This is a genomic window from Nocardia sp. NPDC003693 (assembly GCF_053981095.1).
On sequence record NZ_JBSFNO010000021.1, the window covers coordinates 1 to 56,623 of the forward strand.

53 protein-coding genes (1 of these 53 cut by a window edge) are annotated in these 56,623 nt (G+C 69.6%); 30 read left to right on the forward strand and 23 right to left on the reverse strand.

The window, feature by feature from the left end; all coding sequences use genetic code 11:
- The 7 genes from ACWDOP_RS22530 to ACWDOP_RS22560 form a co-directional block, all read left to right on the forward strand.
- Positions 1-201: glycosyltransferase (locus tag ACWDOP_RS22530; RefSeq protein ID WP_456346648.1), on the forward strand; the 201-nt coding region annotated here is incomplete at its 5' end.
- 2 nt (positions 202-203) lie between these two features.
- Positions 204-1,673 carry a UDP-glucose dehydrogenase family protein gene (locus ACWDOP_RS22535; RefSeq protein ID WP_456346739.1) on the forward strand — a complete coding sequence of 490 codons (1,470 nt, stop codon included), beginning with the start codon at positions 204-206 and terminating at the stop codon, positions 1,671-1,673.
- A gap of 219 nt (positions 1,674-1,892) precedes the next feature.
- Complete coding sequence (locus ACWDOP_RS22540) at positions 1,893-2,828, forward strand: DUF4129 domain-containing protein (protein WP_456346649.1); 936 nt, start codon at positions 1,893-1,895, stop codon at positions 2,826-2,828.
- Between the two features lie 46 nt (positions 2,829-2,874).
- Positions 2,875-3,378 (forward strand): hypothetical protein, encoded by a 504-nt coding sequence (locus ACWDOP_RS22545; protein WP_456346650.1) that lies wholly within the window; start codon positions 2,875-2,877, stop codon positions 3,376-3,378.
- Positions 3,379-3,405: 27 nt separating this feature from the next.
- Positions 3,406-4,371 (forward strand): AAA family ATPase, encoded by a 966-nt coding sequence (locus ACWDOP_RS22550; RefSeq protein ID WP_454204805.1) that lies wholly within the window; start codon positions 3,406-3,408, stop codon positions 4,369-4,371.
- A 13-nt stretch (positions 4,372-4,384) separates the two neighbouring features.
- Entirely contained in the window at positions 4,385-5,659 is a 1,275-nt protein-coding gene (locus tag ACWDOP_RS22555) for a DUF58 domain-containing protein (protein WP_456346651.1), read from the forward strand.
- On the forward strand, positions 5,656-6,105 hold the full coding sequence (locus ACWDOP_RS22560; RefSeq protein WP_456346652.1) for a hypothetical protein: 450 nt from the start codon (positions 5,656-5,658) through the stop codon (positions 6,103-6,105). The genes ACWDOP_RS22555 and ACWDOP_RS22560 overlap by 4 nt, the downstream gene beginning before the upstream one ends.
- Before the next feature lie 12 nt (positions 6,106-6,117).
- Here ACWDOP_RS22560 and ACWDOP_RS22565 read toward each other — a convergent pair whose 3' ends face one another.
- The 4 genes from ACWDOP_RS22565 to ACWDOP_RS22580 all read right to left on the reverse strand — a co-directional run bounded on the left by ACWDOP_RS22565 (position 6,118) and on the right by ACWDOP_RS22580 (position 9,601).
- Positions 6,118-6,465 carry a hypothetical protein gene (locus ACWDOP_RS22565; RefSeq protein WP_454204808.1) on the reverse strand — a complete coding sequence of 116 codons (348 nt, stop codon included), beginning with the start codon at positions 6,463-6,465 and terminating at the stop codon, positions 6,118-6,120.
- Between the two features lie 350 nt (positions 6,466-6,815).
- Positions 6,816-7,868: a 4-hydroxy-2-oxovalerate aldolase gene (gene dmpG, locus ACWDOP_RS22570; RefSeq protein ID WP_454204809.1), complete on the reverse strand. Its 1,053-nt coding sequence runs from the start codon at positions 7,866-7,868 to the stop codon at positions 6,816-6,818.
- 15 nt (positions 7,869-7,883) lie between these two features.
- Entirely contained in the window at positions 7,884-8,792 is a 909-nt protein-coding gene (locus ACWDOP_RS22575) for an acetaldehyde dehydrogenase (acetylating) (RefSeq protein ID WP_456346653.1), read from the reverse strand.
- Positions 8,793-8,815: 23 nt separating this feature from the next.
- Positions 8,816-9,601, reverse strand: coding sequence for a 2-keto-4-pentenoate hydratase (locus tag ACWDOP_RS22580; RefSeq protein ID WP_456346654.1), 786 nt, complete (start codon positions 9,599-9,601; stop codon positions 8,816-8,818).
- 152 nt (positions 9,602-9,753) lie between these two features.
- Here ACWDOP_RS22580 and kstD point away from each other — a divergent pair, with 152 nt between their 5' ends.
- From kstD to ACWDOP_RS22615, 7 genes are all read left to right on the forward strand, one after another.
- Positions 9,754-11,460, forward strand: coding sequence for a 3-oxosteroid 1-dehydrogenase (gene kstD, locus ACWDOP_RS22585; protein WP_456346655.1), 1,707 nt, complete (start codon positions 9,754-9,756; stop codon positions 11,458-11,460).
- 218 nt (positions 11,461-11,678) lie between these two features.
- Positions 11,679-12,539, forward strand: a complete 861-nt coding sequence (locus ACWDOP_RS22590; protein WP_456346656.1) for a MaoC/PaaZ C-terminal domain-containing protein — start codon at positions 11,679-11,681, stop codon at positions 12,537-12,539.
- Between the two features lie 132 nt (positions 12,540-12,671).
- Positions 12,672-13,013 (forward strand): DUF5713 family protein, encoded by a 342-nt coding sequence (locus ACWDOP_RS22595; protein ID WP_456346657.1) that lies wholly within the window; start codon positions 12,672-12,674, stop codon positions 13,011-13,013.
- 144 nt (positions 13,014-13,157) lie between these two features.
- A complete protein-coding gene (locus tag ACWDOP_RS22600) occupies positions 13,158-14,090 on the forward strand; it encodes an NADP-dependent oxidoreductase (protein ID WP_456346658.1) in 933 nt (310 codons plus the stop codon).
- Positions 14,091-14,137: 47 nt separating this feature from the next.
- Positions 14,138-15,070 carry an AraC family transcriptional regulator gene (locus tag ACWDOP_RS22605; RefSeq protein ID WP_456346659.1) on the forward strand — a complete coding sequence of 311 codons (933 nt, stop codon included), beginning with the start codon at positions 14,138-14,140 and terminating at the stop codon, positions 15,068-15,070.
- 109 nt (positions 15,071-15,179) lie between these two features.
- Positions 15,180-15,395: a type II toxin-antitoxin system VapB family antitoxin gene (locus ACWDOP_RS22610; protein ID WP_456346660.1), complete on the forward strand. Its 216-nt coding sequence runs from the start codon at positions 15,180-15,182 to the stop codon at positions 15,393-15,395.
- A complete protein-coding gene (locus tag ACWDOP_RS22615) occupies positions 15,392-15,805 on the forward strand; it encodes a PIN domain-containing protein (protein ID WP_456346661.1) in 414 nt (137 codons plus the stop codon). Before ACWDOP_RS22610 ends, ACWDOP_RS22615 begins: the two co-directional genes overlap by 4 nt.
- Before the next feature lie 60 nt (positions 15,806-15,865).
- On the opposite strand, the gene ACWDOP_RS22620 is transcribed toward ACWDOP_RS22615, so the two are convergent.
- From ACWDOP_RS22620 to hsaA, 5 genes are all read right to left on the reverse strand, one after another.
- Entirely contained in the window at positions 15,866-16,453 is a 588-nt protein-coding gene (locus ACWDOP_RS22620) for a hypothetical protein (protein ID WP_456346662.1), read from the reverse strand.
- Positions 16,454-16,645: 192 nt separating this feature from the next.
- Positions 16,646-17,224: a 3-hydroxy-9,10-secoandrosta-1,3,5(10)-triene-9,17-dione monooxygenase reductase subunit gene (gene hsaB / locus ACWDOP_RS22625; protein WP_454208127.1), complete on the reverse strand. Its 579-nt coding sequence runs from the start codon at positions 17,222-17,224 to the stop codon at positions 16,646-16,648.
- Between the two features lie 20 nt (positions 17,225-17,244).
- Complete coding sequence (hsaC, locus tag ACWDOP_RS22630; protein WP_454208128.1) at positions 17,245-18,144, reverse strand: iron-dependent extradiol dioxygenase HsaC; 900 nt, start codon at positions 18,142-18,144, stop codon at positions 17,245-17,247.
- Between the two features lie 2 nt (positions 18,145-18,146).
- On the reverse strand, positions 18,147-19,025 hold the full coding sequence (gene hsaD / locus ACWDOP_RS22635) for a 4,5:9,10-diseco-3-hydroxy-5,9,17-trioxoandrosta-1(10),2-diene-4-oate hydrolase (protein WP_454208129.1): 879 nt from the start codon (positions 19,023-19,025) through the stop codon (positions 18,147-18,149).
- A gap of 3 nt (positions 19,026-19,028) precedes the next feature.
- Positions 19,029-20,198, reverse strand: coding sequence for a 3-hydroxy-9,10-secoandrosta-1,3,5(10)-triene-9,17-dione monooxygenase oxygenase subunit (gene hsaA, locus ACWDOP_RS22640; RefSeq protein WP_456346663.1), 1,170 nt, complete (start codon positions 20,196-20,198; stop codon positions 19,029-19,031).
- 214 nt (positions 20,199-20,412) lie between these two features.
- On the opposite strand from hsaA, the gene ACWDOP_RS22645 reads away from it, so the two are divergent.
- Positions 20,413-21,648: a Rieske 2Fe-2S domain-containing protein gene (locus ACWDOP_RS22645; RefSeq protein WP_454208131.1), complete on the forward strand. Its 1,236-nt coding sequence runs from the start codon at positions 20,413-20,415 to the stop codon at positions 21,646-21,648.
- Entirely contained in the window at positions 21,648-21,977 is a 330-nt protein-coding gene (locus ACWDOP_RS22650) for a hypothetical protein (protein WP_454208132.1), read from the forward strand. Before ACWDOP_RS22645 ends, ACWDOP_RS22650 begins: the two co-directional genes overlap by 1 nt.
- On the opposite strand, the gene ACWDOP_RS22655 is transcribed toward ACWDOP_RS22650, so the two are convergent.
- The gene (locus ACWDOP_RS22655; RefSeq protein ID WP_456346664.1) at positions 21,974-22,384 is read right to left on the reverse strand and encodes a cupin domain-containing protein; all 411 of its coding nucleotides are present in this window, start codon (positions 22,382-22,384) and stop codon (positions 21,974-21,976) included. The two genes, ACWDOP_RS22650 and ACWDOP_RS22655, sit on opposite strands and share 4 nt — an antisense overlap.
- Before the next feature lie 48 nt (positions 22,385-22,432).
- The gene (locus tag ACWDOP_RS22660) at positions 22,433-23,533 is read right to left on the reverse strand and encodes a saccharopine dehydrogenase NADP-binding domain-containing protein (RefSeq protein WP_456346665.1); all 1,101 of its coding nucleotides are present in this window, start codon (positions 23,531-23,533) and stop codon (positions 22,433-22,435) included.
- Between the two features lie 118 nt (positions 23,534-23,651).
- Between ACWDOP_RS22660 and ACWDOP_RS22665 the strand changes: the two genes are divergently transcribed.
- From ACWDOP_RS22665 to ACWDOP_RS22690, 6 genes are all read left to right on the forward strand, one after another.
- On the forward strand, positions 23,652-24,569 hold the full coding sequence (locus ACWDOP_RS22665) for an AraC family transcriptional regulator (RefSeq protein ID WP_456346666.1): 918 nt from the start codon (positions 23,652-23,654) through the stop codon (positions 24,567-24,569).
- 54 nt (positions 24,570-24,623) lie between these two features.
- On the forward strand, positions 24,624-25,361 hold the full coding sequence (locus ACWDOP_RS22670; RefSeq protein ID WP_454208136.1) for an SIR2 family NAD-dependent protein deacylase: 738 nt from the start codon (positions 24,624-24,626) through the stop codon (positions 25,359-25,361).
- A gap of 149 nt (positions 25,362-25,510) precedes the next feature.
- Positions 25,511-27,007, forward strand: coding sequence for an ABC transporter substrate-binding protein (locus ACWDOP_RS22675; protein WP_456346667.1), 1,497 nt, complete (start codon positions 25,511-25,513; stop codon positions 27,005-27,007).
- A 1,205-nt stretch (positions 27,008-28,212) separates the two neighbouring features.
- The gene (locus ACWDOP_RS22680) at positions 28,213-29,121 is read left to right on the forward strand and encodes an ABC transporter permease (RefSeq protein WP_456346668.1); all 909 of its coding nucleotides are present in this window, start codon (positions 28,213-28,215) and stop codon (positions 29,119-29,121) included.
- 107 nt (positions 29,122-29,228) lie between these two features.
- Positions 29,229-30,170, forward strand: coding sequence for an ABC transporter permease (locus tag ACWDOP_RS22685; RefSeq protein WP_456346669.1), 942 nt, complete (start codon positions 29,229-29,231; stop codon positions 30,168-30,170).
- Positions 30,167-31,792 carry an ABC transporter ATP-binding protein gene (locus ACWDOP_RS22690; protein WP_456346670.1) on the forward strand — a complete coding sequence of 542 codons (1,626 nt, stop codon included), beginning with the start codon at positions 30,167-30,169 and terminating at the stop codon, positions 31,790-31,792. The genes ACWDOP_RS22685 and ACWDOP_RS22690 overlap by 4 nt, the downstream gene beginning before the upstream one ends.
- A gap of 166 nt (positions 31,793-31,958) precedes the next feature.
- Here ACWDOP_RS22690 and ACWDOP_RS22695 read toward each other — a convergent pair whose 3' ends face one another.
- Positions 31,959-32,705 (reverse strand): DUF427 domain-containing protein, encoded by a 747-nt coding sequence (locus ACWDOP_RS22695; RefSeq protein ID WP_456346671.1) that lies wholly within the window; start codon positions 32,703-32,705, stop codon positions 31,959-31,961.
- Positions 32,706-32,894: 189 nt separating this feature from the next.
- On the opposite strand from ACWDOP_RS22695, the gene ACWDOP_RS22700 reads away from it, so the two are divergent.
- Positions 32,895-34,301, forward strand: coding sequence for an amino acid permease (locus tag ACWDOP_RS22700; RefSeq protein ID WP_456346672.1), 1,407 nt, complete (start codon positions 32,895-32,897; stop codon positions 34,299-34,301).
- A 68-nt stretch (positions 34,302-34,369) separates the two neighbouring features.
- Here the strand turns inward: ACWDOP_RS22700 and ACWDOP_RS22705 are convergent, their stop codons facing one another.
- The 5 genes from ACWDOP_RS22705 to ACWDOP_RS22725 form a co-directional block, all read right to left on the reverse strand.
- Positions 34,370-35,413 (reverse strand): acyl-CoA dehydrogenase family protein, encoded by a 1,044-nt coding sequence (locus ACWDOP_RS22705; protein WP_456346673.1) that lies wholly within the window; start codon positions 35,411-35,413, stop codon positions 34,370-34,372.
- Between the two features lie 121 nt (positions 35,414-35,534).
- Entirely contained in the window at positions 35,535-36,560 is a 1,026-nt protein-coding gene (locus ACWDOP_RS22710) for an acyl-CoA dehydrogenase family protein (protein ID WP_456346674.1), read from the reverse strand.
- An 18-nt stretch (positions 36,561-36,578) separates the two neighbouring features.
- Positions 36,579-37,709, reverse strand: a complete 1,131-nt coding sequence (locus tag ACWDOP_RS22715; protein WP_456346675.1) for an acyl-CoA dehydrogenase family protein — start codon at positions 37,707-37,709, stop codon at positions 36,579-36,581.
- A complete protein-coding gene (locus ACWDOP_RS22720) occupies positions 37,710-38,618 on the reverse strand; it encodes an enoyl-CoA hydratase (protein ID WP_454208148.1) in 909 nt (302 codons plus the stop codon).
- Positions 38,615-40,183 (reverse strand): FadD3 family acyl-CoA ligase, encoded by a 1,569-nt coding sequence (locus ACWDOP_RS22725; RefSeq protein WP_454208149.1) that lies wholly within the window; start codon positions 40,181-40,183, stop codon positions 38,615-38,617. The genes ACWDOP_RS22720 and ACWDOP_RS22725 overlap by 4 nt, the downstream gene beginning before the upstream one ends.
- Positions 40,184-40,253: 70 nt before the next feature.
- Here ACWDOP_RS22725 and ACWDOP_RS22730 point away from each other — a divergent pair, with 70 nt between their 5' ends.
- The 6 genes from ACWDOP_RS22730 to ACWDOP_RS22755 all read left to right on the forward strand — a co-directional run bounded on the left by ACWDOP_RS22730 (position 40,254) and on the right by ACWDOP_RS22755 (position 47,153).
- Positions 40,254-41,498, forward strand: a complete 1,245-nt coding sequence (locus tag ACWDOP_RS22730; RefSeq protein ID WP_454208195.1) for an acyl-CoA dehydrogenase family protein — start codon at positions 40,254-40,256, stop codon at positions 41,496-41,498.
- On the forward strand, positions 41,495-42,289 hold the full coding sequence (locus ACWDOP_RS22735) for an SDR family oxidoreductase (RefSeq protein WP_456346676.1): 795 nt from the start codon (positions 41,495-41,497) through the stop codon (positions 42,287-42,289). Before ACWDOP_RS22730 ends, ACWDOP_RS22735 begins: the two co-directional genes overlap by 4 nt.
- Before the next feature lie 168 nt (positions 42,290-42,457).
- Entirely contained in the window at positions 42,458-43,210 is a 753-nt protein-coding gene (locus ACWDOP_RS22740; RefSeq protein WP_456346677.1) for a hypothetical protein, read from the forward strand.
- Positions 43,211-43,251: 41 nt separating this feature from the next.
- A complete protein-coding gene (locus ACWDOP_RS22745) occupies positions 43,252-43,860 on the forward strand; it encodes a TetR/AcrR family transcriptional regulator (RefSeq protein WP_454208153.1) in 609 nt (202 codons plus the stop codon).
- A gap of 118 nt (positions 43,861-43,978) precedes the next feature.
- Positions 43,979-45,130 (forward strand): acetyl-CoA C-acetyltransferase, encoded by a 1,152-nt coding sequence (locus tag ACWDOP_RS22750; RefSeq protein ID WP_454208196.1) that lies wholly within the window; start codon positions 43,979-43,981, stop codon positions 45,128-45,130.
- Positions 45,131-45,323: 193 nt separating this feature from the next.
- Entirely contained in the window at positions 45,324-47,153 is a 1,830-nt protein-coding gene (locus ACWDOP_RS22755; protein WP_456346678.1) for a multicopper oxidase family protein, read from the forward strand.
- A gap of 505 nt (positions 47,154-47,658) precedes the next feature.
- On the opposite strand, the gene ACWDOP_RS22760 is transcribed toward ACWDOP_RS22755, so the two are convergent.
- Positions 47,659-48,885: a hypothetical protein gene (locus ACWDOP_RS22760; RefSeq protein WP_456346679.1), complete on the reverse strand. Its 1,227-nt coding sequence runs from the start codon at positions 48,883-48,885 to the stop codon at positions 47,659-47,661.
- Positions 48,886-50,282: 1,397 nt separating this feature from the next.
- Between ACWDOP_RS22760 and ACWDOP_RS22765 the strand changes: the two genes are divergently transcribed.
- Positions 50,283-51,701, forward strand: coding sequence for a uracil-xanthine permease family protein (locus tag ACWDOP_RS22765; RefSeq protein ID WP_456346680.1), 1,419 nt, complete (start codon positions 50,283-50,285; stop codon positions 51,699-51,701).
- Here the strand turns inward: ACWDOP_RS22765 and ACWDOP_RS22770 are convergent.
- The 5 genes from ACWDOP_RS22770 to ACWDOP_RS22790 all read right to left on the reverse strand — a co-directional run.
- On the reverse strand, positions 51,698-52,663 hold the full coding sequence (locus tag ACWDOP_RS22770; RefSeq protein WP_456346681.1) for a cation diffusion facilitator family transporter: 966 nt from the start codon (positions 52,661-52,663) through the stop codon (positions 51,698-51,700). The genes ACWDOP_RS22765 and ACWDOP_RS22770 overlap by 4 nt on opposite strands.
- Before the next feature lie 143 nt (positions 52,664-52,806).
- On the reverse strand, positions 52,807-53,664 hold the full coding sequence (locus ACWDOP_RS22775; protein ID WP_456346682.1) for a metallophosphoesterase family protein: 858 nt from the start codon (positions 53,662-53,664) through the stop codon (positions 52,807-52,809).
- 297 nt (positions 53,665-53,961) lie between these two features.
- Positions 53,962-55,044, reverse strand: a complete 1,083-nt coding sequence (locus ACWDOP_RS22780) for an NAD(P)H-dependent flavin oxidoreductase (protein ID WP_454208159.1) — start codon at positions 55,042-55,044, stop codon at positions 53,962-53,964.
- Complete coding sequence (locus ACWDOP_RS22785) at positions 55,041-55,799, reverse strand: CoA-transferase subunit beta (RefSeq protein WP_456346683.1); 759 nt, start codon at positions 55,797-55,799, stop codon at positions 55,041-55,043. The genes ACWDOP_RS22780 and ACWDOP_RS22785 overlap by 4 nt, the downstream gene beginning before the upstream one ends.
- A protein-coding gene (locus tag ACWDOP_RS22790) for a CoA transferase subunit A (RefSeq protein ID WP_456346684.1) crosses the window boundary here: on the reverse strand, positions 55,799-56,623 show its 3' portion. 51 nt of this gene lie beyond the right edge of the window; 825 of the gene's 876 nt are visible here — the last part of the coding sequence; the start codon falls outside the window, past its right edge — the gene reads right to left on this strand; it ends in the stop codon at positions 55,799-55,801. Before ACWDOP_RS22790 ends, ACWDOP_RS22785 begins: the two co-directional genes overlap by 1 nt.

A 56,623-nucleotide genomic window follows, 5' to 3' on the forward strand; every position in this document is an offset into this window, starting at 1 on the left:
GTGGACCACGTGCGCCGCCTGGTGGACGATCCGCGCCTGCGGGAGCGGACCGCCGCCGCGGCACAGCGCAGTGTGCGCGACCGATCCTGGTCCGCCGTCAATGATCTGCTGATCCGGCACTACCGCGAGGTGATCGGACAGCGCCACTCTCTGCCAGGTAGCGGTGACCTTCGTGCCCCGCTCACCAAGGAGGCGTCCTGATGCTGCGCATATCCGTCATCGGCACCGGCTATCTGGGTGCCACCCATGCCGCCGGCATGGCCGAGCTCGGTTTCGACGTGCTCGGCGTGGACAACAATCCCGCCAAGGCCACGGCCCTGGCGGCCGGGCTGGTGCCCTTCCACGAGCCGGGTCTGCCGGAGTTGCTGTCCGGGCACGTGTCCGCGGGCAAGCTCCGCTTCGGCACCTCGCTGCCCGAGGCCGCGCGCTTCGCCGACATCCATTTCCTCTGTGTGGGAACCCCGCCCGGCCCGCACGGCGCCGCCGATCTGTCCCAGCTGTATTCGGCGCTGGACGGTCTGGTCCCGCACCTGACCCGCAACTGCCTGATCGTCGGCAAGTCCACGGTGCCGGTGGGCACCGCGCAGGCGCTGGCCGCGCGCATCGCGGACCTGGCCCCGGAGGGCATTTCGGTAGACCTGGCCTGGAACCCGGAGTTCCTGCGCGAGGGGCACGCGGTGTTCGACACCCTGCACCCCAACCGCCTGGTCTTCGGGGTCACCACGCCCGACGCGGAATGGGCGCTGCGCCAGGTGTACGCCACCCCGATCGCGGACGGCGCACCGGTCGTGATCACCAACCTGCCGACCTCGGAGTTGATCAAGGTCGCCGCCAATGCCTTTCTGGCGACGAAGATCTCGTTCATCAACGCCATGGCCGAGCTGTGCGAGCTGACCGGCGCCGACGTGACCCAGCTGGCCGACGCGCTCGGGCACGACGATCGCATCGGCCGCAAATTCCTCGGCGCCGGACTGGGGTACGGCGGCGGCTGTCTGCCCAAGGACGTGCGCGCGCTCATCGCCCGCGCCGGTGAGCTCGGCGCGAGCGAGTCGGTGGATTTCCTGCGCGACATCGACGCGATCAACGTGCGCCGCCGCGAACGCGTGGTGGACATGACGCTGGATCTGTTGCGCGGCACCGGCCGTCGCCCGCGCGGCCGGGTCGGCATTCTCGGCATCGCCTTCAAGCCGCTCTCGGACGACGTGCGCGATTCCCCGGCCCTGGATGTGGCGGTGCGCCTGCAGGCCGCGGGCATCGAGGTGACGGCCTTCGATCCGGCCGCGACCGCGCCCGCTCGCGCGGTGGCCCCGCAGCTGGTCTACGCCGCGACCGCGGCCGCCGCCCTGCACGAGGCCGACGTGGTCCTGCACCTCACCGAATGGAACGAGTTCCGGGAACTGGACCCGGTTTTCCTGCGCTCGGTGGTGCGCGGCGGCATCCTGATCGACGCCCGCAACACCCTGGACCCCGCGCCCTGGCTGGCCGCGGGCTGGGACTTCCGCGCCCTGGGCCGCCTCGTCGAGTCCGAGTCGGCGACCACCCCCGCCTCGATCCCGGTCCGGGACTACACCGCCGCCCGCGCCCGCATGCGCCGCGCCCGTCCCGAAACTCCTGCCACCCCGCCCGATTCCCCCCTGACCCGCCTCCGCGCCCGCGTCCGCCGCACGGCCTGAACCACCCGAGCGAATCGGGCGCCGGCCCGCTCGCCGGAAGCCCCTCGCGCGTGGCTAATTGTGCGCGTTCACAGGAGAACCCGTGCCAGTTAGTGCTGCTTCGGCCCCGGGATATATGCGTAATCCATATATGTAACCGGTGTTACCCATTTCCCCACTGACGGACCTACCGGCATGTAACTATGTGCCTGATTTGCAGGACTCTGGTTAGGGGTAGATGTGACTGGGGTGGGGACGCTGGCATCTCGCGCGATCGGGCTGATCGCGCTGCTGGTGCTGGCCGTGGTCGCCCTGCGCGGCCACATTCCCGGCGCCGGCGGGCCTTCCGCGCCGCACACCCCGTCGGCCGTCGCGGTGGCGCTCATGCCGGTGCTGCTGCTGGTCTCGGTCGTGATCCTGGCGGCGGGCGTCATCAACTCCCAGCACCGCCTGCCACTGTCCATGCCGGAGCCGGACCTCACCCCGGCGCGCGGCCCCCGCAAACTGGGCAGGCTCGGGCTCCTGGTGCTCATCGGCGTGACCGCGGTGGCGCTGCTGTGCACCGCGGTGCTGTCGGTGTACCTGGTCGGTCCGGGCCGCGAGGCCGCCACGGACACCCCGGGCACGTCGACCACCGAGACCACCGCGCCGGTGGAACCGCTGCCCCCGCCGTCGGATTCGATCGACAACCCGCCGCTGAGCGGTACCGCCCTCGTCCTGGTCGGCATCGGCGCGGCCCTGCTCGTGCTGGTCGCCATGACCGGCCTGGTGGTGGTCGCGGTGAGTTCCACCCGCCGCCCGCCCGCGAAAACCGGTGTGCCGGAGGCGCCCACGCCCGAAGAGGCGGTCTCGCTGGCCAAGGTGGCGGAGATGGGCCTGGCGGCCATGATCGCGCCCGGCCAGGATCCGCGCACCGCCATCATCGCCTGCTACGTGGCCATGGAACGCGGTCTGGCGCAGGCCCGCGAGGTCGCGCCGCTGGCCTCGGACACCCCGTCCGAGGTGCTGGCGCGCGCCTTCGATCGCGGCTTCCTGCGCGACGCCTCGGCGCGCGAGCTGGTCTCGCTGTTCGAGGAGGCCCGCTTCAGCCCGCACTCCATGCTGGAGTGGCAACGGATGCGGGCCGAGCAATTGCTCCGTATCGTATTGGCGGACCTGCAGGGGCAGGCGGCATGAAAAACGTTGTCGCACTGTGCATCGAGCAGGAATCGGGGTGTGGGGGATGAACCGGATCGGCATAGTCGTCGGTGCGCTGATAGTGGTCGCGGCCCTGGAGTTCGTGGCGTACAGCGGCGAGCGGGACACGTTGCTGCCCTTGGCCGGGATACCGGTCGCGGCGGCGCTGGGCCTGCTGCTGTGGACGTTGTTCGAGCGATCCCGCCGGGCGGGCCCCGGCGACATCGAGGACAACGAGATCGACAACGGCCCGGCGGACATGCTGCGGCGCTGGGAAGCGCGCGCCACCATGCTCGCCGAACGCTCCGAGGGGACGCGCGCGGACTGGGACCGTCACCTGCGGCCCCTGCTGGCCAAGGAGTTCGAACTCACGAGCGGCCACCGCATGGCGAAGAACCGGCGCGCCACCGAGGCCGCCGGACTGCTGCAGTTCGGTCCCGAACTGTGGCGCTGGGTGGATCCGGCCAATTCGGCGCTGCGCGACCAGACCAGCCCCGCGCCGGGCCGACCGGCGCTGGACGAGATCCTGCGCCGCCTCCAGAACATGTGAAACAGGGTTTGAGATGCGAGTACTGATATGAGTTCACCGATGGACGTGACCATCAAGCGCACCGACGCCGTGCTGCGGGAAATGTCCCGGGTGGTGGTCGGCAAACGGGATGAGCTGCAGCTCATCATGATCGCCGTGCTCTCGGGCGGCCACATCCTCATCGAGGATCTGCCCGGCCTGGGTAAGACGCTGATCGCGCGCTCGTTCGCCACGGCTCTCGGGCTGAACTTCACCCGCGTGCAGTTCACGCCGGACCTGCTGCCCGCGGACCTCATCGGTTCCACGATCTACGACATGCATTCGGGCCGGTTCACTTTCCGGCGCGGCCCGGTCTTCACCAACATGCTGCTCGCGGACGAGATCAACCGCACCCCGCCCAAGACGCAGGCCGCGTTGCTCGAGGCCATGGGGGAGGGGCAGGTCTCCATCGACGGCGAGACCTTCCAGCTGCCCAAGCCTTTCGTGGTCATGGCCACCGACAACCCCATCGAGTACGAGGGCACCTACCCGCTGCCGGAGGCGCAGCTGGACCGGTTCGCCATGCAGCTGCGCCTGGGCTACCTGTCGGAGAACGACGAGATGCAGATGATCCGGCGCCGGCTCGAACGCGGCGCCCAGCCCGGGCAGGTCGGCCAGGTGGTCGACGCCGAGGGGCTGATGGAGATGCGGCAGTCGGTGGAGTACGTGACCGTGCACCCGGACGTGGTCGGCTACGTGGTCGCCCTCGCGCATGCCACCCGCGGGCATCCGCAGGTGGAGGTGGGCGCGAGCCCGCGCGCCGAACTCGATCTGGTGCAGATGGCCCGTGCCCGCGCACTGCTCAACGGCCGCGACTTCGTGGTGCCCGAAGATGTGAAGGCGCTGGCGATTCCGGCCATGGCGCATCGCATCACGCTGCGCCCGGAGATGTGGGTGCGCCGCATTCGTGGTGAGGACGTGATCGCCGAACTGCTGCGCCGGCTCCCGGTGCCGCGCGCCAGCACCCCGGCGTGAGGCGCGCTCGCCCGTGAGACATCGTGATCTGTCCACCGCCATCGAGGCCGAACTCCAGTGGCGGCCCGCGCCATTGGTGTTCATGCTGGCCGCGGTGTCGGCGCCCGCGCTGATCCTGGCGGTGATCTTCGGCCAGTGGCAGCTGGTGGTGTTCGCCGCGCCCATGCTCGGCGTGCTGGCCACCGCGCCGCTGCAGCAGACCCGCACCCGGATCCAGGTGGACGGCGGCGGGGTGGTGCGCTGCTTCGAGACCGAGGAGGTGGTGCTGACCGCGTCCGCCTTCGTGGAGTCCGGGCACGCGCTGCTGCGCGTGCACTCGGAAACGGTGCCCGCCATGGAGATGCGCGTGGAGGAGGCCTTCGATTCCGGGGCCGCTCCCGCCGGTCTGCGGCTGGCGCTCTCGGCCGTGCGGTGGGGCCGCTACCCGGTGCCGGTGCGGGTGACGGCGCTGAGCCCCGCCGGGCTCGCGGTCGCCTCGGTGCGCCTGCCCGCCGGCGAGGTATACGTGTACCCGATCACCGATCCGCAGCCGATGCGGTTGCCGCGCACCGAACTTCCCGAGCGGATCGGCACCCACCTGACGCGGCGGCACGGTCCCGGCGTGGAGTTCGGCGATGTGCGCGTGTACGCGCCCGGTGACCAGATGCGCACGGTCAACTGGGCGGTGAGCGCGCGGCGCGGCAGGCTCTTCGTCACCGAGCGGTTCACCAACCGGGCCGCGGATGTGGTTGTGCTGGTGGACACCTCGATGCAGGCCCCGGGACCGGCTTCCGACTCGCTGGAGCTGTCGGTGCGCGGCGCGGCACAGGTCGCGCAGTCGGCGCTGCAGGCCGGCGACCGCACCGCGGTGGTGTGCCTGGGCCGTTCGCCGCGCTGGCTGCGCCCCGACATCGGCCGCCGCCAGTTCTATCGCATCGTGGACACCGTGCTGGACGTCGGCGACGAGCACATACCGACCTCGGGCACGCTGGCGCCGCACGGCGCGGTGCCCATCGGCGCGGTGGTGGTGGCGTTCTCGACGCTGCTGGACACCCAATTCGCCCTGGCGCTCATCGATCTGCGCAAGCGCGGGCACGTCGTGGTGGTGGCGGACGTGCTGCGCGGCCCGCCGTTCCACGCCGACGCGGACTCCACGCTCGCGCGCATGTGGCAGCTCGAACGCACCTCCATGTACCGCGATATGGGGACCGTGGGCGTGGATATCGTGCCCTGGCCCGGTGATACGCGGCTCGATCAGGTCATGCGCCTGATTCCCGAACACCGCCGCACCGTGCGGGTGCGCCGATGACCAGATTCCTCGCCGTGCTCTCGGGGCTGCTGCTGACCCTGGCCGTGGCTTTGGTCGAACCGTGGGCGGTGGTGCCCGCCCTGATCCTGGTCGTGGCCGGTTGGCGGTGGCGGGCGAGCGCCGTCGGCGCGGTCCTGGTCGCGCTGGCCGTGCTCACCTTCACCGATACCGGCGCCCTGATCGCGGGCGCTATCGGTTTGGTGGCCACCACGTATCTGCTGAACACCGCGACGGTTTCCGCTCCGGTGGGAGTGGTTCCGACCACCATTCCCTCGGTGGCCGGAGCCCTCGTGTTCACCGTGGCGGCGGGTGCCGCGACGTTGCTGCCCACCGGGCTGGCGTGGATTCCGATCGCCGCGCCGGTCGCGGTGATTCTGCTGTACGCCTTGATCGTTCGCGGCCTGGCCCAGGATCGGCGGCCGGTCGAGCCGGTGGGTACGCGGTAGCCGGACCCGGTGCTACTGCAGCGCCGGGGGCATACGGGTCGGCTTGATCCGGCCCGCGTCGATCAGGATGCGGAAGGCGGCTGCCTTGCGCGGGCACTCCGCGACGGTGCAGCGGCGGTGCTGCTGCATGGTCCGGTGCGCCTCGTACAGCCCGAGCGGATTGTCGGGGGCGCCGTGGGACCAGTCGGAGCGTCTCAGGAGCAGATCGGTGGATGCGGTGTCCTCGTTGCTGATTCGCTGACGAATCCGTTCCACCGAGAGTCTGTCCGGGTCGCGATGTGGATGATGCAGGCTCACGTACGTGACGGCCATGATCGTGAGCATTGCCAGGGTGGCTGTGAACACCTGCCAGCCGGCCATTGGTTCACCTTCTCGTCTATCGGCTGTAGATCGGGTAAGCGGTTCTTCGGGCCTATCGGAAAAGGCGTCCCACCCGGTACAGCGGTCTACCGAGTAGTTCGCTAGATATTCACCATACGACCGAGGGGGTGCGTTGTGCCAGTACCCAATCGGTCAGAAATAGCCGAATTTCGGCCTATAACAGCAAATTACCGGCAGGTTCCGCGGCGAAGTACGCCGAGAGTTTGCGAAGATTTTCCGTATGGCCGATCACGGTGGCGACGGCCCGCCCGGCCGTGCCCATCCGGCCCCGGACAACGCACTGGGCCGCAACCGGAATCGGTTGCGGCCCAGTGCTTTACACCAGCGGATCAGGCGGTGACCGCCGCCCGCTCACGCTGGAGTTCCAGGGCGATGTCGATGAGCTGATCCTCCTGGCCGCCGACCAGCTTGCGCTTGCCCGCGCGCACCAGCATCTCCGCGGCGGAGACGCCGTAACGTTCGGCCTGGCGCTCGGCGTGTCGCAGGAAGGACGAGTACACGCCCGCGTAGCCCATCATCAGGGCCTGACGGTCCAGCAGGCACTCGGACGGCATGGCCGGGCGGACGACGTCCTCGGCGGCATCGGTGACCGCGAAGAAGTCCACGCCGGTCTTGACGCCGAGCTTGTCGCACACGCCGATGAACGCCTCGACCGGCAGGTTGCCCGCGCCGGCGCCGAAACGCCGTGCGGAGCCGTCGATCTGGGTCGCGCCGGCGCGCACCGCGTACACCGAGTTCGCCACGGCCAGGCCGAGGTTCTCGTGGCCGTGGAAGCCGACCTGCGCGTCATCGCCGAGCTCGGCGACCAGCGCCGAGACGCGGTCCGAAACCTGTTCCAGCACAAGGGCACCCGCCGAGTCGACGACGTACACGCACTGGCAGCCCGCGTCGGCCATGATGCGCGCCTGCTTGGCCAGCAGCTCCGGGGTGGTGCTGTGCGCCATCATCAGGAAGCCCACGGTCTCCAGGCCCAGATCCCGCGCGTAACCGAAGTGCTGAATGGACACATCGGCTTCGGTGCAGTGGGTGGCGATGCGGCAGATGGACGCGCCGTTGTCCTGCGAGATCTTGATGTCCTCCTTGATGCCAACGCCGGGCAGCATCAGGAAGGCGATCTTGGCCTGCTTGGCGGTCTCCGCGGCGGCCTTGATCAGTTCCTGCTCCGGGGTCTTGGAGAACCCGTAGTTGAACGAGGATCCGGCCAGGCCGTCGCCGTGGGTGACCTCGATGACCGGCACGCCGGACGCGTCGAGCGCGCCCACGATGTCGCGGACCTCGGTCACGGTGAACTGGTGACGCTTGTGATGCGAGCCGTCACGCAGCGAGGTGTCGGTGACGCGGACGTCGATTTCGCCCGAGTAGGGCTTCAGCACATTGCTCATGGTCGCTTTTCTCCCTTACACCCGAGCCGAGAGGATCTGATCGGCCAGCACGTCGCCGACCTTGGTGGCCGCGGCCGTCATGATGTCGAGGTTGCCCGCGTACGGCGGCAGGAAGTCGCCCGCGCCCTCGACCTCGACGAAGATCGAAACCTTCGCCAGGCCACCGGAAACCAGCGACGGCTCGTCGAACTGCGGATCGTTCAGCAGGCGGTAGCCGGGCACGTACTCCTGGATGGACTTCTCCATGCGGAAGATCGACTCGGAGATCGCGTCGCGGTCGGCGTCCTCGGGGATGGCGCAGAAGATGGTGTCGCGCATGATCATCGGCGGCTCGGCCGGATTCAGGATGATGATGGCCTTGCCGCGCTGGGCGCCGCCGATGGTCTCCACGCCCGCGGAGGTGGTCTTGGTGAACTCGTCGATGTTCGCGCGCGTGCCGGGGCCGGCCGAGACCGAGGACACCGACGCCACGATCTCGGCGTACGAGACCGGGACCACGCGCGAGACGGCCGCGACCATGGGGATGGTCGCCTGGCCACCGCAGGTGATCATGTTGACGTTCATGGCATCCCGGAGCGTGTCCAGGTTCACCGGCGGGATGACGGCGGGGCCGACCGCGGCGGGGGTGAGGTCGACGGCGCGGATGCCCGCGGCCTCGTACTTCGGCGCGTACGCGCGGTGCACGTAGGCCGAGGTGGCCTCGAACAGCAGATCCGGCTTCTCGTCCAGGGCCAGCAGCCAGTCCGCGCCCTCGGGCGAGGTCTCCAGGCCCAGGCCGCGAGCGCGCTTGAGGCCCTCGGACTCGGGATCGATGCCGACCATCCAGCGCGGCTCGATCTTGTCCGAGCGCAGCAGCTTGTAGAGCAGATCGGTACTGATATTGCCGGACCCGACGATCGCGGCGGTGACTTTGCTTGCGGTCACGGCTTTCTCCTACTTCGGTGAGCTCAGCTGAAGGACAGGTGGACGGAGCCGAGCCCGGTGAACTCGGCGATGAACTCGTCACCCGGGCGGGCGTCGATGGCACGGGTGCAGGACCCGGGCAGGATGATGTCGCCGGCCTTGAGCCGCACGCCGAACGACGCGACCTTGCGGGCCAGCCAGGCCACGGCGATGGTGGGATCACCCAGTACGGCGTCCGAGCGGCCCTCCGCGATGACCTCGCCGTTGCGGGTCAGCACGGCGTCGATCGCCTTGATGTCCAGCTGATCCGGGGCCACGCGCTGCTTGCCCAGGACGAATCCGGCGGAGGAGGCGTTATCGGCGATGGTGTCGCACAGGCCGATCTTCCAGTCCTTGATGCGGGTGTCGATCAGCTCGATGGACGGCGCGTACGCGACGGTCGCCTTCAGCACGTCCTCTTCGGTGCAGTCCTCGCCGGGCAGGTCCGCGCCCAGGATGAAACCGACCTCGACCTCCACGCGGGGGTACAGGAACTTGGACGTGTCGACCGGGACGTCTTCGAAGACCTCCATCTCCTCGAGGAGATGTCCGTAGTCCGGCTCGTCGACGCCCATCATCTGCTGCATGGCCTTGGAGGACAGGCCCACCTTGTGGCCCACGACCTTGGCTCCGCCCGCGAACCGGCGGCGCATGTTGATCAGCTGGATCTCGTAGGCGTCGACGACGTCGATCTCGGGATGCCGCGCGACCAGGGGGTCGAGCGCGATGCGATCCCGTTCCGCGACGGCGAGTTCGTCCGCCAGTTGAATCCGAAGCGCGTCGGTCAGCACGCTGTGTTCCTTCCATCAGGTGGCCAAGCTGCGGGCCATGCAGTCGAGAGCCTAGAAACTGAAACGAGTTTTTGTGAACAACATCGCCTATTCAGTCCCATCTGCCAGACCAACATAGACCAAACCAGGATTGATTCTATAACGTGTTCTACATGACTGATCGGGATTACGACGTGGTGGTGGTCGGCAGCGGTGCCGCCGGTATGACCGCCGCCCTCACCGCCGCACACCGCGGTCTGCGCGTGGTGCTCATCGAAAAGGCCGCTCACTACGGCGGTTCTACGGCGCGTTCGGGCGGTGGCGTCTGGATTCCCGGCAACAAGGTGCTCAAGGCCGCGGGCAAGGGTGACGACCTCGACGAGGCGCGCACCTACCTCTACAGCATCATCGGCGACGTGGTGCCCAAGGAGAAGATCGATACCTACCTCGATCGCGGCGCCGAGGCGTTCGACTTCGTGCTGGACCACTCGCCGCTGAAGATGACCTGGGTGCCGGGCTACTCCGACTACTACCCGGAGGCACCGGGCGGTAAGGCGGACGGCCGTTCGTGCGAACCCAAGCCCTTCAACACCAAGATCCTCGGCGACGAGCGCTTCAAGCTCGAGCCCCCCTACAGCAAGGCGCCGCTGAACGTGGTCGTCATGCAGGCGGACTTCAAGAAGCTCAACCTGATTCGCCGCCATCCCGTCGGCATCGCCCGGGTGCTGCGCGTCGGCACGCGCTGGGCGTGGGGCAAGGTCACCGGCAAGGCGCTGGTCGGCATGGGCCAGGCGATCATCTCCGGCATGCGCAAGGGCCTCATGGACGCGAACGTCCCGGTCCTGCTGGACACCCCGCTCACCGGACTGATCGTCGAGAACGGCGTGGTCACCGGCGTCGAGGCCACCTCGAACGGCGAGCCCGTGCGCTTCACCGCCAAGTACGGCGTGGTGCTGGCCGCCGGCGGGTTCGAGCACAACGCGGACATGCGGCACAAGTACCAGCGTGAGCCCATCACCACCGAGTGGACCACCGGCGCCAAGGCCAACGAGGGCGACGGCATCCAGGCTGGCATCGCGGTCGGCGCCGACACCGATTTCATGGAGGACGCCTGGTGGGGTCCGACCACGTTCAAGGGTCAGGGCAAGCCGTGGTTCGCGCTGGCCGAGCGCAATCTGCCGGGCAGCATCATGGTCAACGACGAGGGCGCGCGCTTCGGTAATGAGTCCGCTCCTTACGTCGAGGCCGTGCACACCATGTACGGCGGCGAATACGGGCAGGGTGAAGGTCCGGGCGAGAACGTGCCGTGCTGGCTGGTTTTCGATAATCGCTACCGGAGTCGCTACATCTTCGCCGGTTTGCAGCCTGGCCAGCGGATTCCGTCCCGCTGGATGGAAAACGACCTGATCGTGGTGGCCCCGACGGTGGCGGAGCTGGCCGAGAAGATCGGTGTGCCGGCCGATAGCCTGGCCGCCACCATCGAACGTTTCAACGGGTTCGCCGAGACCGGCAAGGACCTGGACTTCCAGCGCGGCGACAGCGCCTACGACCGGTACTACGGCGATCCGACCATCAAGCCGAACCCGTGCCTGAACAAGCTCGAGGTCGGGCCGTTCTACGCGGTCAAGATGGTGCCCGGCGACCTCGGCACCAAGGGCGGCCTGGTCACCGACAACGACGCGCGCGTGCTGCGCGAGGACGGCACCGTCATCGACGGGCTGTACGCGGCGGGCAACAACTCCTCGCCGGTCATGGGCCACACCTACGCCGGTCCCGGCGCGACCATCGGCCCCGCGATCACCTTCGGGTACTTGGCGGCGCTCGACATCGCCGCCAAGGCGAAGAACGGCGCCGCGCCGGTCGCCGAGCAAGCCTCCTGAACCGTCCCAACCCGGTTCAGGATCGGGTTGGGCGCGCTTCCGGGTCACGTCGAATCCGCGTCCAACCCACCCGCCCACCGGCGCCGGTTGCTCTCCGGCGCCGCGGGCGGGATCAATCGAATGTCACCGCGCCCGGCATCCCGCCGAGCGGGCGCGCCGCTTGCGGGCCGGAGCCCCGCGCCGCAGGATCGGACCCGAACTCACGAGGAGAACACGTCATGCCCATCGATCCGAATATCGCTCTCGGCGCGGTGCTTCCGTCCGTCGACTTCAGCTGGACGCCCAACGACGTCCAGATCTATCACCTGGCGCTGGGCGCCGGTGCGCGCTGGACCGATCCCGCCGAACTGCGCTACCTGGACGATCGGGCCCCGCAGGTGCTGCCGACCTTCGCGACCGTCGCGCCGTTCTTCCACGAGACCGAGCCGCCCAAGGTGCAGTTCCCCGGCATCGACATCGATCTGGCCAAGGTCGTGCACGGCAGCCAGGAGATCGTGGTGCACAAGCCGATTCCGGCGTCCGGCAAGGCCGTGTTCGAGCGTCGGATCAGCGAGATCTACGACAAGGGCTCGGCCGCGGTGATCTGGCAGGAGCACACCGCCACCAGCTCGGACGGTGAACTGCTGTGGACCGCGCGCTCGTCCATCTTCGCGAAGGGCGAGGGCGGCTTCGGCGGCGATCGCGGGCCCAGCGCCAAGACCGAACTGCCGGACCGCGCACCGGATTTCGAGGTGCTGACCCCGACCCTGCCGCAGCAGGCGCTGCTCTACCGCATGTGCGGTGACCGCAATCCGCTGCACTCGGATCCGGAGTTCGCCCGCAACGCCGGGTTCCCCAACCCGATCATGCACGGGCTCGGCACCTACGGCATCGTCTGCAAGGCCGCCACCGACGCGGTCCTGGACTCCGACGCCACCCGCGTCCGCGGCTTCCGCACCCGCTTCGCGGGCGTGCTGTACCCGGGCGAGACCCTGCGCACCCGGATCTGGCAGCAGGGCAACGAACTTCTCATCACCGCCACGGTGGTGGAGCGCGAGGACGCGCCCGTGCTGGCCGACGTGGTGCTCACCTACGCCTGATCCTTCCTCGTACCCCGTGTGGGCCGCGACCGTATACGGTCGCGGCCCATTCGTTTTCGGTGCCCCCGGGGTGTCGGCCGTCCCTGGAATACTCCCGGTCGACCACGGCGGGGGATCTGGAAGGGAACGGGTATGCCGATCACCAATCAGCAGTTGAGCGCTCACGAATTCCTGGGGCTGATGTACGCGGACGACTACTACCCGCGGCATCTGGTCGATCTGGGGAAGGCGATTCTGGTGCGTCTGTGCGAGCGAATCGAGGCCGAGCGTCCCGGTGATCTGGCGGCGCTGTATTCGCTCACGCACGCGGCGACCGCGGAATTCAACGATCTCGAAGGTGAATTCGGTTCGACGGGAAGTGAATTCGACACCGTCGCGCGGGAGGAGATCGGCGAGGATTTCGGAATCGTGGCGGCCGCCTACGGTTTTCACGATGCGGATGTCGAGGAGCTGATCGCGCCCCGCGAGTGGTGACGGCCGGCGGGTGGGTCTCGCGTCTCTATCGGATCGCTCTGGGTGGACGTAGGGACAAAAAGTGCAGACTCGAAGGCATTCAAAGTCTTTGCGCCGCTTCCTAGTGTTGACCGTGTTGGTTCGGCCGGTTCAAGGAGGAAGCTCATGCGTGCGGTGGTTCAGAAGGCGTTCGGCGGGTCCGAGGTGCTCGAGGTGGTCGAGGTCGACAAGCCCGGCCTGCTCTCGGGTGAGGTGCTGGTGCGGGTGCACGCCAGTTCGGTGAATCCGGTGGACGTGGCGGTGCGGGCGGGGTATTTCCCGCTGCTCGGGCAGCCGCCGTTCGGGGTGGGGTGGGACTACTCGGGGGTGGTCGAGCAGGCCGGGCCGGGGGCTCGATACCGGGTGGGGGACGAGGTGTTCGGGATGCCGTTCTTCCCGCGGGCGGCCACGGGGTACGCCGAGTACGTCGCCGCGCCGTCCCGGCAGCTGGCGCGCAAGCCGAAGTCGGTGAGTCACGTGGAGGCGGCGGCGGTGCCGCTGGCGGCGCTGACCGCGTGGCAGGGGCTGGTGGATCACGCCGGCGTCGGCTCGGGGGACCGGGTGCTGATTCACCGGGCCGCGGGCGGGGTCGGGCACTTCGCGGTGCAGATCGCCAAGGCGCGCGGCGCGTACGTGATCGCGCTGGCGAGCGCGGCCAAGCACGATTTCGTGCGCTCGCTCGGCGCGGACGAGGTGATCGACTACCGCACAACCGATTACGCCGAGGTGCTCGGTGATCTCGACGTGGTGTTCGATTCCAACGCCGAGGGGGAGCGGGCGCTGCGGGTGCTGAAGCCGGGCGGGATCCTGGTGAGCATCATGGAGCACGTGAATCCGGAGCGGGCCGCGCAGGTGGAGGCCGCCGGGCGCCGGTTCGCGGGGGTGTCGGTGGAGCCGGACTACGCCGCGCTGGAGGCCATCGCCGAGCTGATCGACGCGGGTGCGCTGCGGCCGCACGTCTCGCTGGTGGTGCCGCTCGCGGAGGTGGCGCGGGCGCACGACGCGGTGGGGTCGGGGCAGACTGTGGGCAAAGTGGTGCTCACGCTCGATCGCGACTGAGTCGCGGGTCGGCGCCGGGGCCGGATCGACACGAGGAGAACGGGACGATGGACGTCCTCACCGAGGCGCTGGCCTCGATGCGAACGGGTGCGCCGTCCTCGGTGCGCACGCAGGGCCGCGCACCGTGGGGCATGCTGTTGCCGCCGGTGCTCGGCGCGGGGTTCCACGTCGTGCTGCAGGGCACGTGCTGGATCATCCCCAATGCCGAGACCGACGAGGCGATAGCGCTGGGCCCCGGCGACGTGATCTTCCTGCGCGACGGCGCCGGCCACATCCTGGCCGATCACCCGAGCACCCCCGCGTCGGTGCCGGGTCCCGATCGGTACACCTACGCCCCGCCGATCGGCGCCATATCGCTCGGTGGCGACGGCCCCCTGACGAGTCTGCTGTGCGGCAACTACCACCTGGACGGCGGCCGCCGTCACCCCCTGCTGCGCCAGCTCCCCGAGTTCATCCATCTCCCCGCCCGCCACGGCCACCACCCCGGCCTGACCGCCGCCGTCCAGCTCCTGGGCGCCGAGCTCGACAACCCCCGGATCGGCAGCCACGGCATAGTCCCCGCCCTGATCGACTCCCTCCTGCTCTACATCCTGCGCGCCTGGATCGAGGACCAGCCCGCCTCCGAGGCGGTGGGATGGGCTGCGGCCCTGCGCGATCCGGCGATAGCCCCCGCCCTCGCCGCGATGCACGAGCATCCCGCGACCCCCTGGACGGTCCAGTCCCTCGCCGACCACGCGGGCCTGTCCCGCGCCGCCTTCGCCAAACGCTTCACGACGATGGTCGGCGAGCCACCCCTGTCCTACCTGACCCGCTGGCGCCTGACGACCGCCGCGAAACTCCTCCGCGAACAAGACACCCCCGTCTCGACCGTGGCAACCCGAACCGGCTACACCTCCGAGTTCGCCTTCGCCAAGGCCTTCAAACGCGAGTACGGCCTCCCCCCGGGCCGCTACCGCCGCGGTTCCCAACCCGCCGCTTGATGATTCGGTCATGCTCCCATACAGCGATCGGGTGCTTGGCAGCGAGACGGCCGGAATGTATCTCCACTGATATCCTTGATATACGGATTGATATCAAGGAGGTAGTGCGATGGCGCGGACGGTTATCGACCTGGACGACGAGTTGCTGGCCGACGCCTCCAAGGCCCTGGGTACCAGCACGAAGAAGGACACGGTGAACGCCGCCCTCCGGGAGATCCTGGAAATTCGACGCCGGGCGGTGGCGCTCACGCGGCTACAGGAAGCGGTCGCCGACGAGGCGATCGACGTCAGCGTGTTCGAGGACAAGCGGAACTATCGCCGATGAGCGCGGCGCAGTTCCTCATCGACACGAGTGCGCTGGTGCCGCTGCTGCGAAAGGAACCGGACGCTGTCGTCTGGCAGCGGGTGGCCGCCGCGGGGTTGATCGCGATCTGCCCGATCACGGAACTCGAGTTCTGTTTCAGCGCCCGATCGATCGCGGATCGCGAACTGCTCGTCGAGCAGTTGCGCATCCTCTTCGGCTGGGAACCGGTCGATGACCGCGCGTACCGGCGCGCGTGGGAGGTGCAGGAACAGTTGACGAAGCGGGGCGAGCACCGCGGCGCGGGTCCGGTCGATCTGGTGGTGGCCGCGGCGGCCGAGCTCCGCGGACTGACGCTGCTGCACCGCGACCGCGACTTCGAGTGCATAGCGTCCGTCACCGGCCAGCCCCATCGACGCCTCGGGGTGATCTGAGGTCGCCGATCCGGACGCCGGGTCGCGCAGCGTGATCCTTTGCACGCCAAGGCATTTGCGCTACTTGTAGCAGGACCAGTTGTCGTCGACCTTGCGGGCCTGGAGGTCGGGGGACTGGTACTGCCAGATGCAGGCTATGCGCATGTCCACCTCGGACTGGCAGACCCAGGTCTTCTTGCCGTTCTCGAGGGTGACCACGGCGGCGCGGACGTTGTCGCTCGAGGGGAAGGTCTCGCGGCAGTAGCCGGGGAGATCCTTGATGCCGGTCATCGAGATGCCGTCGGGGCGGTAGCAGACGCCGCTGTTCGGGTCGTCGCGAGAGAAGCGGAGTTGCAGGTCGTTTCGCTGGTACTGCCAGTTGCAGGCCAGGTCCAGCTGGATCTCGGACATGCACTGGGCGCCGTTCACGCCGGTGAAGCCGTAGGAGATGCAGTGCTGCGCCAGATCGACGCCGCCGACGCGGGTGGTGGCGGGGGCCTTGGCGGCGTGGGTCTCGTAGCGTTGACCGCCGGCGAAACCGAGCACCAGGAAGACCACCGCCGCGGTGACCGACCCGATGACGATCCACGCCTTCTTGGGCACCTTCTTCAGCTGCGGGATCACATGGGTGGATATCGGTTCTATGAGGCTGGCGAGAAAGCTGAGCATCGGGCCCCCGGTCGAGTGATAGCCCCAGCCTACCAATGGAAACCGGCCGGTACCAGCGAGTTTCGGCCTCCGGCGCGATCCCCGATTTCCCAGGATTTCGCGGACGCCCGCGCCCGCGTCACCGCGACGACGAAAAACGCATCCCCGCCGCGATCGCGACGGGGATGCGTTCGAGTAGCCGAGAGCGTGAACTCAGAGCCAGGTGTCGAGGGTGGTGTTCGTCAGGAAGTGCTCGAGGTCCGCGCGCCACGGCGCGGGCACCGTCTTCTCCGGTTCGATGGCCGTGTACTGGCCCCGGTAGAACAGCAGCGGCCGCCCGGAATCGGTGGACTCGGACAGCGCCTGCACCCGGCCGATGACGATGTAGTGATCGCCGCCGTCCACGACCCGGTCCACGACGCACTCGATGGTGGCGAGCGCGTCGTCCAGCACCGGGAGTTCCAGTTCCGAAGTGCGCCAGCCGACCCCGGCGAACTTGTCGGGTTCACGGGAGCCGAAGCGCGCGCAGACCGGCTGCTGCTCCTCGGCCAGGATGTTCACGCAGAACTTCCCGTTGGCCTCGATCGCCGCCCAGGACTTGGAGCCCTTGGTGGGGCAGAACAGGACCAGGGGCGGTTCCAGCGAGAGGGCGGCGAACGATTGGCAGGCGAAGCCGATCGGCGCGCCGTCCTCCCCGAAGGTGGTGATGACGGTGATACCGGTGCAGAACTGGCCCAGCACATTGCGGAACTGCCGCGGATCGATGGCCGGCTGTTCGTCGGTCGTGGTCATTGTCGCCCTCTTCGTTCGCGCTACTTGAATCCGACGGTGAAGTCGTGACCCCACAGGCTGACCGCCGTGGACTCCCGGGCGATCCAGGAATCGTCCTCGACTTCCAAACCCTCGCAGCCGAATTCGATGTCGAATCCGCCCGGGGTCTTCATATAGAACGACAGCATCTTGTCGTTGATATGGCGACCGAGGGTAGCCGACATCTTGACCTTCTTGCGGTTGGCCCGATCCAGGCAGAGGCCGACGTCGTCGGAGTTCTCCACCTCGACCATGAGATGCACGATGCCGGTCGGGTTCGGCAGCGGCAGGAACGCCAGCGCGTGATGGCGCGGGTTGCAGCCGTAGAACCGCAGCCACGCCGGATCACCGTCGGCGTCGCGGCCGACCATCTGCGGTGGCAGCCGCATCGAGTCACGCAGCCGGAAGCCCAGGACATCCTGGTAGAACGCCTGCGCGGCGGCATCGTCGGTGCAGGTCAGCACCACGTGGCCCAGCCCCTGCTCGGCGGTCACGAACTTGTGGCCGTACGGGCTGACGAAGCGGCGGCCCAGGTACTGCATGCCGTAGAACGCCTCGAGGACGTTGCCCGCCGGGTCCGCGAACCGGATCATGCCCTCGACGCGGCGCTCGGCGAGCTCGTCCTTGGTGCCCTCGGTGAACTCGACGCCGTGCTTGGCGAGGGTCTCCCGAAGTCGTTGCAGCGCGGGCCCGTCGGTGACCTCCCAGCCCGAGACGAGCAGCCGGTCGCTCTCGTGCGGAACGATCACCAGGCGCGCCGGAAAATCGTCCATCCGCAGGTAGAGCGCGTCCGGGTCGGGCCCGGTGCCCTCCATCATGCCGAGCACTTTGAGCCCGTACTCACGCCAGGCCGCCATGTCGGTGGCCCCGATGCGCATGTATCCGAGAGCTCGAATACCCATGGTCACTTCTCCTTGACGCCGAGCAGGAAGTCGGTTGCCAGGCGGTTGAATTCGTCGAACTTCTCCAGCTGCGCCCAGTGCCCGCAGCCGCCGAACACGTGCAACTGCACGCGCGGCACCATCTTCAGCGCGACCAGCGCGCCGTCGATCGGGTTGACCCTGTCCTCGCGGCCCCAGACCATGAGCACGGGCTGGCGCAGCTTGTACGCGTCACGCCAGATCATGCCCTTCTCGAAGTCCGCGCCCGCGAAGGACTTACCCATCGCGCGGGTGGCCTCGAGGGACTCGGGCAGCGACGCCGAGGCGAAGCGCTCGTCGATCAGCTCCGGGGTGATGAGCTTCTGGTCGAACACCATGATCCGCAGGAACGCCTCGAGGTTCTCGCGGGTCGGCTGGTAGTTGAACTTGCTCAGCAGCTTGACGCCCTCGGTGGGGTCCGGCGCGAACAGGTTGGTGGACAACCCGCCGGGGCCCATGAGCACGAGCTTGCCCGCGCGATCGGGGTAGTCCAGCGCGAACCGGGTGGCCGCGCCGCCGCCGAGCGAATTGCCCAGCAGGTGCACGCGTTCGGTGATCCCGAGGGTGTCCAGCAGGTCCTTGAGTGCGGACGAGCTGTGCACGAAGTACTGCGGGTGATCGACCGGCTTGTCCGACAGCCCGAACCCGGGCTGATCCACCGCGAGCACGTGGAATTCCCGCGCCAGCACCGGGATGTTCTTCGAGAAGTTGGACCACGACGACGCGCCGGGCCCGCCGCCGTGCAGCAGCACGATGGTGGGGCCGTTGCCGACGCCCGCCTCGTGGTAGTGCAGCTTCAGGTCTTCGCGGACCTGGGCGTACTTCGAGGTGGACTCGAAGGTGATCTCTTCGACAGTGGTCATGGACTACACCATCGTGTCGGTGATCGGGAGCCCGAACGCGTGGGTGCCGTACATGACGTAGGCGCGCTCGGCGTCGTTGGCGGCGTGCACGCGGCCGGCGTGCGCGTCGCGCCAGAAGCGCTGCAGCGGAGTGCCGTTGGCGAGCGCGGTGGCGCCCGAGGCCTCGAACAGCTTGTCGATGGAGGCCACGGCGCGGCCGGTGGCGCGCACCTGGTCGCGGCGGGCGCGGGCGCGCACGTCGAACGGCACCTCTTCGCCGGCGACCAGCAGCGCGTACTCGTCGGCCACGTTGCCCGAGAGCTGACGCCAGGCGGCGTCGATGTCGCTGGCGGCCTCGGCGATGCGGACCTTGCCGAACGGGTCGTCCTTGGCGGCCTCACCGGCGTAGGCGGCGCGCAGGCGCTTGCCCTGGTGCTCCACGTGCGCCTCGTACGCGCCGTAGGCCATGCCGACGATCGGCGTGGAGATGGTGGTGGGATGGATGGTGCCCCACGGCATCTTGTACACCGGGTCGGTGTTCTGCTCCAGGCCCGGCGACTTCAGCTCGCCCATGGCGCGGAAGCTGAGGAAGCGGTGCTTGGGCACGAAGACGTTCTCCACCACGATGGTGTTGGAGCCGGTGCCGCGCAGGCCCACCACGTTCCACACGTCGTTGATGACGTATTCGGTGCGGGGGATGAGGAAGCTGCCGAAGTCGACCGGCTTGCCGTTCTTGATGACCGGACCGCCGACTACGACCCAGTCCGCGTGGCCCGAGCCCGACGACCAGGCCCAGGAACCGTTCACGGTGTAGCCGGTGCCGTCCTCGGTCACCAGGCCCGCACCCATGGGCGCGTAGGAGGAGGAGATGCGGACGTCGGTGTTCTCGCCCCACACCTCTTCCTGCGCGCGCTGGTCGAACAGAGCGAGGTGCCAGTTGTGCACGCCGATGATGCCGGCGACCCAGCCGGTGGAACCGCACGCGCTGGCGATCTTGCGAACGGTGTCGTAGAAGACGACGGGGTCCGCGGCGTAGCCGCCCCACTGACGCGGCTGCAGCAGCTTGAAGAAGCCGGCCTGCTGGAGATCCTTGATGGACTCCTCGGGAATCTGCCGCAGGTCCTCGGCTTGCTGGGCCCGCTCGCGGAGAGTGGGCAGCAGTGCCTCGACCCGCTCAACTACTTCTTGCGTCATCGCGCCAGTTGCTCCTGCCTGGGTAATCGGGCGGTTCTCGTTTGTCTCTGAGACTAGAACACGTTCTTATTTATGTCGAGAACAGAGGGCGTCGGCCGGACCGATCCGGGCGCGGCGTGCCTCACAAGGACTTTTGTCCGTTGTTTGGGCGGACAGCTGGCGTGAAGCGCCGCTGTTTTGTAACGTGTTCTAGTACTTCCAGAGGAGGATGACAATGTCGACAACCCCGCCGGGTCCCCGTGGGAAGGTTCGCGAAATCGACGTGGGTGCCATGCCCACCCGGTACGCCCGGGGCTGGCATTGCCTGGGTCTCGCGAAAACCTTCCGTGATGGCAAGCCGCACTCGGTCCAGGCCTTCGGGACCAAGCTGGTCGTATTCATGGACAGCAAGGGTGATCTGAAGATCCTCGACGGCTACTGCCGGCATTTGGGCGGCGATCTGTCCATGGGCGAGGTCAAGGGCGATTCCATCGCGTGCCCGTTCCACGATTGGCGCTGGGGCGGCGACGGCAAGTGCACCGGCATCCCGTACGCGCGGCGCGTTCCGCCGCTGGCGCGGACCCGGTCCTGGCACACGCTCGAGCGTAACGGGCAGCTGTTCGTGTGGCATGACCACGAGGGCAGCAAGCCCACCGACGAGGTCACCATCCCGTACATCGACGGGCCGTTCAAGGATGCCGACGGCAACCAGCTCGAGGAGCTGTCCGGCGAGTGGACGGACTGGACCTGGAACTCGTTGCTGATCGAAGGCGCCAACTGCCGCGAGATCATCGACAACGTCGTCGACATGGCGCACTTCTTCTACATCCACTACGCCTACCCGACGTATTTCAAGAACGTGTTGGAGGGCCATATCGCCACCCAGTACCTCGAGACCAAGGGGCGTCCGGACAAGGGTGCGGCGGCCGAGGCGGGCATCGACACGCTGCTCAAGTCCGAAGCCTCGTACTTCGGTCCGTCGTACATGGTCAACCCGCTGCTGAACATCTACAGCGGGTTCGAGGTCAAGACCGTTCTGATCAACTGCCACTACCCGGTCACCCAGAACTCGTTCGTGCTGCAGTGGGGCGTCGCGCTGCAGAAGCCCAAGGGCCTGCCCGACGATCAGGCCGAGGGCTTCGCGCGGAAGATGACCGACGGCGTCAGCGAGGGCTTCCTGCAGGACGTCGAGATCTGGAAGCACAAGTCCAAGATCGACAACCCGCTGCTCACCGAGGAAGACGGCCCGGTGTACCAGCTGCGCCGGTGGTACGACCAGTTCTACGTCGATATCGCCGACGTGGATCCGAAGTCGACGCAGCGCTTCGAGTTCGAGGTCGATACCACCAAGGCCAATGAAGCCTGGGCCATCGAGGTCGAGGAGAATATGGCCAAGAAGCGCGAAGCCAAGGAGGCCGCCGCGGCCGCCGAAGCCGCGGGCGCTGAGACCTCGCAGGAGGCGAACGTCTGATGACCACCTGGGCGAAGGCACCCGATTTCGCGGACCGTCCCGAGCGGCAAGCGCAGGTGCGCGCCCAGACGGTCATCGACAAAGCGCACTACATGGAGTCCGGGCTGACGCCGATCGCGTGTCAGTCCTGCGGGACCGAGGTCATGGTTCGCAAGCACAGCTCGAACCAGAAGACGGTGCAGTGGACGGTCAATCCGGCCGATCACTGCCCGGTCTTCCGCAAGATGGCCGAGGCCGGGCCGATCTTCGGTAGGCCGGACTCCTGCCCGAACCTCGAGAAGACCATCGACCACGCGGTCGCCGAAGGTCTGCTCGAAATAGACGACTAGTCCAGACGGAAGTCTGCGAAGTCGAATCCCGGGGCGACGACACAGCTCACCAAGGCATAGTCGTCGCCCATCGGGCGGGCGGATTGGGAAACCCCACCGGGAACCACCGCCTGGGGCCGTTGCCCCTGCTCGGCATCGGGTCCGAGGATGATCTCCTCACCCCCGATGTTCAGCAGGAGGGGACCGCCACGATGCCACATCCAGATCTCGTCCGAGCGCACCGTGTGCGGTGCGGACTGCTCTCCGGCCAGGAGCAGGAAGTAGATGGCCGTCGCGCTCGAGCGCGGGCCGTCGTAGCCCTCGGGCTCGAATTCCACCGCACTGCGCCAGGTCTCGCGATACCACCCGCCTTCGGGGTGCGGCTGTAGATCCAGCTCGGCGGCGAGTTTCGGCCGATCATCGCTCATGGGGCCACCCTAGCCCGGCCGGCGTCGCGGCCGCGCGAGGTGACCGGGTCACCGGGGTTCGATGCTCCAGGTGATGCCGTGCGGCGCCAGGGAATTCAGGAACTCCTCGGCCTCGAAGGCCTCCGCCGGTGCGAGCGCGCCGGGCGCGATGCCGCCCGCCGCCAGCCGCACCGCCACCTCGACCGCCATGATCGCCGAATCGCGGTAGGAGTCCACGCCGTCGACCAGGCCGCGCACGCTCGCGCCGTCGGCGCCGTAGGCGTCCACGATCAGGTAGTACCGCAGATCCGCGTCCGGCGCCTCGGGCATGGAATCCAGTGCCGCGGCGGTGAATCCGCTCAGATGCGCGTTGATCGACGCCGCCACCGCGCCCGCCACGTAGGCCACGGCCGAATGCCGGGGGATGGTGAGTACCGAGGACTGCGGGAACTTCACCACCGGCGTCGGAGCGGTCTCCCCGGGGAAGATCATCTCCGGATGCCTGGTCGCCGCGCCGACCCGCAGTGCGCCGTTCTCGTAGTGGTAGCCGCCGCCGATGAACCAATCCCGGCTCGCCAGTACGGTTTTCGCGCTGCCCTTGGAGCCGTTGCCGCCGCTGCGGCTGAGGTGGCTCAGTACCACCTCGGCCGGTCCCTGCACCCGGCGGGCGACCAGGTGGCCCAGCAGATCGCCGGTCAGGTTGTTGTCGGTGATGCCCGAGAGCAGGGTGATCCCGGCGGCTTCGGCTGCCGCGCCGTGGTTCTCGAAGACCCGCTCCAGGAAGAGCTGTTCGCCCGAGGTGTCGGTGTAGTGCGCGCCCGCCTCGACGGCCGCGGCCACCACGGCCTCGCCGTGCTCGATGAAGGCGGACAGCGCGCTGATCACCACGTCGGCGCCGGCGAACGCGGCGACGAGGGCGGCGTGATCACTCAGTTCGGCGACGCGGACCTCGGCGTCCGGCAGGCCCGCGGCGGTGGCGGCGGTACGCAGGCGATCGGCGTTGCGGCCGACCAGGATCGGGGTCAGGCCGAGCTCCCGGATCCGGTCGAGGAGGTGGCCGGCGGTGTGGCCGGTGGCGCCGTAGACGGCGATGGCGGCGGGGCGCGGGGTGGTGGAGTCTGCCGGAGCGGTCGAGGTGGTGGCTGCCGGGGCGGGGCTGGTCGATGTCATGTATCGAAGATTATTGAGACTTGATGAGCATATGAATGGCTGTTCGGCTCGCTTTCATATCCGATTCGCTCACGACGTGAGTGTGGAAGTCATGTCGCCCGCGCGCTAGGGTGGGCCGGTGGATATTCTCAGCGAGACCATCGCGGCGATTCGCACCGCGAACCCCACCTCCGGGATGTTCGTCCGGCACGCGCCGTGGGGCCGGAGCTATCCGCTGATGCCGGGCGCGGGATTCCATGTGGTGCTGCAGGGTTCGTGCTGGGTGCTGACCCCGGCGGGGGAGTCCATCGCGCTCGGGGCCGGGGACGTGCTGCTCATGCCGCGCGGCGCGGATCATCTGCTCGCCGACGATCCGGGTACGCCCATCACCGAGATCGCCAGGCCCGGTGAGCCGCGCGAGATCGTCGGGCCGGGTCCGCGCACCGCGCTGCTGTGCGGCGCGTACGAGCTGGGCGGCAAGCGCGGCCATCCCATGCTGGACGAGCTGCCGGAGTTCATCCACCTGCCCGCGCGGCCCGGCAGGCATCCGGCGCTGCGCGCGGCGGTCGATCTGCTCGCGGGTGAACTCGCCGAACCCCGGCCGGGATCGGACGCGGTGGTGCCGTCCCTGCTGGACGCGCTGTTGCTGTTCGCGCTGCGGGCGTGGTTCGACGAGCAGTCGGCGGTGCGGGCCCCGGGCTGGGCGGGCGCGTTCACCGATCCGGCGGTGACGACTGTGCTGCGGGCGATTCACGAGGCGCCCGAAAAGAACTGGACGGTACCTGAATTGAGCGACCTGGCCGGGGTGTCGCGGGCGACCCTGGCGCGCCGCTTCACCGGCACGGTCGGGGAGCCGCCGCTGGCGTACGTCACGCGCTGGCGCATGCTCACCGCGGCGCGACTGCTGCGGGAAACGGATACGCCATTGGCCGGAATTGCCCGAAAAGTCGGTTATCAATCGGAATTCGCGTTCGCGAAAGCCTTCAAACGGGAGTATTCTCTCGCGCCCGGGCACTATCGGCGCGCGATCGGCACTCCGGATGTCATTGCGGTGTAAGGCTTCTCGAATCATCGTGGCTGTGCGCCCGGAACGGGCTCTACCCTGGTCAAGATGACGGATTGGCGTAGGCGCACGGGGCCGATCGGGGTCCTCACCGGAGCGGGGATATCCACCGACTCCGGAATTCCGGATTTCCGTGGTCCGCGCGGGGTCTGGAAAGCCGATCCCATCGCCGAACTGCTCTCGACCTACCAGAACTACGTGGCCGATCCGGAACTGCGCGTGCGCTCCTGGCAGGCCCGCCGCGACAATCCCGCCTGGGCCGCCCGGCCCAATCCCGCGCACGAGGCACTCGTGCGGCTGGCCGCGGCGGGGCGCGAGGTCGGCATCATCACCCAGAACATCGATCGACTGCATCAGCGCGCCGGATCCGAATCGGTCGTCGAGATCCACGGCAACATGTTCGACGTGGTCTGCGTCGACTGCGCGTACACGGCCACCATGCGCGCGACCCTGGACCGCGTCGCCGCCGGGGAACCCGACCCGCCGTGCCCGGACTGCGGGGGAATCCTCAAGGCGGACATCATCATGTTCGGCCAGCAACTCGATCCCGAGGCCATTCGCGCCGCGGTCGAGATCGCCGAGGACAGCGCGATCTTCCTGGCCGTCGGCACCTCGCTGCAGGTCGAGCCGGCCGCCTCCATGTGCGCGCTGGCGGTGGACAGCGGCGCGGATCTGATCATCGTCAACGCCGAGCCCACGCCCTACGACGTGTACGCCGCCGAAGTGCTGCGCGAACCCATCGGGGTGGCGCTGCCGCGTCTGGTCGAGGAAGTGCTCGCGGCCTGAGCCCGCGGGGCGCGTGTTCCGGAGAGTTCGCAGGGAGGTGACGTGCGGGGTGACGCCGGTCTGGGACCGGCGTAGGTAGATCGTCAGCGCGTGGAATCGAGGTCGTCGTGAATCTGTCGAGGCGTCAGCTCTTGCAAGTCGGTGGGGGAGTGGGATTCGCGGCGATGCTCGCCGCGTGCGGGGACGGGGACACCGGACCGGTCGTGATCTCGGGCCCGCCGCAGCCGGGCGGCACCCTGCGCGTCGGCGCGCTCGGGCGGCCGGGCGCGATCAGCCGGGACCCGCACGGCACGCAGGCCAACGAGAGCGACTACCTGATACTCAGCCTGCGCTACGACACCCTCACCGTGCCCGGCAGCGGCGTGCTGACCAAGCCGCGCCTGGCCACGGCGTGGCAGTCCTCGCCCGACCTGCGCACCTGGCGCTTCACCGTGGCGCCCGGTGCGAAGTTCCACGACGGCAGACCGGTCACCGCCGAGGACGTGGTGTTCTCCCTACGCCGATTACGCGACCTGCCCGCCGGGCCGTCGCGGCTGCCCGGGGTGCGATCCGAGAGCATCACCGCGGACGGGCCGGGCACCGTGGTGCTGGTCTCGGACTACCCCAATGCCGAACTGCCGCTGTCGACCCGGCTCGCCACCTTCGTGGTGCCCGCCGGCACCACCGACATCGAGAACGCGCCCGGCACCGGGCCCTTCGCCCTGGAATGGTTCCGGGGCGGCAACGCGCGCCTGGTGCGCAATCGCGAATGGTACGGCGGCGAGGTGTATCTCGACGCCATCGAGGTGAGCGTGTTCGAGAGCACGCAGGCCATGGCGACCGCGCTGCTCGCCGGGCAGATCGACCTGGCCTCCAACGCCGGTGCGGTGGCGGCGCGGACGGCACAGGGGCGCAAGGACATCCAGGTGCTGCGCCGGCCGGACGACACGGCCATGCCGATCGTCATGCGCGCGGCGCCGGGCAGTCCCTACGCCGATGCCCGGGTGCGCGAGGCGCTGCGGCTGGCCGTCGACCGTGAGGCGATGGTGGCGCAGACCCTGTCCGGGTACGGGGTGGTCGGCAACGACGTGCTCGGCACCGGTGATCCCGGGTACGCCCGCGCGCTGCCGCAGCGCACCCGTGACCTCGACCGGGCCCGGACGCTGCTGGCCCAGGCCGGTTTCGACACCGGCCGGACGTACCGGCTGCACACCACCGAAGACATTGCCGGACTGGCGGAGTCGGCGACCCTGTTCGCCACCCAGGTGCGCGAGGCCGGCGTGCGGATCGAGGTGGTCAAACAGGAGTCCGGGGCGTTCTGGGACGACACCTGGCTGAAGGGCGACCTGTACACCACCTACTGGGGCACCAACGACTCGGTGCTGTTCCTGGCCGGTCGCATCATGCTGACCGACAGCAGCCGCAACGAGGCCGCCTGGCACGATCCCGAGTTCGACGCCGCCTACCAGCGCGCGGTGGGCGCGCCGGATCCGGCCGCCCGCGCCGCGGCCCTGACCGAAGTGCAACGCCTGCAACACGATCGCTCCGGCTACCTGCTCTGGGGCGTGGCCGACGGCATAGATCTGGCCCACACCCGCGTACAGGCCCTCCCCACGGTCCCCGGCTTCGGCCGCGTCCAACTCGAGCGCACATGGCTGGCCCGCTGACCCCCGGCCACCCCGCCGACTCGGCCCCGGCGGAGATCCGCACGTCTCCCGAACCCGCCCAGCCCGCCCGAAGCGGCACAGCGGATGTGGATTCGCGGCCCGGCGGCCGCCCTCGGAAGTCGCTGCACGGCAGCTACTTCGACCACGGCTCCCGCTCCACCCCTCGCCGCCGGATCCCGATCGAGTCGCCCGAACCCCTTCGGACGCCCCGCCCGGTACCCGGCGGCACGGTCTTCAGCGGCCGGTCCGAGCTCTGGCTCCGCGACGGGGCCTCCGCTCGGTTGGGTCGCGCCGAGCGCGCGCGTGGCCCGGTCGCCCGCCGGCTGCGATGGCCGACGCGCGTCGGCGTCGCCCCACCCACACTCCCGCTTTCCGACCGGAACGGCCCCGCCCTCAGCCTGATTCGGCTGTGGGTCCGGCGCATCGCCCGCGGACCGCTGTCTCTCCTGGCAGACGGGGCCCAGCGTGCGGGGCGACCGCCAACGGACAGGAACGGGTCTGCCGCTCACTTCGCTACGAAGCAGACCGCGCCGGTCCCGATGGGTGGCAGGTGGTGGCGAGGAGTTTCGCTGTGGCGGCTGGGTTCACGGGAGAGCGAAGCTGATCGACTCCTGCGGCAGTGCGGGGACTCGGACGAGCCATCTCGAACCGAGCGGGACACGGTAGCCGCCGACGTCACCGTTCGTGTTCGGGATGAATCGGGTGAGCAGCCGGGGGAGGGGGAAGTCATCGGTCCGGCCGAGGCCGCCGGGGTGGGTGGCGGTGCGGCGGATGCGACGCGAATGCCGGGCGATCGAGCTGGGGGACCGGTCGGCGAGGGCTCGGCCGGCGACAGCACTCCACGGGATGTGAGTCCGGAGCTCACGGTGGAACAGCCGGTTGCCGCCGATGGTTCGGTGGTCGCGCTCTCGCGGTCGGGGACAGACGATTCGATCGACGCGGCGTTGTCGAGTTGCGCGTGGGACGGCACACCGTCTCGGAGCGAGCTTTGGTCCAGCAGGGCGGAAGACGGGTGCGGCACAACGGGTGGCCGGGCGCGAAACAACCGCGCCGAGAACGTGTTCGGAAGGCTTTCCGGGGTTTGGCTGCGGGGTGGTCGGGCTGGTGTCCGTGTCTTGTTCGGGCGGGCCGGGGGTGGAGGTGGGCGGCCGCGGCGGCGGGGGTGGGCAGGGGTCGTGCGGGTGGTGGCGTACGGGGGATCGTTGGTGGCGCGGCGGGTGGCGTTGTTGCTGGGACTGCTCGCGGTGGTTTTCGTCGCGGTGGACTTGTTGCCGGGGGACGCGGCGCTCGCCACCGGGGAACGGGGCGCCGGGGCGGGGGAGGTGGCCCGGCGGCGAGTGGAGTTGGGGCTGGATCGGCCTGTGGCGGAGCGGTTCTGGGAGTGGATGACCGGGCTGGGGCGGGGGGATCTGGGGGTCTCGGCTCGGGGAGTACCGGTGGTGGAGTTGGTGGGCGGGGCATTTCCCAACACCCTGTTGCTCGGTGGGGTGGCGCTGGTGCTGACGGGGGCGGGGGCGATCGTGCTCGGGGGATGGGCGGCGGTGCGGGCCGGGGGCGCGGTGGACCGGATCGTGTCGGGGGCGGCGACGGTGGTGCTGGCGCTGCCGGAGTTCGTGGTGGCGGTGGTGCTGGTGCTGGTGTTCGCGCTGTGGACGGGATGGCTGCCCGCCGTCACGATCGCGGGGGCCGACGGGGCGCCCGCGTCCTGGGACATGCTGGTGCTGCCGGTGCTGGCGCTGACCATTCCGCAGATCGGCTGGAACGTGCGGATCGTGCGCGCGGCGCTCGCCGACGAAGCGCGCGAGCCGCACGTGGAAGCCGCTGTGCTGGACGGGCTCTCACCGCACCGGGTGCTGCTGCGGCACGTGCTGCCGGGCGCCCTGCCCGCCATCGTGACCGGGCTGGCCACCTCCACCGGCGTGCTGCTCGGCGGGGCCGTGGCGGTCGAGGTGGTCTTCAACTACCCGGGCATCGGGTCGGTGCTGGCCTCCGCCGTCGCCGACCGCGACGCCCCGCTCATCGCGGGCGTGACCGCGCTGGCGGGCGCGGCGATCACCCTGGTGCTGCTGGCGGCGGATCTGGTGCGGGACGCACTCTCGGGAGGCGGGCGATGAGCGAACCGGAACGGGCGGGCGAGCCTGTCGTGCGGCCACGGGGGTGGTCGGCCGCGTGGCGGAACCGAACGAGCCGCGGCGGCCCGCCGCGCGAGGTGGGTGGCGAGGTGGGTGGCGAGGTGGGTGGCGAGGTGGGTGGCGAGGTGGGTGGCGAGGTGGGTGGCGAGGTGGGTGGCGCGCCCGGGCCGGACCGGCTTGCTGCCGGTCGACGCGGGTGGCTGCTCGCCGGGCTCGGTCGAGATCGACTGTCCGGTAGCGCTGTTCGGCTGGCACCGGCCGTGCTGCTGATCAGCGCGGCGCTGGCGGGGCCGTTGCTCGCGCCGCACGCCATCGACATCCCGGTGACCGGGCCGTACGCGGCGCCGGGTGGGCGCGCGCCGCTGGGCGGGGATGTGCTCGGGCGCGACGTGCTCAGCCGGCTGCTGGCGGGTGGGCGGGACCTGGTCGTCTCCTCGCTCATCGCGGCCGTGCTGGTGACCGGGGTCGCGGCGGTGCTGGGTGCGGTGGGCGCGCTGCGGCCGGGGGTTGGGCGGCTGGTCGACCGGGCCACGGACATGCTGATCCTGTTGCCGTCCGTGCTCGGGCTGCTGCTCATCGCCATGTCGTGGCGCGACGGCGGGCGGCTGGCGATCATCGCGGCGGCGGTGGTGCTCGGTTCGCCGTACGCGGTGCGGCTGGTCTCGGGCGCGGCCGCGCCCGTGGCGGCCTCGGGGTACGTGGAGGCGGCCGCGGCGGGCGGAGAACGGCTGTGGCACCTGGTACTTCGCGAGGTGCTGCCCAATCTGCGGGCGACACTGCTCGCCCTGTTCGGGCTGCGCTTCGTCGCCGCGGTCTATCTGGTCGCCACCGCCGCCTTCCTGCAGATCGGCCCGCAACCGCCCGCCGCGGACTGGGCCCTGATGATCCGCGAGAACGGCCCCGGCATCCTGCTCAACCCCTGGGCGGTCGTGGCGCCCAGCGTCCTGATCGCCCTGCTCGCCCTGAGCGTGAACCTCGCCGCGGCCGCCCTCGCGCCGCAGGCCGGACGAAAGGCGGTGAGCCCGCAGTGAATTCCGGACCCGAGGATGCGGATCGTGCTGCGGCGGCGGAACGCGGTGCCCGGCCGGTCGTCGCCGTACAGGGTTTGTCCATCGCGGCCGGCGACCGCTTTCTGGTGCGCGAGGCCGGTTTTCGCGTCGAGCCCGGCCGGCTGCTGGCGCTCACCGGCCCCTCCGGGTCGGGGAAGACCACGCTGCTGCGGGCCCTGCTCGGCCTGCTTCCGCCCGAGACCGCCCGCCGCTCGGGCCGGGTGGCTGTGCTGGGCGCGGACGTCTTCGCGCTGACCCCCGACGACCTGCGCGAATTGCGCCGCACCCGTATCGCTTTCGTCGGCCAGGATCCGGGTTCGAGCCTCAACCCGCGCATGCGCGTGCGGACCCTCGTCCGCGAACTCGCCTCCGATCCCGCCGCGGTCGCCCCCCTCCTGCGCGAGGTCCGCCTCCCCGCCGACGCCCGCTTCACCGCCCGCCGCCCCGGCGCTCTCTCCGGCGGCCAGCAGCGCCGGGTGGCCCTGGCCCGCGCCCTCGCCCGCCACCCCGACCTGCTCCTGCTGGACGAGCCCACCGCCGGCCTGCACCCGTCCCTGCGCGACGAGATCGGCGACCTGCTGGTCCACCTGGCCCGCGACCGCGCCCTGGCCGTCGTCTTCGCCTGCCACGACACCGATCTCGTGTCCCGCATAGCCGACGACGTCTACGACCTGACCCCGCCGCACCCCTCGGGCGTCAGCGCACGCGCGGTGCACACCGGCCGAACCCCGCCCGCGACCGATCCGCTCGGCTCCCGCAGTGACGCGGCGGGGTCGCATGCGGCGGTCCCGGCGGAGAGCTGCGCGGTCACCCCGGGCGCGGAATCGTCCGACTCGCAGTCGGATTCGCTGCTCGCAGTGAGGGGACTGCGCGTGTGGTCCGGCGGAGCGCAGGTGCTGCGGGACATCGACTTCGCGGTCGGGGCCGGCGCTGCGGCGGGGATCGTGGGGCCCTCGGGGGCCGGGAAGACGAGTCTGGTGCGGGCGATGGTGGGCCTGCAGCCCGCCGGGGGCGGGGTGATCGAGCTGGCGGGCAGGCCGTTGCGGGCCGCGTCCGCACGGCGAAAGCGGGAGGAGCGCAGGCGCATTCAACTGGTGCCGCAAAACCCCCTCGGTGCGCTGAACCCCAGCCGGACGGTCGCCGCGACGGTGGGCCGCCCGGTCCTGCTGCACCGCCGCCGCCCCCGGCGCGAGGTACCCGCCCGGGTAGCGGAACTCCTCGATCAGGTCGGCCTCGGCGCGGAGTTCGGCGCCCGGTACCCGCACGAACTCTCCGGCGGCCAGCGCCAGCGCGTCTCGATCGCCCGCGCCCTGGCCGCGGACCCGGACGTCCTGATCTGCGACGAGGTCACCTCAGCCCTCGACGCCCGGACCGCGACGGCGATCATGGACCTGCTCTCCACCCTCCGCGCCCGCCACACCCTGACCCTGATCCTGATAGCCCACAACCTCCCCCTGATAGCCGCCCACACCGACACGGTCCTGGTCCTGGACGCGGGCCGCCCGGTCGAGTCCGGCCCCACCCCAACGGTTTTCGCCAACCCGTCCCACGAGGTAACCCGCGCCCTACTCGGTGCGTCTACTTCGATCGCGAACCCCGGCTGAGTCCCGGGGCGCCCCAACCACCCGCGCGGGCCATCGACGGCAGGCGAACACCGACGGCCGCAACGCCGCCGATCCCCACGGTGAAACGGGTGGACGGCCGGGAAATCCACTCGGGCAGAACCGGTTTCGATCGACAGTGCCGTCGTGCCCGGGCCGTATCGCCGCCTCAGCTGAACGGAGTGTTCGGGCGGGGCTGGAGGACGTCGTCGACGTAGATGTCCACCTTCTCGTTGTAGAAGCAGGCCAGGCCCGCCACCTTCTGGCTTTCGGGCAGGGGCGTGCGGTACAGCCAGACCAGGTCGCGGAACTCGTCCTCGCCCAGGCGGACATGGCGGTACTCGGCGGTGCCCTTGTACGGGCACTGCGAGCTGGTCGGGGACGGGCGCAGCAGGTCCTGGCGGACGTCGGTCAGGGGGAGGTAGTAGCGGGGCGGCAGGCCGGTTTCGAACAGGATGCGGGCCGAGCGGGAATCGGCGAGCGTCTCGCCGTTCAGCTCCACGCGGATGTGGCGGGAGCTGGCGAGGATGTCGACGCGGCTGTACGGATCGCGGGGGTGGATGTAGATCGGCTCGTCCTCCTCGAACCACTCGTCCATGGCCGGGAAATCCAGGCGCACCAGATCACCGAGTTCGGGGGAGTCCAGGTAGCGCACGGCCGCCGCGGGCGCGGTGCCGCTGTCGCCCGCGACGTCGAACTCGGTGCCCGCCCCGAGCGTCGGATGCTCGCGCGTCACCCCGGTGGGTTCGAGCTTCGCCCGCAGGTCGGCGACCGGAATGTAGTAGGTCGGGTAGTAGGGGTGCTCCCACACCAGCCGGGACGCGACGGTGTCGGCGACGGGATGCCCGCCCAGGTAGGCGCGCACCCGCTTGGCGCACGGCTCGACGCGGATCGGCCCGGAATTCGTCTCTGCCATACCCGCCGACGGTACTCCGGCGCGGAAGAGGCAGCCGGGGAAAGGAATTGGGGAGCGCCGGCCGCCGGCGGGCGTACCCCGGCGCGCCAAGCATCTGGTCACTCGACCAGACCCGGGACTTTTGTCGCCTGACCAGCCCCGATATGGTGAGTCCGCAACAATCGAGCAACTTATGAAGAGGACGGTCAGATGTCGGAACCGACCGGCGCGGAGCACGCGGGCCTGCGCACCGGACTGCGTCGTCGCCACATGACCATGCTGGCCATCGGCGGAGCGGTCGGCGCGGGCCTGTTCGTCGGCAGCGGCTCGGTGATCGGAACCGCGGGCCCGGCCGCCATCCTCTCCTACGGCGCCGCCGGTTTGCTGGTGCTGTGCGTCATGCGGGCCCTGGGCGAGATGGTGGTCGCCCGCCCGGTCGCCGGATCGCTCACCGAGTACGCGCGCATGACCATGGGCCCGTTCGCCGGCTTCACCGTCGGCTGGCTCTACTGGTACCTCTACGTCATCCTGGTCGGCGCGGAGGCCGTGGCCGGCGCGGCCATCCTGGCCACCTGGATCGACCTGCCGCAGTGGAGCCTGTCGGCCGGGCTGCTCGTGCTCATGACCGCCGTGAACCTGGTGTCGGTGAAATCGTTCGGCGAGTTCGAATTCTGGTTCGCCTCCATCAAAGTCGTCGCCATCGTGCTGTTCATCGTCATCGGCGCGGCCTGGGTCTTCGGCCTGTGGCCGGACTCCGACGGCGGCTTCGGCAACCTCACCGCGTTCGGCGGCTTCGCGCCCAACGGCATCGGCGGCATCTTCTCGGCCATCGTGGTGGTGCTGTTCGCCTTCGGCGGCACCGAGATCGTGACGGTCGCCGCGGCCGAATCCCGCGAGCCGGGCCAGGCGGTGGCCCGGGCCACGAACAACGTGCTGTGGCGGGTCGGCCTGTTCTACGTCGCCTCGATCTTCCTGGTGGTGACCATCCTGCCGTGGAACGACGCCGAGATCCTGCAGAGCCCGTTCGTCAGCGCGCTGGACCACATGGGCATCCCGGCCGCGGGCACGATCATGCAGGTTGTCATCCTCACCGCGGTGCTGTCGGTCCTCAACTCGGCCATCTACGTCTCCTCCCGCATGCTCTACGTGCTGACCCGCGACGGCGACGCGCCCGCCGCCCTGGTGAAGGTGAACCGGCGCGGCGTCCCCGCCCGCGCGGTGCTGCTCGGCACGGTCGCGGCCTGGGGCGCGGTCATCGCCTCCTATGTGTCCCCCGACCAGGTGTTCACGTTCCTGCTGAACTCGATCGGCGTCATCCTGGCCTACGTCTACGTGGCCATCATGATCTCCCAGCTGCGCCTGCGGGCCCGCCTGCGCCGGGAGGACCCCTCGGCCCTGACCTATCGCATGTGGGGCTACCCCTACCTGAGCTGGCTGGTGATCATCGCGATCGTCGCGGTTTTCGTCGCCATGGCCCGCGTCCCCGAACAGCGCAATCAGCTGCTGGCCTCGACCGCCTCCCTGCTGTTCGTCGCGGCCCTGTACCCCCTGCGCGCCCGCTTCGGCAGCAAGCCCCCGGCCCGCGAGGTGGAGATCCTGCAGCCTGCCTCCCACTGACCCGGAACAGCCGAAAGGCCGGGGCCGCAGCATATGCCGCGGTCCCGGCCTTTCCGGTTCGAAGGTTCCTACGCCGGGCGCGGGAGCGGGCGAGCCGGGTCGCCGAAGAGCTGGGCGTCACCGTGCGCGCGTTTGAAGAACAGATGGGCGTCGTGCTCCCAGGTGATGGCGATGCCGCCGTGCAGCTGCACGGTTTCCGAGACCACCGAGTTCAGCGTGGCGGTCGCGTGCAGCCGGGCTGCCGCGATGTCGACCGGCTCGGCGGTGCCGTTCGCCAGGCCCGAAATCGCCAGGTACGCAATGGATCGCGTGGATTCCACCAGCACGTACATGTCGGCCATGCGGTGCTTGAGCGCCTGGAAGCTGCCGATGGGCCGCCCGAACTGCACCCGCGACTTGCTGTACTCCACGGTCATGTCCAGGCACTGCTCGGCCGCGCCCAGCTGCTCGGCGGTCACCGCGGCCCAGGCGATGTCGCGCAGGCGAGCCACGTCGACCGCGCCCAGCAGCGTGGCGGGCGACCCGGCGAATTCCACGGTGGTCAGCCGCCGGGTCGGATCCATGGTCGGCACGACCGTGCGGGTCACGCCCGCCGCGTCGTCGTCGACCTCGAACAGGCCCTCGGGCGTCAGCACGAGCAGCGACTGCGCGTGCGCGCCGTCCAGGACGTAATGCGCGGTGCCGGTGAGGGTTTCGCCCTCGACACGGACGCCGAACGAATCCCAGCCGCCGGCCCCGGCCCAGCACAGCGCCAGGGTGCGCACGCCCTCGGCCACCTCGGGCAGCAGCCGCTCGTTGGCCTCGGCGTTGCCCGCCAGCAGCAGGGCCTGCACACCGAGCACCGCGGAACCGAGCATGGGCGGGGCGGCCAGCGTACGGCCCAGTTCCTCGACGACCAGCAGCGATTCCACCAGCCCGACGCCGACGCCGCCGAACTCCTCCGGAACGGCGAGCGCCGCGACGCCCACCTGTTCGCACAGCAGCTTCCAGAGCTGTTCGTCGTACCCGCGCTCGCCGTCGAGCCCGCGCCGCATGGCCGCGCTGTCCCCGTGCTTGGCCAGCACGGCGCGCACGGTCGTGACGAGTTCTTGCTGCTCAGCCGTGATGCTCATGCGTCGGCTCCGATTCCTGTCCAGGTAGGTGATGACTGTGCTGCCGTGACGCGCGGCGGTCGGGCGGTGGCCGCCGCGGCCGAAACCGCCCGCGGCACCGGCACGTTCCCGCCGCGCGGACTCACGCGGCGGCTTCGGGTGCGCCGGCGCGCAGGGCCGCGGCGATGCGGGCGCGGTGCAGATCCGGTGTGCCCCAGGCCGAACGCAGCGCGTTGACCTTGGTCAGCCACAGCGACAGATCGCATTCGGCGGTGTAGCCGATGGCGCCGTGCACCTGCAGCCCGATCCGGGCGGCCTGGTACGCGGCCTCCCCGGCGGCCAGCTTGGCGGCGGAGATGTCGCGGGCGCGAACGCCGGCCTCGGCCCCGTCCTGCAGGGTCAGCGCGGCGCGGTAGAGCAGCGGCTGCGCCATCTCGAGCCCGATCATGACGTTGGCCAGGTGATGCTTGATGGCCTGGTACTGCCCGATCGGCTTACCGAACTGCTGGCGCTGCTTCACGTACTCGACGCTGGTGTCCAGCAGCGCCCGGCCCGCGCCCAGCAGCTGCGCGGCCGCGGCGAGCGCGCCGGTGTCGAAAGCGAGCGCGATGGCCGCGGCCACCCCCTCGCCCTCGGCGAGCACGTCGTCCCCGGTCAGCGGGAACAGGCGGCGGGCCGCGTCCACCGAGCGGACGAGTTCGCCCGCGCGCGCCAGCACGACCCGGTCACCCGAGGCGACCAGGCGCAGATCGGCGACGTCGGCGTCCACCGCCACCGCCGCGCCCTGATCGGGCAGCGCGATGGTGCCGAGCTTGGACCCTTCGGCGAAGTCCGGTAGCCATTCCGAGGCCGGTCCACCGTCCGGAAGCGCCTGCAGCAGTGCGGGAATCGCGGCGGCGGTCTCGATCAGCGGCCCGGGCGCCGCGGCCCGGCCGATCTCGGTGAAGGCCACGATCAGTTCCACCGGCCCGGCGCCGAAGCCGCCGTTCTCCTCGGTGACGGTCAGGCCGAGCGCACCGGCCTCGGCCAGCTGCCGGATCAGCGCGAGCCCGGCGGCGTGCTCGCCCTCACCCCATGCGCGCACCACGGCGGGGGTCTTGGCGGCCTCGCCCATCTTGCGCAGGCTGGCGGCGAAATCGATCTGTTCTGCGGTCAATGCGAAGCGCATGTCGGTTCCTCCGTGGTTCTAGCGCGGCAGGCCGAGCAGGCGTTCGGCGATGATGTTTCGCTGGATCTCGTTGGTGCCCGCGTAGATCGGGCCCGCCAGCGAGAAGAGGTAGCCGTCCGTCCACTCCGATTCCTGCTCGGCGGCGGCGCCCCGGATGTCCAGCGCGGTTTCGTGCATGGCGATGTCCAGATCGGACCAGAACACCTTGTTCACCGAGGACTCCGCGCCCAGCTGGCCGCCGTCGGCGAGCCGGGTGACGGTGGCCCAGGTGTTCAGCCGGTACGCCTCGGCGCCGACCCACGCGTCCACGACGCTGTTGCGCACCGCGGTGTCGGACTCGTCGGTGGTGGCGCGCCACAGCTCGATGAGCTTGGCGGCGGTGGCGTTGAACCGGCCCGGCGCGCGCAGCGAGAGGCCGCGCTCGTTGCTCGAGGTCGCCATGGCGACCTTCCAGCCGTTGTTGGCCTCGCCGATGACATCGGCGTCCGGCACGAAGACGTTGTCCAGGAAGATCTCCGCGAACCCGGGCTCGCCGTCCAGCTGCGGGATCGGGCGCACGGTGACGCCCTCGGCCGTCAGCGGGAACATGAGGTAGGTCAAACCCTTGTGGCGCTGCGCTTCCGGGTCGCTGCGGAACAGTCCGAAGCCCCAATCCGCGTACGAGGCACGCGAACTCCAGGTCTTCTGGCCGTTGAGGATCCAGCCGCCCTCGGTGCGCTTGGCGCTCGAGCGGATACCGGCGAGATCGCTACCGGCCTCCGGCTCGGACCACGCCTGCGCCCAGATGTCGTCCGCGCGCGCCATTCTCGGCAGAATGCGGGCGAGCTGCTCGGGTGAGCCGTGCTCGAACAGCGTCGGGGCCAGCAGGAAGATGCCGTTCTGCGACACGCGGCCGGGCGCTCCGGAGGCGTAGTACTCCTCCTCGAAGATCACCCATTCGGTCAGCGAGGCGTCCCGGCCGCCGTACTCGGCGGGCCAGGCCACACAGGAGAGCCGGGCATCGGCCAACTTGGCCTCCCACTCGCGATGCGCCTCGAACCCCGCCGCGGTGTCCATGGACGGCAGGGGAGCGGCGGGCACGTTGGCGGCCAGGAACTCCCGGACCTCCTGCCGGAAAGCCGCTGTCCTGTCGTCGAATTCGAGATCCACTTACTTCGCCCCGTTCCTCTCCGCGTCGGCCGTGGCCGTGGCGGTGTTCTTCATAGACTTGGCATTCATGCCGCCGAGCGAATCCGCTCCGACCTCGGCGTTGTGGGCGTGCGCGAAATGGTGCAGGCCGAAGACCGAATCCATGCCCGCGCGCATACCCATGAGGTCCTCGCACTGGTTGACGGCCTTCTTGGTCAGCGCCAAACCGAATTGCGGCATGGCCGAGATCTTCTCGGCCAGCGCGAACGTCTCGGTCTCCAGGTTCTCGCGCTCGACGACGCGATTCACCATGCCCCACTCGTACGCCTGCGCGGCGGAGAAGCGGTCACCGGTGAACAGGATCTCCTTGGCCCGGCGCGGGCCGAGCATCCACGGGTGCGCGAAGTACTCCACGCCCGGAATACCCATGCGCACCACGGGATCGGAGAAGAAGGCGTCCTCCGAGGCGACGATCATGTCGCAGGACCAGGCCAGCATGAGCGCGCCCGCGATGCACGCGCCCTGCACCATGGCGATGGTCGGCTTGGGAATCTCGCGCCAGCGCCGGCACATGCCCAGGTAGACCTCGGTCTCGCGGGCGAAGCGCTGATCGCCGCCGGGCCGGTCGGTGTGGTCCCACCACAGCGCGGCCTGGTTCTCGTACCGGACGTGGTGATCGCGGCCCGGCGTGCCGATGTCGTGCCCGGCGCTGAAATGCTTTCCGGCCCCGGCCAGGACGATCACCTTGACCTCCGCGTCCTCGACCGCGCGCACGAAGGCGGCGTCCAGGGCGTAGGTCATCACGGAGTTCTGGGCGTTGCGGTAGTCCGGGCGATTCAGCGTGACGACCGCGATCGGCCCGCGCTTCTCGTAGAGGACGACCTCGCCCTCGTCGGGGATGGGCCCCGGCGCGGAATCGGTGGCGCTCACGCGTTCTCCTCACGTAGTTGCCGCTTGAGGACCTTGCCGGCGGCGCTGTAGGGCAGCTGGTCGCGGAACTCCACGAACCGCGGCACCTTGAAATTGGCGAGCAGCGTCTTGGCATGCGCCAGAACGTCGTCGGCGGACAGCTCCGCGCCCGGCTTGCGCACCACGTAGACCTTGCCGACCTCGCCCATGCGCTCGTCCGGCACCCCGATGACCGCGGTCTCGGCGACCCCGGCCAGCCGCGCCATGGCCTGCTCGACCTCGGCGGGGTAGACGTTGAAGCCGCCGGAGATGTACATGTCCTTGAGCCGGTCGGTGACCTTCATGTACCCGCGCTCGTCGATCACCGCGACGTCGCCGGTGTGCAGCCAGCCGTCGTTGTCGATGGTGTCGGCGGTGGCCTGCTCGTCCTCGAGGTAGCCGAGCATGATCTGCGAACTGCGCAGCAGCAGTTCGCCGTTGTCGGCCAGTTTGATCTCGAAGCCGTCGATGGCGCGGCCGCAGGTGTTGGCGATGGTCTCGGCGGAATCCTCGGGGCGGCACATGGTTCCGAAGCCGCCGGACTCGGTCTGCCCGTACGCGGTCAGCACCACGTCGAAGTCCAGCTCGTCGCGCATGCGCTCGATGAGCACGACCGGCACGGTGGCCGCGCCGGTGACCGCCACGCGCAGCGACGACAGGTCGGCGGTGGCTCGGGCGGGGTGTTCGAGGATGGTCTGGAAGATGGTCGGCGGGCCGGTGAGCACGGTGATGGCCTCGGCGGCGATCAGGCGCATGGTCTCGGGCACGTCGAAGGTGATCTGCGGGACGATGCTCGCGCCGGTGACCAGCGAGGCGAGAATGCCCGCCTTGTAACCGAAGCTGTGGAAGAACGGCGGCACGACCAGGTAGCGATCCTGCTGGTTCAACGTCGCGCAGTCGGCCCAGGCGCGGGCGCTGGTGAGCGCGCGGGTGTGCGGAATGAGCACGCCCTTGCTGCGGCCGGTGGTGCCGGAGGTGAACAGGATGTCCGAGACATCGTCCGGCTGTACCGATTCCGCGCGCGCGATGGCGTCGGCGAGGGTGACGGCCTCGGCCAGCTTCGGCAATTCCGCCCAGGCGATGGCGTTCTCGACCGCGGCGTCCCGGTCACCGGGAATGACTATGACGGTGTCGATGGCGAGTTCGGGTGCGTCGGCGCGCAATTCGGCCAGGCGGTCGCGGCCCAGGAATTCCCCGACGATGAACAGCGCCTTGGCCCGGACCCGGCCCAGCACGTCGGCGGCCTCGTCGGCCACGTACCGGGTGTTGAGCGGCACGATCACCGCGCCCACGTAATGGGTGGCCAGGACCGCGGTGATCCAGTGGTGGGTGTTGGGAGCCCAGATGCCGACGCGGTCGCCGCGTTCGACGCCCTGCGCGATCAGCACGCGCGCGGTCTCACGGACCGAGTCGAGCAGTTGTGCCCAGCTCAGCCGCACCGCGCCGTCGGTGACGGCGGGTGCGGAACCGTACGCCTCGGCTGCGGCGTGCAGCGCCAGGGGTGTGGTCTGCGGCAGCGAAGACGCGGTCTGCGGTGGGGATGTCACGGGGGCTCCGAACGTCCGGGAATGGGTCTAACAAAGCAAGTGCTTGGTAGGTTACTCTACGGGGGTGAGCATGATCCAGACCCCCGAACCGGCCAGCGGGATCACGGTTGGCCGTGAATCGCGCGAGGACGCCGAATTCCGCACCGAGGTGCGGGAATGGCTGGCCGAGAACCTGAACGGACAGTTCCGTGAACTGCGCGGTCTGGGTGGTCCCGGGCGCGAGCACGAGGCCTTCGAGGAGCGTCTCGAATGGGACCGCGCCCTGGCCGCCGCCGGACTCACCTGCCTCGGCTGGCCCAAGGAGTGGGGTGGCCGCGACGCCACCCTCGCCCAGCAGGTCATCTTCCACGAGGAATACGCCAAGGCCGACGCGCCCAGCCGCGTGTCGCACCTCGGTGAGGAACTGCTCGGCCCGACCGTGCTGGCCTTCGGCACCGAAGAGCAGAAGAAGCGCTTCCTCCCCGGCATCCGCAACGTCACCGAGCTGTGGTGCCAGGGCTATTCCGAACCCGGCGCGGGCTCGGACCTGGCCGCGGTCAGCACCTCCGCGTACCTGGACGGCGACGAGTGGTCGATCACCGGGCAGAAGGTGTGGACCTCGCTCGCGCATCTGTCCGACTGGTGCTTCGTCGTCGCGCGCACGGAGAAGGGATCGAGCAGGCACAAGGGCCTGTCCTATCTCCTGGTGCCGATGAATCAGCCCGGCGTAGAGGTGCGCCCGATCATCCAGCTCACCGGGACCGCGGAATTCAACGAGGTCTACTTCGACAACGCCCGCACCGCCGCCGATCTCGTGGTCGGTAAGCCCGGTGACGGCTGGGCCGTCGCGATGGGCACGCTCACCTTCGAGCGCGGCATCTCCACCGTCGGCCAGCAGATCCGCTACGCCCGCGAACTCGCCGACCTCGAGGCCGTCGCCGCGAAGACCGGCGCGCTCGGCGACGCGGTGATCGCCGACCGGTTCGACCGGGCGTGGGTGGGCCTGCGCGTGCTGCGCGCCCACGTGCTGCGCACCCTCGAATCCGGGCACGACGGCGCCACCGTGGACGCCCGCACCGCCGCCGGTTCGGCGTCGGTCACCAAGCTGCTGTGGGCCAACTGGCACCGCGATCTGGGTGAGCTGGCCATGGACGTGCTCGGCGCGCCCGGCCTGATCGCCGACGCCGTCGACCACGACGGCAAGTCCGATCTCAATGCCTGGCAACGGCTTTTCCTCTTCACTCGCGCGGACACCATCTACGGCGGTTCGAACGAGGTTCAGCGCAACATCATCTCCGAGCGGGTGCTCGGACTTCCCCGAGAGGCTCGTCCGTGACTGATCTGTCCACCGCTCCCGAGATCACCCCGGGCCACAATCTGCTCGCCGGCAAGGTCGCGGTCGTGACCGCCGCCGCGGGCACCGGCATCGGCTCGGCCACCGCGCGCCGGCTGCTGTCCGAGGGCGCCGACGTCGTGGTCTCCGACTGGCACGAGCGCCGGCTGAAGGAGACCGCAGAGGCCCTCGCCGCCGAATTCCCGGACCGCCGAATCGCTTCCGTGCCCTGCGACGTGAGCTCGACCGAACAGGTCGATCAGCTGATCGAGGGTGCGGTCGCGGCGCTTGGCCGGATCGACATCATGGTCAACAACGCCGGGCTCGGCGGTGAGACCCCCGTCGTCGACATGACCGACGAGCAGTGGGACAAGGTCATCGACATCACGCTGAACGGCACCTTCCGGGCCACCCGCGCGGCGCTGAAGTACTTCCGCGAGGCGGGACACGGCGGCGTGATCGTCAACAACGCGAGCGTGCTGGGCTGGCGCGCGCAGCACGGGCAGGCGCACTACGCCGCCGCGAAGGCCGGCGTCATGGCGCTGACCCGCTGCTCGGCCGTGGAGGCCGCCGAATACGGCGTGCGGATCAATGCGGTCGCCCCGTCCATCGCCCGGCACGCCTTCCTGGACAAGGTCACCTCCGGAGATCTGCTCGATCGCCTGGCCGCCGGTGAGGCGTTCGGCCGCGCGGCCGAGCCGTGGGAGGTCGCCGCGACCATCGCCATGCTCGCCAGCGACTACACCACCTACCTGACCGGTGAGGTCGTCTCCATCTCGAGTCAGCGCGCCTGAGCAATTCCCGCGCGCGCGGCCCGGTATGTGCAAACATGCCGGGCCGCTGTGCATTTCGCGCCCGGGTCGCCGCACGAACCAGCCGCGGAAAAAATATTGTGGCGCTACCCCCTTACGGCTGTGTAATCCTGGTTTAGGCCGGTTCCGCATAGTCGAAGGGCACGACCCATGGGTCCGGAACGCCAACCAGAAGCACTGACCGAACGTGTACGCGAATTGGAACTCGAGCTCGTTCTCGAGGTAGTACTCGCGCGCCGAAGACTCGACAACATCGTCATGGCCGCGCTCGCACTGGGCGCGGAATTACTCGAGCACGAATCCGTCGGCGCGACCGCGACGCGCGCCGCGCAGATTCTCCGGCAACATGCCGTGGACGAAGGGGAAATCTCCCGCGATCCGCGGGCCGCGCTGCGCCGGGACGTGATTCGCGATCGGGAACGCGCCCGGCGTATCGAATCGACCCGGGAAACGCTGAACGGCATCTCCGAGGACGAACGGCGCCGCCGCAGGCGGACCGAGCTGCTGTGCGAGGTCCGGTCCGATCTGCTCGCGGTGGTCCGCGAGTGCCGGCGGCTGCGTTTCGATCACACGGCCTTCACCGACGGCATCGCGCGGGGCCTGTGCGCCGCCACGGACAAACTGGTCGCGGGCGCGGATATGGAGACCTATCGGGCCTGGCAGCGCGGAATGGTGCTCAAACTCAGCGAGGAGGAGGACGACGACGGGCACCCGCCGCGGGTGCTGGCCACGGTCGACGCCGGGCCGGGCCGCGAGCCGATCGTCGTCGAGTGGGACAGTCCCGAACGCCGCCTGGCCCTGGTCGCGCGCCTGGCCCGGGCCGGGGTTTCACCGGTGGTGATCTGCGATCGATTGCTGGCCGATCTGTCCGTTTCCTCGCCGCTGCGGTATTCGGTGCGCTGACCCCCCTCGACCAAGCAAATGCTTGGTTGTATATTGGGCTCGTGACCCCACCATCGGAGCCCTCGAAGTCTGCTCGCCGCAGCGAGCTGCTCAGCCTGGCCGCCAACCTCTTCGCCGAGCGAGGACTGCGCGCCACCACGGTTCGCGATATCGCCGATGCCGCGGGGATTCTATCCGGCAGTCTCTACCATCACTTCGATTCCAAGGAAGCCATGGTGGACGAGATCCTGCGCGGCTTCCTCGACGACCTGTTCGGGCGCTACCGCGAGATCGTGGCGTCCGGGCTGGGCGCGCGGGACACCCTCGAGGCCCTGGTGCTCGCGTCGTACGAGTCCTTCGATCAATGGCACGCCGCGGTCGCCATCTACCAGGCCGAAGCCAAACGCCTCAGTGGCGCAGCGCCATTCGGTTATATCGACGAGTACAACAAGGAATTCCGCGAACTCTGGCACCAGGTGCTCGCCAATGGCGTGGCCGACGGCAGTTTCCGCGCGGAAATGGATATCGAACTCGCATACCGCTTCCTGCGCGACACCGTGTGGGTTTCGGTGCGGTGGTATCAGCCGGGCGGGCGCATCACCGTCGACGCCCTGGCCAAGCAGTACCTCACCATCGTGCTCGACGGACTCACCAATCCAGAAGCCCGATAACAGCTTTCGATCCCATCGGATCTGCATCGGGCCCGCGCCCGACCGGTGAAAAATTACAGCCCGCAGTTAGCAGTAGGAGTTCACGATGTCTGCACCGTCCCGTCGCCAGTATTCGCCGATGCGGGAGGCGTATGTGATCGACGCCGTCCGCACGCCCGTCGGCAAGCGCGGCGGGTCGCTCGCCGCCGTGCACCCCGCGGACCTGGGCGCCGCCGCGCTGCGCGGGCTGATGGGCCGCAACAGCATCGACCCGGTGCACGTCGACGACGTGGTGTTCGGCTGCTGCGACACCATCGGGCCGCAGGCGGGCAACATCGCGCGCACCGCCTGGCTCGCCGCGGGCTACCCGGAATCGGTGCCCGGGGTGACCGTCGACCGGCAGTGCGGCTCCTCGCAGCAGGCCATCACCTTCGCGGCGCAGGCCATCATGTCCGGCACGTCGGAGGTCATCGTGGCCGGCGGCATCCAGAACATGAGCGCCATCCCGATCTCCTCGGCCATGCTCGCGGGCCAGCAGTACGGCTTCGAATCGCCCTTCGTCGGGGCGCAGGGCTGGGACCACCGCTACGGCACCGGTGAAGTGTCGCAGTTCAATTCGGCGCACATGATCGCCGAGAAGTGGGACATCTCCCGGGTGGACATGGAGGAGTGGGCGCTGCGCAGCAACGAGCGCGCCCGCAAGGCCATCGTCGACGGCCGCTTCGATCGCGAGATCGTCGGGGTCGGCGACTTCTTCATCGACGAATGCCCGCGCGAGACCACCATGGAGAAGATGGCCGGGCTCAAGCCGCTCGCCGAGGGCAGCCGGGTCACCGCCGCGCTCGCCAGCCAGATCTCCGACGGCTCGGCGGCCACGCTGCTGGCCTCGGACTGGGCGGTCCAGGAGTACGGGCTCACCCCGCGCGCCCGCATCCACCACGTGAGCGCGCGCGGCGCCGACCCGATCTACATGCTCACCGCGCCGATCCCGGCCACCAAGTGGGCGCTGGAGAAGACCGGGCTGACCATCGACGACATGGACGTCATCGAGATCAACGAGGCGTTCGCCTCGGTCGTGCTGGCCTGGATCAAGGAGACCGGCGCGGACCCGAACAAGGTCAACGTCAACGGCGGGGCCATCGCGCTGGGCCACCCGCTCGGCGCGACCGGAGCCAAGCTGTTCGCCTCGCTGCTCAACGAGCTCGAGCGGGTGAACGGGCGCTACGGCCTGCTCACCATCTGCGAGGGCGGCGGCACCGCCAACGTCACGATCATCGAGCGCCTGGGCTGACCCGAGCGGCTCGTTCGAGCCGAATTCGATTGGGGCGCAGCGATTACGCCGCGCCCGACGAGGCCGCATCCCGCCCGCCGGGATGCGGCCTCGCGCATTTCCGGGCACGATCCGGCGTTCGGGCGGAGAATCGGGGGTAGTCGAAGAAACGGACGCACCCGGCACCCGCCGGCCCGGCGAATCTGTGTGAGCTATGAGCGCTGACCTGCCACGACGCGGGTTCCTCCTGGGGACCCTCGGGATTCTCGGAGCCGGTTTCACGGCCGGGGCGGGCGCGGATCCGGTACCGCTGCCCCCGGCGCCGCTACCGCTGCCGCCGCTGCCCGCACTGCCGGTGACGCCGTTCAACTACCATTCGCCCGCGCTCGAACCGTTCGCGGACGAGCTGCCGATCCCCGAAACGCGGCCCGCCGCCGGGCAACTGAGCGCGAGCGCCGGGTCGCACAGCTACCACCGGGATCTACCGGCGGCGCGCAGCTGGGGATTCGATCGGCCGGTGCTGGGGCCGACGCTGGAAGCCCGGCGAGATCGCGAGTCGCGCATCGGTTTTCGCAACGACCTCGGGGAGCACGTACTCGCGCAGCACGTCGACCTCACCATGCACGGCACGACCGAACTGGACCGCACCGACCCGCGGTTCACCATCCACCTGCACGGCGGGCCCAATACTCCTGCGGCGGACGGGCATCCGCTCATCGGCTGGCGGAACGGCGGTGCGCCCACCTTCGTGTACGGCAATCGGCAGGAGGCCGCGGGGCTCTGGTACCACGACCACGTCATGGGCATCACGCGGTTGAACATCCAGGCCGGGCTGGCCGGGATGTATTACGTGCGAGACGAATTCGACACCGGTGCGGCGGACAACCCGCTGGGGCTGCCCAGCGGCGAGTTCGAGATACCGCTCATCGTGCAGGATCGCACGTTCAACGCCGACGGCACCGTGCAGCCGATGGTCGGGGTCTATATTCCGCAGGGCTACAACCAATCCGGGCAGCTCGGGGACACCGCGTGCGTGAACGGGAAGGTCTGGCCGCGACTGACGGTGCGCCGCACGCTGTACCGGTTCCGGGTGCTGAACGGCTCGAACTCGCGGCCGTACATCCTCGGGTTCGAGGGCGGGCTGCCGTTCTGGGTGATCGGTGGCGACCTGGGGCTGCTGGACGCGCCGGTGCCCACCGTGGCCGTCCGGGTCAGCCCGGGGGAGCGGGTGGATCTGCTCGTCGATTTCGGGGCGCTGCCGGACGGGACGGTCGCGGATCTGATCAACACGGCCCTCAACGACTTCGGCAATACCGTATTCATGGTGCCCGAGGTGCGCCGGATCATGCGGTTCATCGTTTCCGGGCCCGGGCCGCCCACGCGGGTGCCGGCCCGGCTGCGCGGCGGGGACGGGCTGCCCGAGCCGCTCCCGCCGCTCGAACCGGCCGAACGGGTTCGCACCATGACCTTGATCGGGCTCAACGACGACGCGCGGTCCGCGGCGGTGTTCCCGACCATGATGGCGCTGAACAATCTGCCGTTCCTGACCGCCGATGTCGACGTGGCGCGCGCGGGCACGGTCGAGCAGTGGGATATCGTGAACGCCACGCCCTTCGATCACCCCGTGCACCTGCATCTGGCGCGTATCCGGGTGCTGTCGCGGCAGCCGATTCTCACCCAGGCGTACTGGCTGCGTAATCCGCCGCCGGCCTTCGGTACCCGGTGGCAGCCCGTGGCCGACCCGTACGCGTTCGGGCCGCCGCAGGCGCCGCCGCCGTGGGAGACGGGGTGGAAGGACACCGTGGAGTGCCCGACCGACACGATCACGCGAATCATGGTGCACTGGCCCTCGATTGCCGAGCTGGGCTTCGATCCGGATGCGGTGGTGCCGATTCCGGCTGGGGCGGAAGCGATTTCACCGACCGGTGCGCACGGGGCGGGACACGCCGTCGGGCACGGGGAGATTCGGGGGTACGTCTGGCACTGCCACAACCTCGATCACGCGGATCACGACATGATGCAGCAGATCCGGATCACCGGCTGAGGGTGTGGGGTGGCGGCCCGAGCACGCGTGGATTCGGAGCAGCCGGACTTTGGCGGATCGAAGTCTTCGCGCTTCCGGAGCTGCCGGGCTGCGGGCGGATCGAAGTCTCCGCGGTTTCGGAGCTGCTGGCCTGCGGGTGGACGGAAGTCTCTGCGATTGGGGAGCTGCCGGACGTCTGGCGGATCGAAGTCTCCGCGCTTCCGGAGCGGCCGGAGTGCGGGTGGATCGATATTTCCGGGTCTCCAGAGCCGGGGTTGTCGCCCGGGCGAAGGTAGTTCCAGCTACCGCAGGGTGGCGTCGTGGGTGATCTGCTGTGAGTTCGCGAGGGCGGTGCTCAGCGCGAAACCAGGCGCGAGGCACCGGGTGGGGCGCCGCGCTTCGGTAGTCACCCCGGCCGATTCGGCTGTGCGCGGCAACGGCGGGAGCGCGACCGCGTCGGCCGGGGCGGGTGTATCCGTTTCGCCGGTTGTTCGGCGTGCGCGGTGGGGGAGTGGCTATCGGGCAGCTAGTTAGCCGTGCTCGGGGCTGTGGCACGCGGATCCGCGGAGCCGGATTCGCGGCGGCGCAGCCACGGTCGCGACAACCGCGGTAGCCAGGGCGCGATCGCGCCGAGGCCGAGCACGGTGAGCCAGGGCAGGCGCCACCACCACGGCAGCTCCTCGCCCCGGGCCGGGTGCGGCCCGGAGGTGACGGTCCGGGCGGTGGCGGACCAGACCACGAAGGCGTCGCCGATGGGGACCAGACCGAACGCGTAGCGCTTGCTGCCCGGCAGGGTCAGCGGCAGTCCAAGCAGTTCACCCGAGGAACCCAGTGCGGTGGCCAGTGCTTCGTCGCCGTTGACGCGGGCCGCGCCCAGCGCCACCACCGTCGAGGACAGGCTCACCCCGGCGATCAGCGGGCCGGAATCGACGTCGCCGCTGCCCGAGACTCCGTGCGGGTACTCGCGCAGCGCCGGGCCGAAGCCACCCGGGAAGGTGAGGAAGGCGTCGCGGTAGCGCGGGTACTGCTCGGCCGCCGTGGCGGCGTCGATCTCGGGCAGGAAGCGCTGGATCACCGCCTGCGAGGTGGCCCGCGCGCCCTGCACCGGCGTGCCGTCGGCCGCGGACACCCGGTGCGGCAGCAGGCCGGTCGCGGGGTCGAGCCGGTCGCGCGCGGCACCGAGCCACCGCGCCACCTCGGTGCCGAACCGGGGCGCGAACAGGGTGTCGTGCAGGCGCAGCGCCGCGACCGCGACCGTGGAGTCGACCGGCCACGCCTGCCCCGGATAGGCCTGCAGAAACGGAGTCGCCGAGGCCGCGAACGCCTCCGCGATCTCCGCGGTCCCCGTCACGAACCGCTCGACCTCCGCCGCGTCCCCCGTGCCGCCGAGCGCGAGGATTCCCCCGCGCAACCAGTTCGTCCAGCCCGCCCAGAAGATCCCGTACGCGGGCCGCAGCGCGGGACTGAAAACCTCTCGCCCCCGCTCCGATTCGACCCGTCCCAGCGCCCACCGCGCCTCCCGCAGCGCCTCGTCACGAACCCCCGGGTCGGCCAGCCCCACCTGCACCCAGGCCAGCCCGTACAGCGCGTTCGAGAAGTAGTACCCCTCCGGAAACTGCCCCTGCGCGGCGACGTCCGCGCCCCCCTCGATCGCCCCCCGCACGAAAGCCAGCTGCCGCCAAGCACTCCCCGGCTGCTCGTCCACCCCCGCCTGCGGCCAAAGAAACCGCCCCGCCCCCACGAGAAACAGCATCGTGAAGACAACCCCCACACCCCGCAGTCCCCACCGCCGTATCCCCACGCGCTCCCCCATCTCCACCCCTCCCGTGTCCCGCCCATAATGCCCGACCCGCTCCGCCGGCCGCCGCGGTGATGCCGCCCCTGTCCACACGTGCGGCGCGGTGTCCCCGCATCCGATGCGCGAGGAAGACGACCGCGCCCGCGCTACTTGCTGTTTCACGCCTGCGCCGTGGTGATGCTCGGGAAGGACGCGTGCGGCGCGGTCGATTCGTCGCCGCCCACCGGGGCGGTGTGCTGTCCGGCAAGCCGATGGTGTGTCGGCGCTCGCGGCCCGAATGCCCCTGGGCAGGGCAGCGAGTGGCTGGCCCCGAGACCGATATGGCTGCCATCGCGCCTGCTTCTCCGGGCGAGCAGCGGAGGATCGGCGGGCTTCCGGCAGCTCTGCCCGGTTCCTGGTCGCGGAGTTCCGTGGATGACCCGGTGACAGGACACGAAACCGTCCTGTCCGAATGCGAATTCGGCGGCGGTCGCGTGGTCGATCCGGTGTGGCGGTGCGACATGGCATTCGGCGCGATGTTGGGAGGGGTGTTCGGGCGTTTCGGGTGGGTTGGGGGTGCGAGGTTGGTGAGGGTGGGGCCGAGACGGTTTGTGTGGGGGAGGCTTTGGAGGGGAGAAGTGTTGGGGCGAGAGGGGGTCGGGTGGGGGACCTGGGGCGGTTCGAGGAGATCGGGCGGAAGGCGCGGCGGGTGCAGGACGCATTGGAGGAGGTGCGGGGGCGGGCCGTGGTGGCGGGGGTGCGAATCGAGGTGGGGGTCGACGGGCGGATCTTGCGGTTGGAGATGGGGGATTCGGGGGTGGCGGAGGCTGTTTCGGGCGCGCACTCTCGGGCGCATACGCGAGCGCGGGAATTGGCGGCGGGGGTGCGGGCGGAGTTGGCGGACGACCCGGGGGTGGTGGCTGCGTTCCGGCGGTTGTTCGAGGGCGGCGGTAGGAGGGGAGAGGGGCATTTGCTCGGAGGGGAGGCGGACGGTGGAAGAGGAGCGGGGCAGTTGTTCGGGAGGGCGGCCGGCGGTGGAGCGGGGGCTGGACGGCGGGTCCGGGGGGAGGGCGACGGCGGCAAAGGGGCGGGGGCGGAGACGTATTCGGGGGTGGGACGGGATGGGGGTGTGGAGTGGGACTGTGCGGATGATGTGAACCCGCATGCGCTGCCGCGAGAGTTGCTGCGGAGGTACGGACTCGACTGACGGGGGGGTTTCGTGGTTCGGGGGACCGGGTGCGGGTCGGCACCGGGTGCACGTGGTGCACCCGGGCGGGCGGGGCGGGGGTGTGTGGATGGCGGGAACCGGGCGTTTGCCCGCCGTACGATTGGCCGGAATTCGGTTGCCGGTCTGGTGAGAAAGCGGGCGGTCTATGAATCTTGGTGTCCGCTGGACGGTGCACGGGGACGGGCGGACGCCCGCGCCCGGGGCGGTGGTCCGGCCCGACGAGAGGTTGTCCTGGCCACGCACTTTCGGGCTCGGGGCACAGCACGTGGTGGCCATGTTCGGCGCGAGCTTCGTCGCGCCGGTGCTGATGGGGCTGGACCCCAACCTCGCCATCATGATGTCGGGCGTCGCGACCGCCATATTCCTGCTGGCCACCAAGGGACAGGTGCCCAGCTACCTGGGGTGCTCGCTCTCTTTCGTCGGTGTGGCCGCGGTGATCCGGGCGCAGGGCGGCAGCAGCGCGACCGTCACCGGCGCCTGCCTGGTGGTCGGCGCGGCGCTGCTGCTGGTGGGTCTGGCGGTGCGCAGGTTCGGCGCGCGCATCATTCACATCGCCATGCCGCCGGTGGTCACCGGCGCGGTGGTCATGCTCATCGGCTTCAACCTCGCGCCGGTCACGGCCTCGGTGTACTGGCCGCAGGATCAGTGGACGGCGCTGCTGGTCATGCTGTTCACCGGGCTCGCGGTGGTGGCACTGCGCGGATTCTTCTCGCGCATAGCCATTTTCCTGGGCCTGATCTTCGGCTACGGCCTGTCCTGGCTGCTGGACCGCGTCTTCGGCCGCATCCATTCCGCCGACGGCAGCGGCAAGGTCGTCGACCACTGGCGCCTGGATCTGTCCGCGGTGGCGCACGCGGACTGGATCGGGCTGCCCGACTTCCACGCGCCCGCCTTCGAATGGTCGGCGATCCTGGTTGCCCTGCCCGTGGTGATCGCGCTGGTGGCCGAGAACGCGGGCCACGTCAAGGCCGTCGGCGAGATGACCGGCGACTCGCTCGACGGCAAACTCGGCACCGCCATCGCCGCCGACGGCGCGGCCTCCATGCTGTCCACGGCCGTGGGCGGCCCGCCCAACACCACGTACTCCGAGAACATCGGCGTCATGGCCGCGACCCGGGTGTACTCCACCGCCGCCTACTGGGCCGCCGCCGGTTTCGCGCTGCTGTTCGGCCTGTGCCCGAAATTCGGCGCGGTGGTCGCGGCCATTCCCGGCGGTGTGCTGGGCGGTATCACCGTGATCCTGTACGGCATGATCGGCCTGCTCGGCGCGCAGATCTGGACCAATGCCCGTGTGGACCTGCGCAATCCACTCAATCTGGTGCCCGCCGCGGCCGGCCTGATCATCGGCATCGGCAACGTGAGCATCGAGTTCACCGACAATTTCACCCTCGGCGGCATCGCCCTGGGCACCCTCGTCGTGATCACCGGCTACCACGTCCTGCGCTGGCTGGCGCCCGCGCACCTCACCGCAGCGGAACCGCTACTCGATGAGGGCACCTCGTCCTACGACGACGGGGACGACGACTCGACCGGACCCGATCGGATCGAGCCCCGGCGCGACTAGCCGATGTGCGCGGGGCCGTGCGCCTGCTCGCAGTGCGAGGCGGCGGCGCGGCCCAGCCCGATCACCCCGGGCTGCGCGTGGTCGACCTGCAGGGTGGCGTGATCGATGTGGTACTCGTGCGCCAGGAAATGCGCCAGATCCTCGCGGGCGGCGTGGCAATCCTGCCCGGGCTCGACCAGCACGTGGGCCGACAGCGCCGGGGAGCCCGAGGTGATCTCCCAGATGTGCAGATCGTGCACTTCCACCACGTGCTCGCGCGCGGCCATGGCCGCGCCGATGGCCGCGGGGTCCAGATTCTCCGGTGCCGCCTCGAGGAAGATGCGGCTCGACGCGCGGACCAGGCCGACGCCGGCCTTCACCATGAGCACCACCACGATCATGGTGGCGATGACGTCGGCCTGCACGAACCCGGTGAGCATGATGATCGCGCCCGCGACCGCCGTGGCGATGAAGCCGTACAGATCGTTGAGAATGTGCTGGAACGCGCCCTCGACGTTCAGGCTGGTGCGGTTGGCGCGGCTGATCATGAGCGTCGCGATCAGATTCACCACGACGCCGATGAGCGCGGTCACCAGCACCAGACCGCCGGTGACCTCGGGCGGATTCAGCAGCCGCTCGACGGCCTCGAGGGTCAGCCAGGCCGCCAGCACCAGCAGCGTCGCGCCGTTGGCCATGGCGGACAGGATCTCCACGCGCTTCCAGCCGAAGGTCATGCGGCCCGCCGCTGGACGCGCGGCCAGGCGAATCGCCCACAGCGCCAGGGCGATAGCGGCCGCGTCGGTGAGCATGTGCGCGGCGTCGGACAGCAGCGCCAGCGAACCGGAGATGATGCCGACCGCGACCTCGCCGATCATGAAGACGACGATGAGCGCCAGTGCTCCCGCCAGCAGACGTTTGTCGCTGTCGGCCGTGGCCCCGTGCGAATGCCCGTGATCGTGGCCGTGCGTGTGCCCTGCACCCATGTCGATCTCCTCTCCTGCGACCGCAGGCGATCATATGCACGCATAACTATGTGTGCAAGATCGTCGATCGTCGCCGCAGCGTGCGACCGGGTTTCCGGGTTCGGCGCGCGGTTCGTGGCGGGGGTACCCGGCGGGTGCGCCGCCTATCCGGCGGCGGGCTCGGCGAGTTCGGCGGTGGTGTGCGGGAGCGGCAGCACGAACCAGGACTGCTCGATCGCGTAGGACGGGTGGGCGGCGGAGTCCGGGTCCGAGGCCAGGCCCTCGACCCGGGTCCAGTCGTCACCGCCGCACGCGATGAGTTCGGTGTAGCGGAAGTGCAGGTGCCCGTGGAAGAGCAGGCCCGGGCGCAGGGTGTCGACGACCTCCTGGATGCGGTCCTGATTGGGGAAGCACTCGGGCTTGTCCTTGCGATTGAACCTGGGGTTCGTGGCGCGCGGCTTGTCATGGGTGAGCACGATGTCCACCGGCGAGGCGTCGGCCGAGAGCAGTTCGGCCAGTTCGTCGTCGGTCATCTCCTCCTCCGGGAACCACAGCGTGCCCGCGGACGGCCGCACCCGCGTGGAGCCGTACCGGCGATGGCGCAGATCCTGCTCCCGCTTGCGCGCCTCCCGCGCCAGCCGCCACCCCTTGTCGGTGGACCGCGCACCCCCGAAGGCCGCGAAAGTAGTGCCCTCCCACACCCACCGGTGCCCCCGCGGCGCGTACCGCACGTTCTTGCGGCACAGCAGGAATCCCTCGTCGTCCCGATGGTCGTCGTACATCTCGTGCAGCAGCGAGCTCTTGTCGTGATTGCCGTCCAGGAAGTACACGACGACCCCGGCCTTACGCGCCGCCTTGTTGACGACGTCGAAATACCGCTTCCCCGAAGGCATGTGCTCCCAGGCCCCGAAGTCCCCCACCACGAACACCTTCGAGCACTCGTTACGCACCGCGGCCTGCACGACGTGCAGCGCGTGCCCGGTGTTCCCGTGCAGGTCACCGACAACCAAGACGTTCCCCATGGCCCACATGGTGGCAGCCCCGCCCGACATCGGCATCACCAATTTCGGACCGGTTCGACGGCAGACGCCCGGCAGTCAGGGGGAATTCGATCGCGAAGGCGACAACTGATTTCGCGGAGAGGCGGCCCGAGCCGCCCCGGGCGAGAGGTTCCGGGGCGGCCGGGCGCGAACGGCGGCGAGGCCGTGCGCCGAAAGGATCCGAGGTCGGTCGGATCCTTGGGGGCGCGGCCGATTGTGTCGGGCCGCGCTGATCGGGGACCGCCGTGGACGAATCCACGGCGGTGGGGGAGGGATGTTCTAGGCGGTCGCCTCGTCGGTCACGCGGTAGGTGGCGAGGCTGTCGATGCGGGCGATCGCGTCGGCGACGATGCGATCGACCAGTTCCTGCACGGTCGGCAGATCCTCGATGATTCCGGCGACCTGGCCCGACGCCAGGACGCCCGCCTGGGTATTGCCTTCCACCAGGCCGGCCTTCAGGAGCATCGGGGTGTTGGCGGCCATGATCACCTGGGACCAGGTGAGGTCCTTGTGCTTGCGCATGGCCAGACCGTCCTTGACGATGGTCGACCACTTCATGCCGGTCATGCCCTTGAACTTCAGCGCATTCGACGCCGCGGCGGCGAATCCGCGCGCGCTGCCCGAGTTTTCGAGCTTCTGCACCAGTTCGGTGTTGAGCACGCGATGCGGCATGCCGTCGACCTTCTTGGAGACGACCGTGTCCTGCAGGCCGCGGGCCAGGTACTCGCGCTTGACGGCCTCGGGCACACTGCTCTCCTGGGTGAGCAGGAAGCGGGTGCCCATGGCGACGCCGGCCGCCCCGTACGAGAGCGCGGCGGCCAGGCCGCGACCGTCGAAGAAGCCGCCACCCGCGACGACCGGGATGTCCACCGCGTCCAGGACCGAGGGCAGCAGCAGCGTGGTCGCGACGGAACCGGTGTGCCCGCCGCCCTCGCCACCCTGCACGATGACCGCGTCGGCGCCCCAGGAGGCGACCTTCACCGCGTGCTTGGCCGCTCCGATCGACGGAACCACCACCACGCCGTTGTCCTTGAGCCGCGCGATGAGTTCCTTCTTGGGGGCCAGCGCGAAGGAGGCGACCTTCACGCCCTCCCGGATCATCAGCTCGCAGCGCTCGGTGGCGTCGAAGCCATCGGCGCGAATGTTCACGCCGAAGGGCTTGTCCGTCTGCGACTTGGTCTTGGCGATGGCCACTTCGAGTTCTTCGAAGGTCATGGTCGCCGAGGCCAGGATGCCGAGACCGCCCGCGTTCGCGGTGGCCGAGACCAGGGCCGGACCCGCGACCCAGCCCATGCCGGTCTGCACGATCGGATGCTCGATGCCGACCAGTTCGGTCAGCGGCGTCCGCAGCCGCCCGGTCACGCCGTCACTTCCTTCTCACGGAAACCCTTGGGGTCGAGCACGGTACGGATGATCCGCAGCTCTTCCTCGGTGGGCAGCCGGGTCTCGCCCGCCTCGGCCAGGCCGGCGACCTCGAACGAGGTGTTCTCGGCGACCTCGTCCGCGCTCACGCCCGGGTGCAGCGACAGCGCGCGCAGGGTGTGGTCGGGGCCGTTGAAGTCGAAGACGCCCAGGTTCGAGACCACCCGGTGCAGGTGGTGGAACCGGTAGGCCGGGTTCTCGGGATCGATCTTGTCGTAACCGATTCCGGAGACGATGTCGACCTGATCCACGAACACACGCCTGTTGTGCTTGGGCACGAAGTAGCTGGTCGCGTGGTTGATGGTGTTGCCGGGCGCGCCGCGCACACCGAACATCTGCCGGGTCGGCTGCTGCAGCGGGCCGAACGCCGAGAGGTTCTGGTTGCCGAAGCGGTCGATCTGGTTGGCGCCCATCACCACATGGCGGCGACCGGACTGCACCACGTCGAAGACCTTGGAGAACGGGAACCAGCCCTCCAGCGGAGCCTGGCCGCCGATCGGCGGGACCTCGGCGAACAGCCGCGCCTCACCGTCGGAGAGCACCAGGTCGGGCTCGAAGGTGAGCCGCGCCAGCCGCGCGCCGATGGTGGTGACGGTGGACATCGGGGAGGCCACGATCTCGCCCGCGCCGCGGAAGATCTCGGCGGACGCGACGACGCAGACCTCGGCCCGAGTAGCGGTGGTGGTGTCGGTCATTACTTCTGCTCCTCGGCGAAAGCCTTGACGGCATCCTGGTATTCGGCCTCGGACACGTCCAGGTAGCGGGCCTTGAACTCGGCCCACGACTCGGGGGTCTTGGCGGCCTCGACATAGTGGCGCTGGAACTTCTCGTCGCGCCCGTAGCTGCCGGAGAAGGTGAAGTGCGCGCCGCCGGGGGCCTCGACCACACCGTCGACCATCAGCCGGTTGAGGATGAGCGACTGCAGCGGAACGGCTTTCACCAGTTCGTCGGTCTCGACCAGCCGATCCACCGACAGGTAGCGCTTCTCGGCGGCCAGCGCGTACAGGTCGTCCATGTACGGGTCGATGCCGGTGTAGGCGGCATTGCCGTGCTTGTCACCCAGGTCCAGGTGCAGGAACGCGGCATCGAGATTCAGCGCGGGCATGGCGATGAGGGTCTCGGTCTTGCCGTCGGTCTGGTAGGGCGACTGAACGGTTTTCAGCTCGCCCTCCCAGAAATCGACCACGGACGAACCCAGTCCGGCCCGGATCGGCAGGAACGGCAGGCGGGCGCCTGCGGCCTGCAGACCGCACTTGACCATGCCCTCGTCCATCTCGCGCACGGTGATCTCACCGGCGGTGCGCGCCTTGGCGAACCACGGGTCGTAGAACGGCGCGGAGTCCAGGGACACGAAGCCGTAGTACGCCTTCTTGACCTTGCCCGCCGAGCACAGCAGACCCAGATCCGGGCCGCCGTAGGTGACGACGGTCAGATCCTTGATGTCCGACTTGAGAATTGCCCGCACCAGCGCCATCGGCTTGCGGCGCGAACCCCAGCCGCCGAGTCCGATGGTCATTCC

What these genes read in the sequence shown, in the direction of transcription:
- hsaA (WP_456346663.1), bottom strand. Translation starts at nt 20,198, where the DNA reads ATGACGCAAGAAGTAGTTGAGCGGGTCGAGGCACTGCTGCCCACTCTC.
- ACWDOP_RS22770 (WP_456346681.1), bottom strand. Translation starts at nt 52,663, where the DNA reads ATGGGTGCAGGGCACACGCACGGCCACGATCACGGGCATTCGCACGGG.
- ACWDOP_RS22740 (WP_456346677.1), top strand. Translation starts at nt 42,458, where the DNA reads ATGGGTCCGGAACGCCAACCAGAAGCACTGACCGAACGTGTACGCGAA.
- ACWDOP_RS22775 (WP_456346682.1), bottom strand. Translation starts at nt 53,664, where the DNA reads ATGGGGAACGTCTTGGTTGTCGGTGACCTGCACGGGAACACCGGGCAC.
- ACWDOP_RS22785 (WP_456346683.1), bottom strand. Translation starts at nt 55,799, where the DNA reads ATGACCGACACCACCACCGCTACTCGGGCCGAGGTCTGCGTCGTCGCG.
- ACWDOP_RS22705 (WP_456346673.1), bottom strand. Translation starts at nt 35,413, where the DNA reads ATGAGCATCACGGCTGAGCAGCAAGAACTCGTCACGACCGTGCGCGCC.
- ACWDOP_RS22755 (WP_456346678.1), top strand. Translation starts at nt 45,324, where the DNA reads ATGAGCGCTGACCTGCCACGACGCGGGTTCCTCCTGGGGACCCTCGGG.
- ACWDOP_RS22550 (WP_454204805.1), top strand. Translation starts at nt 3,406, where the DNA reads ATGAGTTCACCGATGGACGTGACCATCAAGCGCACCGACGCCGTGCTG.
- ACWDOP_RS22595 (WP_456346657.1), top strand. Translation starts at nt 12,672, where the DNA reads ATGCCGATCACCAATCAGCAGTTGAGCGCTCACGAATTCCTGGGGCTG.
- ACWDOP_RS22670 (WP_454208136.1), top strand. Translation starts at nt 24,624, where the DNA reads ATGACGGATTGGCGTAGGCGCACGGGGCCGATCGGGGTCCTCACCGGA.
- ACWDOP_RS22765 (WP_456346680.1), top strand. Translation starts at nt 50,283, where the DNA reads ATGAATCTTGGTGTCCGCTGGACGGTGCACGGGGACGGGCGGACGCCC.
- ACWDOP_RS22560 (WP_456346652.1), top strand. Translation starts at nt 5,656, where the DNA reads ATGACCAGATTCCTCGCCGTGCTCTCGGGGCTGCTGCTGACCCTGGCC.
- ACWDOP_RS22760 (WP_456346679.1), bottom strand. Translation starts at nt 48,885, where the DNA reads ATGCTGTTTCTCGTGGGGGCGGGGCGGTTTCTTTGGCCGCAGGCGGGG.
- ACWDOP_RS22590 (WP_456346656.1), top strand. Translation starts at nt 11,679, where the DNA reads ATGCCCATCGATCCGAATATCGCTCTCGGCGCGGTGCTTCCGTCCGTC.
- ACWDOP_RS22645 (WP_454208131.1), top strand. Translation starts at nt 20,413, where the DNA reads ATGTCGACAACCCCGCCGGGTCCCCGTGGGAAGGTTCGCGAAATCGAC.
- ACWDOP_RS22750 (WP_454208196.1), top strand. Translation starts at nt 43,979, where the DNA reads ATGCGGGAGGCGTATGTGATCGACGCCGTCCGCACGCCCGTCGGCAAG.
- ACWDOP_RS22620 (WP_456346662.1), bottom strand. Translation starts at nt 16,453, where the DNA reads ATGCTCAGCTTTCTCGCCAGCCTCATAGAACCGATATCCACCCATGTG.
- hsaC (WP_454208128.1), bottom strand. Translation starts at nt 18,144, where the DNA reads ATGGGTATTCGAGCTCTCGGATACATGCGCATCGGGGCCACCGACATG.
- ACWDOP_RS22710 (WP_456346674.1), bottom strand. Translation starts at nt 36,560, where the DNA reads ATGCGCTTCGCATTGACCGCAGAACAGATCGATTTCGCCGCCAGCCTG.
- hsaD (WP_454208129.1), bottom strand. Translation starts at nt 19,025, where the DNA reads ATGACCACTGTCGAAGAGATCACCTTCGAGTCCACCTCGAAGTACGCC.
- ACWDOP_RS22730 (WP_454208195.1), top strand. Translation starts at nt 40,254, where the DNA reads ATGATCCAGACCCCCGAACCGGCCAGCGGGATCACGGTTGGCCGTGAA.
- dmpG (WP_454204809.1), bottom strand. Translation starts at nt 7,868, where the DNA reads ATGAGCAATGTGCTGAAGCCCTACTCGGGCGAAATCGACGTCCGCGTC.
- ACWDOP_RS22650 (WP_454208132.1), top strand. Translation starts at nt 21,648, where the DNA reads ATGACCACCTGGGCGAAGGCACCCGATTTCGCGGACCGTCCCGAGCGG.
- ACWDOP_RS22695 (WP_456346671.1), bottom strand. Translation starts at nt 32,705, where the DNA reads ATGGCAGAGACGAATTCCGGGCCGATCCGCGTCGAGCCGTGCGCCAAG.
- ACWDOP_RS22660 (WP_456346665.1), bottom strand. Translation starts at nt 23,533, where the DNA reads ATGACATCGACCAGCCCCGCCCCGGCAGCCACCACCTCGACCGCTCCG.
- ACWDOP_RS22565 (WP_454204808.1), bottom strand. Translation starts at nt 6,465, where the DNA reads ATGGCCGGCTGGCAGGTGTTCACAGCCACCCTGGCAATGCTCACGATC.
- ACWDOP_RS22615 (WP_456346661.1), top strand. Translation starts at nt 15,392, where the DNA reads ATGAGCGCGGCGCAGTTCCTCATCGACACGAGTGCGCTGGTGCCGCTG.
- ACWDOP_RS22605 (WP_456346659.1), top strand. Translation starts at nt 14,138, where the DNA reads ATGGACGTCCTCACCGAGGCGCTGGCCTCGATGCGAACGGGTGCGCCG.
- hsaB (WP_454208127.1), bottom strand. Translation starts at nt 17,224, where the DNA reads ATGACCACGACCGACGAACAGCCGGCCATCGATCCGCGGCAGTTCCGC.
- kstD (WP_456346655.1), top strand. Translation starts at nt 9,754, where the DNA reads ATGACTGATCGGGATTACGACGTGGTGGTGGTCGGCAGCGGTGCCGCC.
- ACWDOP_RS22545 (WP_456346650.1), top strand. Translation starts at nt 2,875, where the DNA reads ATGAACCGGATCGGCATAGTCGTCGGTGCGCTGATAGTGGTCGCGGCC.
- ACWDOP_RS22600 (WP_456346658.1), top strand. Translation starts at nt 13,158, where the DNA reads ATGCGTGCGGTGGTTCAGAAGGCGTTCGGCGGGTCCGAGGTGCTCGAG.
- ACWDOP_RS22610 (WP_456346660.1), top strand. Translation starts at nt 15,180, where the DNA reads ATGGCGCGGACGGTTATCGACCTGGACGACGAGTTGCTGGCCGACGCC.
- ACWDOP_RS22700 (WP_456346672.1), top strand. Translation starts at nt 32,895, where the DNA reads ATGTCGGAACCGACCGGCGCGGAGCACGCGGGCCTGCGCACCGGACTG.
- ACWDOP_RS22655 (WP_456346664.1), bottom strand. Translation starts at nt 22,384, where the DNA reads ATGAGCGATGATCGGCCGAAACTCGCCGCCGAGCTGGATCTACAGCCG.